The 47,223-nt window shown below is 61.5% G+C and carries 41 protein-coding genes and 1 pseudogene (1 of these 42 cut by a window edge); 12 read left to right on the top strand and 30 right to left on the bottom strand.

What is annotated here, in order from left to right:
• Nucleotides 1-561: 561 nt before the first annotated feature.
• From ACWKWE_RS11170 to ACWKWE_RS11140, 7 genes and pseudogenes are all read right to left on the bottom strand, one after another.
• On the bottom strand, nt 562-1,626 hold the full coding sequence (locus ACWKWE_RS11170) for an AI-2E family transporter (protein ID WP_483850546.1): 1,065 nt from the start codon (nt 1,624-1,626) through the stop codon (nt 562-564).
• A gap of 131 nt (nt 1,627-1,757) precedes the next feature.
• Nucleotides 1,758-2,513: a methyl-accepting chemotaxis protein gene (locus tag ACWKWE_RS11165; protein ID WP_371928521.1), complete on the bottom strand. Its 756-nt coding sequence runs from the start codon at nt 2,511-2,513 to the stop codon at nt 1,758-1,760.
• 102 nt (nt 2,514-2,615) lie between these two features.
• Nucleotides 2,616-3,347, bottom strand: a pseudogene (locus ACWKWE_RS11160) (cache domain-containing protein); the annotation flags it as partial.
• Between the two features lie 194 nt (nt 3,348-3,541).
• The gene (locus ACWKWE_RS11155) at nt 3,542-4,879 is read right to left on the bottom strand and encodes a sensor histidine kinase (RefSeq protein WP_483850545.1); all 1,338 of its coding nucleotides are present in this window, start codon (nt 4,877-4,879) and stop codon (nt 3,542-3,544) included.
• Complete coding sequence (locus tag ACWKWE_RS11150; protein WP_483850544.1) at nt 4,876-5,544, bottom strand: response regulator transcription factor; 669 nt, start codon at nt 5,542-5,544, stop codon at nt 4,876-4,878. The genes ACWKWE_RS11155 and ACWKWE_RS11150 overlap by 4 nt, the downstream gene beginning before the upstream one ends.
• A complete protein-coding gene (locus ACWKWE_RS11145; protein ID WP_166594794.1) occupies nt 5,544-5,873 on the bottom strand; it encodes a PepSY domain-containing protein in 330 nt (109 codons plus the stop codon). Before ACWKWE_RS11145 ends, ACWKWE_RS11150 begins: the two co-directional genes overlap by 1 nt.
• Entirely contained in the window at nt 5,873-6,181 is a 309-nt protein-coding gene (locus ACWKWE_RS11140; RefSeq protein ID WP_166594793.1) for a PepSY domain-containing protein, read from the bottom strand. The genes ACWKWE_RS11145 and ACWKWE_RS11140 overlap by 1 nt, the downstream gene beginning before the upstream one ends.
• A 165-nt stretch (nt 6,182-6,346) precedes the next feature.
• Here ACWKWE_RS11140 and ACWKWE_RS11135 point away from each other — a divergent pair, with 165 nt between their 5' ends.
• Both ACWKWE_RS11135 and queD read left to right on the top strand, forming a co-directional pair.
• Nucleotides 6,347-7,429, top strand: a complete 1,083-nt coding sequence (locus ACWKWE_RS11135; RefSeq protein WP_483850543.1) for a patatin-like phospholipase family protein — start codon at nt 6,347-6,349, stop codon at nt 7,427-7,429.
• Nucleotides 7,430-7,550: 121 nt separating this feature from the next.
• A complete protein-coding gene (gene queD, locus ACWKWE_RS11130; protein ID WP_074755358.1) occupies nt 7,551-7,907 on the top strand; it encodes a 6-carboxytetrahydropterin synthase QueD in 357 nt (118 codons plus the stop codon).
• A 137-nt stretch (nt 7,908-8,044) separates the two neighbouring features.
• Here the strand turns inward: queD and ACWKWE_RS11125 are convergent, their stop codons facing one another.
• The 7 genes from ACWKWE_RS11125 to ACWKWE_RS11095 form a co-directional block, all read right to left on the bottom strand.
• The gene (locus ACWKWE_RS11125; protein ID WP_483850542.1) at nt 8,045-8,998 is read right to left on the bottom strand and encodes an omptin family outer membrane protease; all 954 of its coding nucleotides are present in this window, start codon (nt 8,996-8,998) and stop codon (nt 8,045-8,047) included.
• Nucleotides 8,999-9,240: 242 nt separating this feature from the next.
• Complete coding sequence (pepN, locus tag ACWKWE_RS11120) at nt 9,241-11,904, bottom strand: aminopeptidase N (RefSeq protein WP_483850541.1); 2,664 nt, start codon at nt 11,902-11,904, stop codon at nt 9,241-9,243.
• A 36-nt stretch (nt 11,905-11,940) separates the two neighbouring features.
• On the bottom strand, nt 11,941-12,771 hold the full coding sequence (locus ACWKWE_RS11115) for a DUF2797 domain-containing protein (protein ID WP_483850540.1): 831 nt from the start codon (nt 12,769-12,771) through the stop codon (nt 11,941-11,943).
• On the bottom strand, nt 12,768-13,028 hold the full coding sequence (locus ACWKWE_RS11110; RefSeq protein WP_062380693.1) for a YeaC family protein: 261 nt from the start codon (nt 13,026-13,028) through the stop codon (nt 12,768-12,770). Before ACWKWE_RS11110 ends, ACWKWE_RS11115 begins: the two co-directional genes overlap by 4 nt.
• A gap of 29 nt (nt 13,029-13,057) precedes the next feature.
• Complete coding sequence (locus ACWKWE_RS11105) at nt 13,058-13,930, bottom strand: rhomboid family intramembrane serine protease (RefSeq protein WP_401144518.1); 873 nt, start codon at nt 13,928-13,930, stop codon at nt 13,058-13,060.
• 24 nt (nt 13,931-13,954) lie between these two features.
• Nucleotides 13,955-14,926, bottom strand: coding sequence for a metallophosphoesterase (locus ACWKWE_RS11100; RefSeq protein WP_483850539.1), 972 nt, complete (start codon nt 14,924-14,926; stop codon nt 13,955-13,957).
• Nucleotides 14,926-15,816 carry an NAD(+) kinase gene (locus ACWKWE_RS11095; protein WP_120127105.1) on the bottom strand — a complete coding sequence of 297 codons (891 nt, stop codon included), beginning with the start codon at nt 15,814-15,816 and terminating at the stop codon, nt 14,926-14,928. The genes ACWKWE_RS11100 and ACWKWE_RS11095 overlap by 1 nt, the downstream gene beginning before the upstream one ends.
• 467 nt (nt 15,817-16,283) lie before the next feature.
• On the opposite strand from ACWKWE_RS11095, the gene ACWKWE_RS11090 reads away from it, so the two are divergent.
• A complete protein-coding gene (locus ACWKWE_RS11090) occupies nt 16,284-17,267 on the top strand; it encodes a DUF1853 family protein (protein ID WP_483850538.1) in 984 nt (327 codons plus the stop codon).
• On the opposite strand, the gene ACWKWE_RS11085 is transcribed toward ACWKWE_RS11090, so the two are convergent.
• From ACWKWE_RS11085 to ACWKWE_RS11050, 8 genes are all read right to left on the bottom strand, one after another.
• On the bottom strand, nt 17,230-18,513 hold the full coding sequence (locus ACWKWE_RS11085) for an arsenic transporter (protein ID WP_166594785.1): 1,284 nt from the start codon (nt 18,511-18,513) through the stop codon (nt 17,230-17,232). The genes ACWKWE_RS11090 and ACWKWE_RS11085 overlap by 38 nt on opposite strands.
• Nucleotides 18,513-19,718, bottom strand: a complete 1,206-nt coding sequence (locus ACWKWE_RS11080; RefSeq protein ID WP_166594784.1) for an MFS transporter — start codon at nt 19,716-19,718, stop codon at nt 18,513-18,515. The genes ACWKWE_RS11085 and ACWKWE_RS11080 overlap by 1 nt, the downstream gene beginning before the upstream one ends.
• A 250-nt stretch (nt 19,719-19,968) precedes the next feature.
• Nucleotides 19,969-21,309, bottom strand: a complete 1,341-nt coding sequence (locus tag ACWKWE_RS11075) for an MFS transporter (protein WP_483850537.1) — start codon at nt 21,307-21,309, stop codon at nt 19,969-19,971.
• A 308-nt stretch (nt 21,310-21,617) separates the two neighbouring features.
• The gene (locus ACWKWE_RS11070) at nt 21,618-22,526 is read right to left on the bottom strand and encodes a 1-aminocyclopropane-1-carboxylate deaminase/D-cysteine desulfhydrase (RefSeq protein ID WP_483850536.1); all 909 of its coding nucleotides are present in this window, start codon (nt 22,524-22,526) and stop codon (nt 21,618-21,620) included.
• A 181-nt stretch (nt 22,527-22,707) separates the two neighbouring features.
• On the bottom strand, nt 22,708-24,747 hold the full coding sequence (locus ACWKWE_RS11065) for an oxidoreductase (RefSeq protein ID WP_483850535.1): 2,040 nt from the start codon (nt 24,745-24,747) through the stop codon (nt 22,708-22,710).
• Between the two features lie 205 nt (nt 24,748-24,952).
• The gene (locus ACWKWE_RS11060) at nt 24,953-26,275 is read right to left on the bottom strand and encodes an MFS transporter (protein WP_483850534.1); all 1,323 of its coding nucleotides are present in this window, start codon (nt 26,273-26,275) and stop codon (nt 24,953-24,955) included.
• A 65-nt stretch (nt 26,276-26,340) separates the two neighbouring features.
• Nucleotides 26,341-27,120: an enoyl-CoA hydratase/isomerase family protein gene (locus ACWKWE_RS11055; protein ID WP_483850533.1), complete on the bottom strand. Its 780-nt coding sequence runs from the start codon at nt 27,118-27,120 to the stop codon at nt 26,341-26,343.
• Between the two features lie 48 nt (nt 27,121-27,168).
• A complete protein-coding gene (locus ACWKWE_RS11050; RefSeq protein WP_483850532.1) occupies nt 27,169-28,689 on the bottom strand; it encodes an acyl CoA:acetate/3-ketoacid CoA transferase in 1,521 nt (506 codons plus the stop codon).
• A gap of 183 nt (nt 28,690-28,872) precedes the next feature.
• Here ACWKWE_RS11050 and ACWKWE_RS11045 point away from each other — a divergent pair, with 183 nt between their 5' ends.
• From ACWKWE_RS11045 to ACWKWE_RS11025, 5 genes are all read left to right on the top strand, one after another.
• Nucleotides 28,873-29,553, top strand: coding sequence for a TetR/AcrR family transcriptional regulator (locus ACWKWE_RS11045; protein ID WP_483850531.1), 681 nt, complete (start codon nt 28,873-28,875; stop codon nt 29,551-29,553).
• 185 nt (nt 29,554-29,738) lie between these two features.
• Nucleotides 29,739-30,512 (top strand): 3-ketoacyl-ACP reductase, encoded by a 774-nt coding sequence (locus tag ACWKWE_RS11040; protein ID WP_483850530.1) that lies wholly within the window; start codon nt 29,739-29,741, stop codon nt 30,510-30,512.
• 8 nt (nt 30,513-30,520) lie between these two features.
• A complete protein-coding gene (locus tag ACWKWE_RS11035) occupies nt 30,521-31,696 on the top strand; it encodes a dihydrodipicolinate synthase family protein (RefSeq protein WP_483850529.1) in 1,176 nt (391 codons plus the stop codon).
• The gene (locus tag ACWKWE_RS11030; protein WP_483850528.1) at nt 31,693-32,559 is read left to right on the top strand and encodes a sugar phosphate isomerase/epimerase family protein; all 867 of its coding nucleotides are present in this window, start codon (nt 31,693-31,695) and stop codon (nt 32,557-32,559) included. Before ACWKWE_RS11035 ends, ACWKWE_RS11030 begins: the two co-directional genes overlap by 4 nt.
• A gap of 137 nt (nt 32,560-32,696) precedes the next feature.
• Nucleotides 32,697-34,001, top strand: a complete 1,305-nt coding sequence (locus ACWKWE_RS11025) for an OprD family porin (RefSeq protein WP_483850527.1) — start codon at nt 32,697-32,699, stop codon at nt 33,999-34,001.
• 50 nt (nt 34,002-34,051) lie between these two features.
• Here ACWKWE_RS11025 and ACWKWE_RS11020 read toward each other — a convergent pair whose 3' ends face one another.
• From ACWKWE_RS11020 to ACWKWE_RS10985, 8 genes are all read right to left on the bottom strand, one after another.
• Nucleotides 34,052-34,483, bottom strand: coding sequence for a hypothetical protein (locus ACWKWE_RS11020; protein ID WP_166594780.1), 432 nt, complete (start codon nt 34,481-34,483; stop codon nt 34,052-34,054).
• Nucleotides 34,484-34,583: 100 nt separating this feature from the next.
• Nucleotides 34,584-35,531, bottom strand: coding sequence for a lipoyl synthase (gene lipA, locus ACWKWE_RS11015; protein WP_483850526.1), 948 nt, complete (start codon nt 35,529-35,531; stop codon nt 34,584-34,586).
• Nucleotides 35,532-35,620: 89 nt separating this feature from the next.
• On the bottom strand, nt 35,621-36,877 hold the full coding sequence (gene glyA, locus ACWKWE_RS11010; protein ID WP_483850525.1) for a serine hydroxymethyltransferase: 1,257 nt from the start codon (nt 36,875-36,877) through the stop codon (nt 35,621-35,623).
• A gap of 73 nt (nt 36,878-36,950) precedes the next feature.
• A complete protein-coding gene (gcvP, locus tag ACWKWE_RS11005; RefSeq protein ID WP_483850524.1) occupies nt 36,951-39,821 on the bottom strand; it encodes an aminomethyl-transferring glycine dehydrogenase in 2,871 nt (956 codons plus the stop codon).
• A 13-nt stretch (nt 39,822-39,834) separates the two neighbouring features.
• The gene (gene gcvH, locus ACWKWE_RS11000; protein ID WP_166598209.1) at nt 39,835-40,212 is read right to left on the bottom strand and encodes a glycine cleavage system protein GcvH; all 378 of its coding nucleotides are present in this window, start codon (nt 40,210-40,212) and stop codon (nt 39,835-39,837) included.
• A 271-nt stretch (nt 40,213-40,483) separates the two neighbouring features.
• Nucleotides 40,484-42,019 (bottom strand): sigma 54-interacting transcriptional regulator, encoded by a 1,536-nt coding sequence (locus tag ACWKWE_RS10995; RefSeq protein ID WP_483850523.1) that lies wholly within the window; start codon nt 42,017-42,019, stop codon nt 40,484-40,486.
• 30 nt (nt 42,020-42,049) lie between these two features.
• Nucleotides 42,050-42,751, bottom strand: a complete 702-nt coding sequence (locus ACWKWE_RS10990; protein WP_166598207.1) for a cysteine hydrolase family protein — start codon at nt 42,749-42,751, stop codon at nt 42,050-42,052.
• A gap of 79 nt (nt 42,752-42,830) precedes the next feature.
• Entirely contained in the window at nt 42,831-43,346 is a 516-nt protein-coding gene (locus ACWKWE_RS10985; RefSeq protein WP_166598206.1) for a DUF1097 domain-containing protein, read from the bottom strand.
• Between the two features lie 194 nt (nt 43,347-43,540).
• Between ACWKWE_RS10985 and ACWKWE_RS10980 the strand changes: the two genes are divergently transcribed.
• The 4 genes in view from ACWKWE_RS10980 to ACWKWE_RS10965 are tightly spaced (at most 59 nt apart) and all read left to right on the top strand, a layout consistent with a single transcriptional unit that may run on beyond the window.
• Nucleotides 43,541-44,992, top strand: a complete 1,452-nt coding sequence (locus ACWKWE_RS10980; RefSeq protein ID WP_166598205.1) for a glutamine synthetase family protein — start codon at nt 43,541-43,543, stop codon at nt 44,990-44,992.
• A 59-nt stretch (nt 44,993-45,051) separates the two neighbouring features.
• Nucleotides 45,052-46,014, top strand: a complete 963-nt coding sequence (locus ACWKWE_RS10975; protein WP_483850522.1) for a carbon-nitrogen hydrolase family protein — start codon at nt 45,052-45,054, stop codon at nt 46,012-46,014.
• Between the two features lie 30 nt (nt 46,015-46,044).
• Nucleotides 46,045-46,713 (top strand): glutamine amidotransferase-related protein, encoded by a 669-nt coding sequence (locus ACWKWE_RS10970; RefSeq protein WP_166598203.1) that lies wholly within the window; start codon nt 46,045-46,047, stop codon nt 46,711-46,713.
• Between the two features lie 18 nt (nt 46,714-46,731).
• A protein-coding gene (locus tag ACWKWE_RS10965) for a helix-turn-helix domain-containing protein (RefSeq protein WP_166598202.1) crosses the window boundary here: on the top strand, nt 46,732-47,223 show its 5' portion. Its footprint extends 120 nt past the window's final position; the window shows 492 of its 612 coding nt (coding positions 1-492); its start codon is at nt 46,732-46,734; the stop codon falls past the right edge of the window.

The following is a 47,223-nucleotide window of genomic DNA, read 5'->3' as shown; positions in this document are numbered from 1 at the left end:
CGATAGAGATGCACCGGATGTACCGGCATTGCGGTCGGGCGCCCACGGAATCTTAGTCATGCCCCAATCCCTGTGGGAATTCATTCGCGAAAAGTGGCTGACGATAGAGATGTACCGGATGTACCAGCATTCGCGAATGAATTCGCTCCCACAGTTGAGACCTGTGTCTGGATTAAACCTCTGCGCACGTCATTACATCGCGAAGAGCGTTAGCTCCAGCAAGACCGCTTTTGATCTTTTCCCACGCCAGTCCAGACACCGCTGAGCGCGACTTGGGTGCAGGCCGAACGCAGGCGGCGCGGAGTGGGCCTAGCGGCATGGATGCCGCGAGAGCCGCGCTGGGCCATGGATGGCCCTTCGCGGCGGGCCCACGGAGCGTCGCCGGAGCGAGGGAACCCTGACGCAATCAGGGCCAACCAGGAGCAGGCACCCTTGGTTACTTGGGGGTGGTGCGGCAATCCGACTTTTCCAAGTAACTCGCCGGAGGCGAAATCTTCTGCCCCCAGGCAGAACCTATATCAGCATCACCCGAGACAACGGATATACACACAAAACAAAAAACTACCCCGGCAACCTCACCGTCGTCTTCGCCCCGGTAAACAACCCCCACGTCGACATGAACAACGCCGCAATCATCGGCCCGATCACAAACCCGTTCAGCCCGAACACTGCCATCCCCCCCAGCGTCGAAATCAAAATCAGGTAATCCGGCATCCGCGTGTCCTTGCCCACCAGAATCGGTCGCAGCACGTTATCCACCAATCCGATCACGAACACCCCGAACAACCCCAGCACCACGCCCTGCCAAATCATCCCGCTCAGCAGGAAATACGCTGCCACTGGCGCCCAGACGATCCCCGCCCCTACCGCCGGCAACAGCGACAGAAAAGCCATCGCCACCGCCCACAACAACGCGCTGGGAATGTCCAGAATCCAGAAAATCAGACCGCCCAGCGCACCTTGGGTGATCGCCACCACCACATTGCCCTTCACCGTCGCGCGCACGACACGGGTGAACTTCAGTTGCAGTCGACGCTTCTGCACCTCCGCCAAGGGAACGGCGATGCGAATACGACGGGTCAGGTCCTGGCCGTCGCGCAGGAAGAAAAACAGCAGGTACAGCATGATGAAAAAACTCACCACGAAATCGAACGTGCCCTGTCCGAAGCTGAACGCCTGGGTCGCCAAGTATTGACTGCCCTGCATCGCCGTCTTTGAAATCTTGTCCTGCAGCCCGTTGAAATCTCCGATACCCAGACGGTTGAGCCAATGTTGCATCGAGGTCGGCAGCAACGCCTTGAATTCGGCGAGGTATTTAGGGATGTCAAGCTGGCCGCTTTCGACGCTTTTGTACAACGCAGCACCTTCCTGGACCATCAGCATGCTGATGATGATCACCGGCAAGATTGCGATTACCAGGCAGATCATCAATGTGCACAGCGAGGTGAGGTTGCGTTGCCAGCCGAAGCGCGCCACCAGTCGCCGTTGCAGGGGTGCGAAGATGATGCCCAGCACCACCGCCCAGAACACCGCACCGTAAAACGGCAGCAGGATCCAGATGAAGGCCAGCGTCACCAGGACCACCAGCAGCATCAGGGTTTTGTTTTGCAGCGAGGTCTCGTTCATGTTCCTTCCATGTCATTAAGCCCCGCTAAACGCAGGGCCTAATGATTAGTCCGTCAATCGCAACAGGAGTGCCGCCGGAGAGAGGCTGCAGGAAGGAAACGATGGGCCATTGCGGCCCACCGTGTGGCGCATCAGATGCGGAACTGGCCCACCAGTTGGCCAAGACGATGATTGAGGTCGGTCAGGCTGCGCGACGTGGTGGCACTGTGGCGGGTCTCGTCGGCAACGCTTTCGACCGCCACGGCGATCTGATGCACGCTGCGGTTGATTTCTTCGGCCACGGCCGTCTGTTCTTCGGCGGCGCTGGCGATCTGCGCGTTCATCGAATTGATCGTGCCGATCAGTTGGCCGATGGTGTCCAGCGACGCACCCGCTTCGTTGGCCCGGGCGGAGGTGCCATCGCCGGCCTCGCTGGAGCGGCGCATCGCGGCCACGGCGCCTTGGGTGCCCTGTTGCAGGCGGTCGATCATGCCCTGAATTTCTTGCGTGCTTTGTTGCGTGCGGCTGGCCAGGGCGCGGACTTCATCGGCCACCACCGCAAACCCGCGACCCGCTTCGCCCGCCCGTGCCGCTTCGATGGCCGCGTTCAGCGCCAGTAAGTTGGTCTGTTCGGCGATGGAACGGATCACCCCCAGCACGCCGACGATGGACGTCACGTCGTTCTGCAGGCTGTCGAGCGACGCGCCGCTATGACGAATGTCACTCACCAGCGCATGGATCTGCTGAATGCTGCCGTCGACGACGCGCTTGGCGGTCTGGCCTTCCTGATCGGTCTGCTGCGCCGCCACCGACGCGCCTTGCGCGCTCTTGGCGACTTCCTGCGCGGCGGCTGACATCTGGTTGATCGCCGTCGCCACTTGATCGGTTTCGTGACGTTGGCGCTCCATGGCCTGTTCGGAACGCTGCGCCTGACGGGTCACTTCACCCACGAGGCCGGTCAGTTGCGAGGTCATTTCCGCGATCTGCCGCACCAGCCCGTGAATCTTGTCGACGAAGCGATTGAACGAGCCCGCCAGATCACCCAGTTCGTCCTGCGAGGTCACGGCCAGGCGGCGGGTCAAGTCGCCCTCCCCGGCCGCGATGTCGTCCAGGTTGGCTTTCATCAACTGCAATGGCCGCAGGATGGTGCCGGACGTCCAGACGCCGATGACGGCAATGATCACCAGCACCACCAATGCGATGCCGAGGATGGTGATCAGCATCTGCTCGGTTCGCTGGGCGATGGCCTTGCGGACTTCAGCGACTTTGGCGTCGATATTATCCAGGTTCACCGAGGAGCCGATGGCCATATCCCATTTGGGCAGGAACTCGGTGTAGCCAACTTTGGGCAAGGACTCGTTGGAGCCCGGCAATGGCGAGGCGTACTCCAGGTAATGCGTCCCCGATTTACCGGCTTCCACCAAACCGACAACATAAGGAATGCCATTAGTGTCGCGGGTGTCTTTGAAGCTTTTGCCGATGCCGTCAGGACTGTCGCCTTTGAAGAGGCGAACGATTTGAGAGTCGTAGCCAAAGAAGTAACCGTCTTTGGCGTATTTAACTTGGGAGAGCATTTTGATGACTTGGGCGCGGGCCTCCATATCACCTGGAGCCGAGGCGTCATAGAGCGGCTTGATGGTTCCCATGGCCACCGCCACATAGCTTTGCAAGGTGGCTTTGGCTTCAGCGAGCAAACGCTGACGGGTCTCTTCGACTTCGCGGTTCGCTTGTTCACGGAGCATGAAAACCGTACTGACGCTGATGATCAGCGCAAACAGCAACACCGGAAGCACGGCGAGGGAGAGAACTTTGGCTTTCAGATTTAGCCGCATAGGTGTCGTGACCTTTTATTATTGTGGGCAACGGGCCATCCAGGCTCCTTAATAGGTAGCGGCGCAGTACAGCAAAAGTTGAGGCCGCGACGACAACCAATCGATCAATGGACGCCCGGTTGAGCCGGCTGACGCTCTGGAAGGTCGATGCGCACCTGCAACCCGCCCAGCGGACTGTCGAGCAGCTGAACGTGCCCACCCCACGCCTCAACGATGTCTTTGACGATCCCCAGCCCCAATCCGTGCCCGGTCACCTGTTCATCCAGCCGGTTGCCACGGCCCAGCATCTCGACCCGCTGCTCTGGCGGAATCCCCGGCCCGTCGTCGTCGATCAGCAGGCGGTATTGGCCCTGTTCGTGTGTGATGGTGAGGCAGACGGCGCTGTCGGCCCACTTGCAGGCGTTGTCCAGGAGATTTCCAAGCAGTTCCAGGATGTCTTCACGGTCCCACGGCAGGACCAGATCGGCGGCCACGTGGTTGTTCAGCTCCAAGTGCTCGCCATGGATCATTCGCAGGGTGGAAAACAGCCCCGGCAGCTCGGCAGAACAGTCGAATCGCACACTTGGCAGCGCATCGCCTGACAGACGTGCACGATTCAGCTCACGCTCCAGTCGTTGCTGAATCTGTTGCAGCTGATCGCGCAAGGTGGCGCGCACGTGGGGCAATTGTTCCAGCTTTTGCCCTTCCGTCAGGCTCATCAGCACCGCCAACGGTGTTTTCAAGGCATGACCGAGATTGCCCAAAGCGTTGCGAGATCGCTTGAGGCTGTCCTCAGTGTGCGTCAGCAAATGGTTGACCTGGGCGACCAGCGGCTCAAGCTCCAGCGGCACCTCCTGATCGAGCTGCGAGCGCTGGCCCTGTTGCAGTTGGAGTATCTGCGCCCTGGCCTTGTCCAGCGGACGCAAGGCACGGCGTACGGTCACCCGTTGCAGAATCAGGATCAGCATCAGCGCGGCCAGCCCCAACCCCAGGCCAATGCGCTGCACTTGCGCGAAGCTGGACTGCACCGGGGTGTAGTCCTGGGCGACCGTGATGGAAATCTTCTGGCCAAACTTCCGGTAATCCGATTGAAGCAACAACAGGGATTGCCTGCTTTTTTCCAGCTCGAAGTCGGCGTGCAACCCGGCTTGGTCAGGTTGTGGCAACTCCAGGTCCCACAACGATCGCGAGCGCCAGTGCCCACCGTCGAAGTCAATGCGGAAATAATGGCCGGAGTACGGCCGCTGATACCCCGGCGACAGCCGCTGTTCATCTAACTGCAGGCCATTGGGGCCACGCACGATAGCCACCAGCAGCAATTCGGCGTCATTGCGCAGTCCCGATTCCAGATAGCGTTGCATACCGACTTCGAACAGCCACAGGCTGACCTGCGCCAGCACCAGCCCAATGATCAGCAGCACGCTGATCAGGCCAAGGCTGAGGGTGCGTTGTATCGACCTCACCCGCCCGTTCCGCCAAATCGATAGCCTTGGCCGCGCCGGGTTTCGACCACCGCTCGGCCCAGCTTGCGGCGCAGGTGGTTGACGTGCACTTCGATGACGTTGGAATCACGCTCGTTTTCCCCATCGTACAGGTGCTCGGCCAGGTGGCTCTTGGACAGGATCTGTTCGGGGTGCAGCATGAAATAGCGCAACAGCCGGAACTCGGCGGCGGTGAGCTGGATGTCTTCGCCGTCGCGGCTCACGCTTTGGCGGCCCTCATCCAGATGCAGGCCCGCCGCTTCGAGTTTCGGCTGATTCGCCAGGCCTCGGGCACGGCGCAGCAGCGCCTGGATGCGCAGCTGCAATTCTTCGGGGTGAAAGGGTTTGGTGAGGTAATCATCGGCACCGGCTTTCAACCCTTCGATCCGCTCGGCCCAGGAGCCGCGAGCGGTGAGGATCAGCACGGGTGTCGCCAGGCCGTCCGCGCGCCATTTCTGCAAGACGTCCAGCCCCGACAGCCCCGGCAACCCGAGGTCCAATACGATCAGGTCGTAGGGCTCACTCATCCCTTGGTGAACGGCGTCGCGGCCATCGGCCAGCCAGTCCACCGCGTACCCCTGCCGAGTCAAACCGCTGACCAGCTCGTCCGCCAGAAGCACGTTGTCTTCAACCAGTAACAGGCGCATCAATCGTCTTCCTTGTCTTCCAGCAAACGGCTGTCGCGGGCATCGAATTTGAGTTCACGAACCACGTGATCGGACGTCAGCAACTCGATCTCGTAGACCAGAACGTCGTGTTTCTCTTCCAGCTCCGCTTCCAGGAGTTTAGAACCGGGATAGCGTCCCAGTGCCTGTTCGATGAACTGCTCAAGCGGCAGAATGACGCCCTTTTGCCGAAGGGCGAGGGCCTCATCCTGATCCAGATCCCGTGCAGCGCAGACCGTGCAGGCCGTGACTGCACAGGCGGCGATCAGGCCGTGGGCGAACAGGACGGAAGGACGCTTACCGGCGATCATCAGGTGTCCTGATGGTCTTTGAGGATTTGGCCGTTGGTGGCGTCGAGTTCGACATCCCACTCGACACCCTTACCGTCGCGCAGCTCGACCTGATAAACGTACTTGCCATATTCCTGTTCCAGCTCGGTCTCGGTAACGGTTGCGCCAGGGTGTTTGGCCAGCGCGGCCGCGTTAAGTTTTTCGAAAGATTGAATAGTACCTGCATCTCGCAGGCGCAGCGCTTCGTCCGGGCCCAGATCTTTGGCCTGTACGTAGCCAGCAGTGAGTGCGAGAGCAGAAGCGGCGAAAAAGGCAGTGAACAGTTTCATGGTGAATCTCCGTTGTGGTCGTCTTGTTGACGGAAACAACGATAACCAACCGAACTTAATTGAAGCTGAAACGTACGGCCACCTGCCATCACCTTTGGCACAGACCCCGCTTTTCGCGGGCGAGCCAGCCGATATACTTCGCCTCTGCTTATCTCCGGAGTGCCCATGAGCGCCATTCAGATCAAGACGCCCGCGCTGACCCTCAAGGCCGGGAAACGGGCGATGGCCCGGATTCATGACCACGGATTGGCCCCCGCCGATGTCGGCATCATTCCGGGTGCGGCGGGCGGGCCCAAGGCGCTGGGTATTCAAGGGCTGGATCTGGCGCTGTTCGGCGAATGGCTGCCACGTTTCAAGCGGGAACGCTCGCTGATCGGCGCGTCCATCGGTGCGTGGCGTTTTGCGAGCGCCTGTCTGCCTGACCCGGTGGAAGGCCTGACCCGGCTCGGTCAGCTCTACAACGAACAAAGCTTCGCCAAGGGCGTGACCATGGCCGAGGTCACGCGCAGTTGCGTGAAGATGCTCGACGACCTGTTGCAGGGGCGCGATGCCCGTGTGCTGAGCACCCCCCACCACCGACTCAACGTGATGATTGTGAAAAGTCACGGCCTGCTCGCGCTGGATCATCGCGGCGGTCTGGGCCTCGGGCTGGGCTCAGTGATCGCCAACAACCTCATCGGACGCGCGCGGTTGTCGCGGCATTTCGAACGGCTGATCCTGCACGACGCTCGCCTCGCCCCACCGCTCTCGCCCTTGACGGATTTTCCCTCCCGCTGCCTGCCCCTCGACGTGTCGAATCTGCGCCAGGCGCTGCTGGCCTCGGGTTCGATTCCGATGGTGATGCAAGGCGTGATGGACATTCCGGGTGTCGGGCCGGGTACGTTCCGCGACGGCGGCCTGCTGGATTACCACCTCGACCTGCCCTACAGCGGCAGCGACATCGTGCTGTATCCGCATTTCACCGATAAAATCATCCCCGGCTGGTTCGACAAAGCCCTGCCGTGGCGGCGCGGTGACCTGGGGCGGTTGCAAGACGTGGTGCTGCTGGCGCCGTCCCGCGATTATCTGGCGACGCTGCCGTTCGGCAAGCTCCCGGACCGCAGCGATTTCAAGCGTTTCGTCGGCAACGACCCGGAACGCCAGCGCTATTGGCGAACGGCCATGGAACAGAGCCGAAGGCTGGGCGACGAGTTCATCGACCTGGTGGACAGCGGGCGTCTGGCCGGTCGGCTGGAGACGCTGATCTGACCGGGTGATTTTCAACCGGGCGGTCAGGTTCTGACGGTGCCTCGGCAAACCATTGCTGGTAAACTCGCCCCCTGCATTTTTTCGCCCAGGCGATCGCCAACCTTTCAAGGCTCTCAATACCGTGGAAATCTTCAAGGAATTTACGTTCGAATCGGCTCACCGCCTTCCTCACGTCCCGGAGGGCCACAAGTGCGGCCGTCTGCACGGCCACTCGTTCCGGGTCGCGATTTACCTGCAAGGCGAACCTGATCCGCACACCGGCTGGATCCGTGACTTCTCCGAGATCAAGACGATCTTCAAACCGCTGTACGAGCGTCTGGATCACAACTACCTGAACGACATTCCCGGTCTGGAAAACCCGACCAGCGAAGTGTTGGTGAAGTGGATCTGGAATGAGCTGAAGCCGCTGCTGCCGGAGTTGTCGGCCATCCGTATTCATGAAACGTGCACCAGCGGTTGCGTGTATCGCGGGGATTGATCGATGCCAGCGGGGCAGTCGTTTTCGCCCCCCCCTTCGCTTCAAACGTGCTCACGAATACGGCCGGGCCAATCAGCTGAGCATTGGCTGACTGGCGCCTTTCGTGAGCAAGCTCACTCCCACAGGGGCGGGTTCATTCAGAAGCGGTAGTTCAGCGCCAGGCTGGACAGCACAGTCCGGTTGGCTTGGGAGCCGGCTTTGCCACCGTGATACTCGCGTTCCCCCGTCTTCAGATTCTTTTCAAGCATGCTGCCCTTGGCCTCGGCGTACGTTTGATAATCGACGTTCCCCTTGAGCGATAGCTGCGGCGTCAATTTATACGACACGCCCACTGCCAAGCTCTGCATTTTTCCACGATTGCCGTTGTTGCCGGTGAAGGTGACGTTGCGAAGATGATGCTGGTCGTAGTCCCGAGCTTTGACCCACTGGCTGTATTTGAAGCGCCCTTCCAGCGTCCAGTTGTCGTGGGTGTACAACCCGACCAGCCCCACAAACGGCGTAGCGAATGTTTGTTCATAGCTGATGCTTTTCAGTTTGGCGGGAATCTGGCCAGTGATATCTCGGAAACCGTCATCCGATGAATACGTAAAGCGTCCGCCCTTGGCTTCCCAGCCGAACTCGCTGTGCTGGTAGCCGAGCATCGCGCCTAACGCCAGATCCTCCCGCTTGAACGCCCATACCGTGGCTGCGAATTCGGCTTGCCAGGCTTTCTTCACCTTGGTGTCCGGGTGGTCCGAATAGTCGGTCCAAGGCTCGTCCTCACCGTTCATCCAGTCGTAATCCTTCATGTGGCTACGACCCTTGCCCATCTGCGTCCAGCCCTTGGCATCCAGCGACAGCCACTCGGCGGGGTTAAACGTCACCCCCAGGTGCAACGTTGGCACCTGTTTGATAGCCCAGTTGAGCTGGCTGAGTTTTTCGCCCTCGTCGTAGACTTTTTCCCTGGACTGACCATTGAGCAGTCCCAGCCCCACACTCAGTTCAACATCCCCCGCGCCAAACCGCTGTTCCTCGGTGACATGAGCATGGGCCAACGCCTCTTGCCCCAATGCGGCCAACCCCAGCAACGCCCACGTATTCCGTGACTTCATCAACTCGCCCATACCTTTTTATTGGAAGAAACGCTCGCTGCCCACGCAAGGCATCAACAAGCGGCGAAAGGATGAACGTGACGGCAGGACGTTTCTGCCAGCCGATTCGTATCAGGGTGTGTGAAAGCTGGACGCGAGGACAGGGAAGTTTCCTACAGGATTGGGCGATCAGTGTTGCGGATACGCATAAAAAAGGGCCGCCCGCGTTCACGGGCAGCCCTTGTCAGTAAAGCTAACGGCGATTACGCCAGGCTTTTACTCACCACTTCATACACGTCCGGCGACAGCTGACCGGAAGCGCGAATCCGCTCCAGTTCGCCCTTCATCAGCGCCTGACGCTTGTCGTCATACTTGCGCCAGCGGGTCAGCGGGGCCAGTTGGCGCGACGCGATCTGTGGGTTGAAGCCGTTCAGCTCGATCACCAGATCCGCCAGGAAGCGATAGCCCGAACCGTCTGCCGCGTGGAAGTTGATCAGGTTTTGCCCGGCAAACGCGCCGATCAACGCCCGCACCTTGTTCGGGTTCTTCATCGTGAAGGCGGGGTGCTGCATCAGGGCTTTCACACGTTCCAGACCGCCCGGCAAGGTGCAGCCAGCCTGAACGCTGAACCACTGATCCATGACCAACGCGTTGTCCTTGAAGTTCTCGGCGAACACCGCCAACGCCTTGGCCTTCTCGGCTTCGAACGGCGAGTTGACCAGCACGGCCAGCGCGGTCAGACGCTCGGTCATGTTGTCGGCGCTGTCGAACTGTTCGATGGCCGCCGTCAATACCTCTGGTTTGCCGGTCAGCATCAGGTACGACAGCGCGATGTTTTGCAGGGCGCGGCGGGCGAAGTGCTCGGACTCGGCCACATACGCCGTCCGCTTGGACACCTCGCGGTTAGCCTCGTAACGCTTCCACAGCGCCTCGCTCAGGCTGTTCGCCAGTTGCTGACGGGCGAACTCGCGGGCGGCGTGGATAGCATCGACGTCGGCCACTTCGCTGATTTCGGTGAGGTAGGCCTCCCCCGGCAACGACAGCATTTCCGCGACCATGGCCTGATCCAGCGATTCGTCGGCCAGCACCGTGCCCAGCGCGGTGATCAGACGCTGATCCAGCACCAGCGCCTCGCCTTTCTGATGCTGAGCGACCAGTTCCTGCAACACCTGCACCGACAGCTGCTGACCGGCATCCCAGCGGTTGAAGCCGTCGCTGTCGTGTTGCATCAGGAACATCAGCTGGTCGCGGTTGTACGGGAAGCTGAGTTTGACCGGCGCCGAGAAGCCGCGCAGCAGCGACGGCAGCGGCTGCTCGTTAATGTCGACGAAGGTGAAGGTCTGTTCGGCTTCGGTCACGGCGATCACGCGGGACGTGCCGGTGGCCGAGGACTCGCCCTGCAAGCGCAGCGGAATTTCCTGACCTTGCTTGTCGAGCAGGCCCAGGGAAACCGGGATCACGAACGGCTTTTTCTCTTCGCCTGGCTGACCGGGGGTGGTCGGCGCGCTTTGGCGGAAGGTCAAGCTGTAGGTTTTGGCTGCGGCGTCGTAGGACTCGGTCGCCGTCAGACGTGGGGTGCCCGCTTGCGAGTACCAGCGCTTGAACTGGGTCAGGTCGATGCCGTTGGCGTCTTCCATGGCCTTGACGAAGTCGTCGCAGGTCACGGCCTGGCCGTCATGGCGCTCGAAGTACAGGTCGCTGCCCTTGCGGAAGCCGTCAGCGCCCAGCAGGGTGTGGATCATGCCGACCACTTCCGAGCCCTTTTCGTACACGGTCAGGGTGTAGAAGTTGGAAATCTCGATGAAGCTGTCCGGGCGCACGGCGTGGGCCATGGGGCCGGCGTCTTCGGCGAACTGGTGGGTGCGCAGGTAGGCGACGTCCTGGATGCGCTTGACCGTGGCCGAGTTCATGTCGGCGGAGAAGCCGGAATCGCGGAACACGGTGAAGCCTTCCTTGAGCGACAACTGGAACCAGTCGCGGCAGGTCACGCGGTTGCCCGACCAGTTGTGGAAGTATTCGTGGGCGACGATGGCCTCGACGCGCTGGTGAGCGGCGTCGGTCGCGGTTTCGGCGCGGGCCAGCACGGCGCTGGAGTTGAAGATGTTCAGACCCTTGTTTTCCATGGCGCCCATGTTGAAGTCGTTGACCGCCACGATCATGAAGATGTCCAGATCGTATTCGCGGCCGTAGACCTCTTCGTCCCAGCGCATGGATTTCTTCAAGCTGTCCATGGCGTGCTGGCACTTGTCGATGTTTTCCTGCTCGACGTAAATGCGCAGCGTGACTTTGCGGTCGGTCATGGTGATGAAGGTGTCTTCGATGCACCACAGGTCACCGGCCACCAGCGCGAACAGGTAGGCCGGCTTCTTGAACGGGTCTTCCCAAGTGATCCAGTGACGGCCATCTTCGGAAGGACCGGCTTCGATCGGGTTGCCGTTGGACAGCAGGATCGGGAAGTCCTGTTTGTCGGCGATCACCGTCGTGGTGAAGCTGCTCATCACGTCCGGGCGGTCGAGGTAATAGGTGATCTTGCGGAACCCTTCGGCCTCGCACTGGGTGCAGAACATGCCGCTGGACTTGTACAGGCCTTCCAGTGCGGTGTTGGTTTCCGGGTGGATCTTCACGCTGGTGTCGAGGGTGAAGGTCGCGGATTTGGGGTGGACGGTCAGGTTGTCCGGGGTCAGTTCGTAGTCATCCGATGCCAGGTCCACGTCGGCCAGCTTGACCGACAGCAGTTCCAGCAACTGGCCGTCCAGAACCAACGGGGGCAAGCCTGCGCCCCTTTCCGGATTGCGGCGCATGACCAATTGCGCGTGCACCAGCGTGTGGTCGTCGAACAATTCGAAGGTCAGGTGGGTCTCGTCAATGAGGTACTCAGGCGCCTGATAATCCTTCAGGTAAATCATTTTCGGCTGTTCGGTGCGCATGATGCTGTCCTTGTTCTTTGAGCTGAAAATACGAGGCTAGTGGTGCACGGCGAGCTGATAGGCCGTGTACTTGCGGATGTTGATCACGCCGGTGTCGAAGATCAGGTATTGACCCTTGATGCCCAACAACGTGCCCTCGGCAATGGGGTCCTTGTCCAGGTTGAAGCTGACGATCTTGGTCGGGTAGGCCTCGACCGGGTAGCGGATCTCGATCGGCTCGACATCGTTCAGCAGCTGGATGGCTTGCAGGCCGAAACGCGCTTGCAACGCTGTCAGACCCTCAGTGCAGGACTCGAACAATTGCTGACGGATGGCCGCCAGGTCAACCGATGGCGCATCGCCTTTGAGTAATGCGCGCCAGTTCGTGCGGTCGGCCACCTGACTGCGGAACAGGTCTTCGACAAAGCCCGATTGCTGACGGGTCGCCACGCGCACGATCGGCAACGCCTGACTGGCACCCTGATCGAGCCAGCGGGTCGGCAGCTGCGTGGCGCGAGTAATGCCGACTTTCACGCCCGACGAATTGGCCAGGTAAACCACGTGATCGGTCATGCAAAATTGCTCGCCCCACGACGGATCGCGGCAGGTGCCGTGTTCGTGGTGGCACTTTTCCGGGCTCATGATGCACACATCGCACTGCGCCAGTTTCTGCATGCAGGGGTAGCAATAGCCCTGGCTGAAGCTGGTTTTGGTGCGACGGCCGCAATGGCTGCAATGGATGGCACCCAGGTATTCCAGGCGCACGGTCTTGCCGATCAGTGGATTGACCGGGATTTCCGAGTCACCCAGACGAAACGCGTATTCCACCTGCGTGGCGTCAAGCCGCGCAGACATTTTGTTGACGGAACCTCGACCCATTTCGATCAATGGATGGCATCCGATTTGAAGAGAATGTTCGGCACCGGCGCCGATTTTGACGCGCATTCCTGCGGACCCATGTAGCCGATGCGCTGTTCTTCGGGCACGTTGCGCACTTCCCAGGCGATCAGCGCCTGCAGCGACAGTTCACGTTGTTCCTGCGTCAGCTTGCGGCCATCGGACCACTTGCCGATCTCCACGGCCAGTTTCAGGCTCTCGTAGATGTCCGGGGTGATGTTTTCGATCATTTCGACAAAAGAGGACATTGGGTTCTCCCAGAATTAAGCGAGCAATTTTAAGGGGTACGGCGCGCCAATGCACCGCCCACAAGACCTGTTGCACAACCGATGATCAGTCCGCCGACGTGCGCCCCGTTGGCGATTTCGCCAAACCCCAGGAGGCTGATCAGCCCGGACATACAAAGCACCAGCCACGCCAGCATCATCACCAATACGCCGCGAGGCAGGCGATAAATGGGGTTGGGTGCGAGCAATTGAAAGATCCAGCAGTGACCGAGCAGCCCGTACAGCACCCCGGACAGCCCGCCGAACAGGCTCGGACCGCTCCAGAAATACTGGCCGTAGTTGGAAAACGCGCTGAACGCGAGGGTCAACCCCAGCAAATGCCAGCTGCCCTGACGCATCTCGATGCGTCGCCCCAGCTCCCAGAACCAGAGGGCGTTCATCACCAGGTGCAGGATGCCGAAGTGGATCAGCATCGGCGACACGACCCGCCACCACTGCCCCGCCGCCAGCGTGACGCTGACCGGGGTGAACATCACGTAATCGCCGCTGACGCGGAAATCGTTGAAGGTCAGCCAGCTCAGCGCTTCATAGTTGTCGCCCAGCAGCGTTACACCCGCGACGATCAGGCACAGCAGCAGAAAGACACTGGTCACCGGGCTGCTTCGCACCTGCACCAACGGGCTTGGCCGGGTCTGCGCGACGACTTCACGACCCGGCGGCAGTTGCGCCGTGGGGTCGCCTTCCGGGTATTGCTGATAGAGCTGGCGCACGTCGTCGGCCAGTTGCGGCGCGTCGGGCACCCACAGCACTTGCTGGCCCGCCTCTTCGCTGACCCGGTGCGGCACGTTGAGGCGCCGCAGCAGTTCGACGAAGCCGCTCAGATCGGTGTTCAACGGCAGACGCAAAACGGCGACCGGATTCATGGGGTACGGCTCATTGCGAAAGGCTCATTGGGAGATTTCTGGTCGCTTCACATCGACCCATACGAACTTGTGCGGGTCGATTCGGGTTTCCTGGTCCAGTCGATACGCCACCAGCTTGCCGTACAGCACCGCGCTGTAATCCAGGCACGCGAGGTTCGGGCGAATCGGCGCGGGCACGCCGCTGCGCCAGTAGTGACCGACGAACAGCAGTGGCTCATCGACGCCGTAGCGTAGCAAGGCGCTTTTCTCGGTGTCGGACAGCGGCCGCTTAGCCACGGGTTCTGGCAACGCATCCGGCTGGAACACCACGTCGCCGTAGGTCTGCGGGTTGTCTTCCCAGAACTTGGTGCGGAACGAGGCGCGGGTCAGGCCGTCGCCGCCGGTGAGCGTCATGCCGTGGGGCAAGCGCATGTCAGTGCCGCGCAGCAGGCGGTCGAACACCGCGCTGGCGAAGCTGCCGGGCACGGCAGACGCCTGAACGAACGCCTGATCGACGCGGCCATCGCCGTGGGCGCTGCGCAAGGGCTCGATCAGGTTGGCGTCCCAACAGGCGTGTACCAGACGGAAGCGTTCGGCGTCGATGAACAACGGCAGTTCGTAGAACCACTTCAGGAAGTCATTCCAGTCAGCGGGATGCCCTTCGAATTGCGCCAGGGTTTCGCCCAGCAAACGGGCATGGCGTGGCGTGTGTTCGCGCACGAACTGCTTGCCACTGTCCGGCGGCGCAGGCGTGGACCAGCCCAAAGCGTTGAATTCATGGTTGCCCATGATGCAGAACGCCTGGCCGGCCACGACCATGTCGTGAACGATGTGCAGCGCCTCGCGAATGCGCGGGCCGCGGTCGATGATGTCGCCGAGGAACAGGGCGATGCGTTCAGGGTGGCGCCATACGCCCGCCTGAAACCGGTAACCGAGGGTGTCGAGCAAGTGCTCAAGGGTCTGGGCACAACCATGCACGTCACCGATCAGATCGTAGCTACGCGCGGGATCGAGCATCAGTCGCCCCCGCCGCCAAGCCGACTGCCCCAACCGAGTTTGGTCCGGCAGACTTCGTAATAATTGTGGTCGAGCGGGTGAATCAGGCGCAGTTTCTGCGGTTTCTTTTTCACGGTCACGGTGTCACCCGGCGCGCAGGTGAAGTGGTTTTGTCCATCGCAGGAGACCTGTGGATAAATCGTCATGTCCTTTGAGACAACGATTTTCAGCTCACTGTTGCCGTCGACGACAATTGGCCGTCCGGACAGGGTGTGCGGGTACATCGGCACGATGACGATGGCGTCCAGCTTGGGGTGCATGATCGGGCCGCCCGCCGACAGCGCATAGGCCGTGGAACCGGTTGGCGTGGCGACAATCAGGCCGTCGGCTTTCTGGCTGCAGACGAATTGACCGTCGATGTAGATCTCGAATTCGATCATCCGCGTGGACTTGCCGGGGTGCAGCACCACGTCGTTGAGCGCGTCGCCTTGGCCGATGGCTTCGCCGTGGCGGCGGACTTCGGCTTGCAGCAGGAAGCGGTTTTCTACCAGATAGTGGCCGTCGAGCACCTCGGCGACCTTCACTTCCAGCTCGTCAGGGCGGATGTCGGTCAGAAAGCCCAGGCTGCCCCGGTTGATCCCTAGCACCGGGACGTTGTGCTTGGCCAGCGCCCGCGCCGCGCCCAACAGGCTGCCATCGCCACCGACGACGATGACCATGTCGCAGACCTCGCCCAGCATCTTGCGCGACGACGTTTGCATCCCGTGCCCCGGCAGGACCTCGGCGATGGCGTCTTCGAGAATCACATGCAGATGCCGCGACACCAGGAATTTCTTGAGCCGGCGAACGGTCTCCAGCACCTGGGAACTGCCCAGGCGACCGATGATGCCGATATTTCGAAATTGCTCCATGGGGCTCCCGCAGGGTTCAGGCACAGAAAGAACGCGATTATGGGCGAAGGGGTCGGGGGCGGCAAATGGGGCGCGTCCATAATGCCCTGACGACGAAGGACATGAGTCGCCTGCACCGACGTATCGCGAATGAATTCGCTCCTACAGGGGTTCAGTGGTGCCCCATATTCCGTGCTTGGCGCAGTCTCAACTGTGGGAGCGAATTCATTCGCGAAAAATGGGTCCGGCAACGGAGATGTGTCGGCTGTACCGACCTATCGCGAATAAATTCGCTTCCACAGGGGTTCAGTGGTGCCCCGTATTCCGAGCTTGTCGCAGCCTCAACTGTGGGAGCGAATTCATTCGCGAAAAATGGGTCCGGCAACGGAGATGTGTCGGCTGTACCGACCTATCGCGAATAAATTCGCTCCCACAGGGGTTCGGTAACGCCGCGCATTCAGAGGCGTCCGCCCTGCTATCCTGAGCCCATGACCCCCTTCCCGACCCTCACCGCCCTGCCCCGTCAACTGCGCACGCCTCAGGTGCGGGATCTGGCGTGGGCGATTCTGTCGCCGCCGATGCTGGCGGTCACCGAGTGGCCGCAGCGTCATCCCTTGAGCGGCAGTGACTGGGTGCAACATCCCCAGGCGCTGGAGGCCTTCTTACGGCAGCTCGATCAGGACAGCGGCGAACTCGTGGAATGGCTGTCGCGCAGTTCGATCCGCCGATTGGGTCTTTATTACGAACGTCTCTGGCATTTCGCGATTCATCACGCGCCAGGGGTGGAGATGCTGGCGGCCAACCTGCCGATTCGCATCGGGGGGCATACCTTGGGCGAGCTGGACATGGTCTTGAAGGACAGGGACGGCATTCATCACGTCGAACTGGCAATCAAGTTCTATCTGGGCGAACGGCACACCGACGGCCATGACCCGGCGAACTGGCTTGGGCCGGGTTCTCATGACCGACTGGGGCTGAAACTGGCGCACTTGCATCAGCATCAATTGCCGATGTCCGGGCGTGAGGAAAGCCGCCACGCACTCTCGGCACTCGGGATCGAATCCTTCAGCGCCGCGCTGTGGCTGGGGGGGTATCTGCTGTATCCATGGCCGGACAGCGGCGCATCCCCGCAAGGCGCGCACCCCGAGCATCTTCGCGGCACATGGGTGCATCGCAAGGACTGGGCCGCCTTCGCTCTGCGTCACGCCGAAGGTCGCTGGCAACCGCTGCCACGCCATGCGTGGTTGGGGCCTGCCCGGTATGACGAGGTGTGGAGCGCAGAAGCGTTCGAGGCCTGGCGCGACCAACTCGCGCCCACGGCTCAAGCGCAATTGCTGGTGCGCCTGACTGAACACCCGGACTACCATTGGCAAGAGGCCGAGCGGGTATTTCTGGTGTCAGACCGGTGGCCGCACGCCCCGGAAGACGACGAGGTCAGACACTCAATCGCAACACCAGCGCCGCCAGTGTGATCAGCAGCACCGGCAACGTCAGCACGATGCCGACGCGGAAGTAATAGCCCCAACCGATGCTGACGCCTTTCTGCGCCAGCACATGAAGCCACAGCAACGTCGCGAGGCTGCCGATGGGCGTGATCTTCGGCCCCAGATCGCTGCCGATGACGTTGGCGTAGATCATCGCTTCCTGCAACGGGCCATGGGCGTGGCTCGCGTCGATGGACAGCAGGCCGATCAGCACCGTGGGCAGGTTGTTCATCACCGAGGACAGCAGCGCCGTCAGTACACCGGTGCCCATTGCCGCGCCCCACAGGCCGTGTTCGGCGAAGCGGTCGAGCCAGCCCGCAAGGTAAGTCGTCATGCCTTCGTTGCGCAGGCCGTACACCACGAGGTACATGCCCAGCGAGAAAATCACGATCTGCCACGGCGCTTCTTTCAGCACCTTGCCGGTGGAAATCTGATGCCCCTTGGCCGCGATGCCCCACAGAATCGCGGCGCACACCGCCGAAATCGCACTGATGGGAATACCCAATGGCTCAAGCGCAAAGCACCCCACCAGCAGAATCCCCAATACCCACCAACCGGCGATGAACGTGGGTCGGTCGTGGATGGCCGACGAAGGCTCGGCAAGCTGCGAGGCGTCGAAGGTCTGCGGGATGTCCTTGCGGAAAAACAGCATCAGGATCGCCAGCGTGGCCGCGACGCTCACCAGGTTGACCGGGACCATCACCGAGGCGTAGCGATTGAAGCCGATGCCGAAATAGTCGGCGGACACGATGTTCACCAGGTTCGACACCACCAGCGGCAGGCTCGCGGTGTCGGCGATGAAGCCCGCCGCCATGACGAACGCCAGCGTGGTCGCCGGGGAAAACCGCAGCGCCAGCAGCATCGACATGACGATGGGCGTGAGAATCAGGGCCGCGCCGTCGTTGGCGAACAGCGCCGACACCAGCGCGCCGAGCAGCACGATGAACGCGAACAGACGACGCCCTCGCCCCTTGCCCCAACGCGCCACGTGCAACGCGGCCCAGTTGAAGAATCCGGCCTCATCGAGCAACAGGCTGATGATAATCAGCGCGATGAAGGTGCCGGTGGCGTTCCAGATGATGTGCCAGACCTGCGGAATGTCCGACAGGTGCACGACGCCGAAGAGCAACGCCAGCACGGCGCCGAACGTCGCACTCCAGCCGACGCCCAGCCCTTTGGGTTGCCAGATCACCAGGGTGATGGTGACCAGAAAGATCAGGACCGCTATCAGCATCAGCGTTTCGTTCTCGGAAGCAGGATCGCCAGGATGCCCAGAAGCGGGAGGAAGGAACACAGCGTGTAGACATACACGATGCCGTGAAGGTCCGCGAGGTGGCCTAATAATGCGGCGCCGATGCCGCCGAAGCCGAACATCAGGCCGAAGAAGATCCCGGCGATCATGCCGACGTTGCCTGGCACCAGCTCTTGTGCGTAAACGACGATGGCCGAGAACGCCGAGGCCAGGATGAAGCCGATGATCACGCTCAGCACGCTGGTCCAGAACAGGTCAGCGTACGGCAGCGCAATGGTGAACGGCGCCACGCCAAGGATCGAGAACCAGATCACCGCCTTGCGGCCGATCTTGTCGCCAATCGGTCCACCGAAGAAGGTGCCCGCCGCAACGGCTGCGAGGAACATGAAGAGGTGCAACTGCGAGCTGGCGACCGTCAGCTGGAATTTCTCGATCAGGAAGAAGGTGAAGTAGCTGGTGAAGCTGGCCATGTAGAAATACTTGGAGAACACCAGCATCGCCAGGACCACCAGCGCGCTGGTCACCCGGCCTTTGGACAGGCCGTGGGTCGCGGCGTGGCCGGCCTTGAGCTTGAACAGCGCCAGGTGCTGTTTATACCAGCGGCTGATGACGTACAGCAGGCCCACCGAGAACAGTGCGATCAGCGCGAAGTAGGCGATGTGGCCTTGGCCAAACGGGATGATGATCGCCGCCGCCAGCAAGGGTCCGATGGCCGAACCGCTGTTGCCGCCCACCTGAAATGTCGATTGCGCCAGGCCGAAACGCCCACCGGACGCGAGTCGGGCGATCCGCGAGGCTTCGGGGTGAAACGTCGAGGAACCGATGCCGATCAAGCCCGCCGCCAGCAGAATCAGCGGAAAGCTGCCCACCGTCGCGAGCATCAGCACCCCGGCCAGAATGCACAGCGACCCTACCGGCAAGACCAGCGGATTGGGGTGGCGGTCCGTGAAATAACCGACCCAGGGCTGCAGCAGCGAAGCGGTGACCTGGAATGTCAGGGTGATCAGGCCGACCTGGGTGAAGCTCAGGCCATACGAGGCTTTGAGCATCGGGTAGATCGACGGCAGGATCGACTGAATCAGGTCGTTGAGCAGGTGCGCCAGCGCCACTGCGCCAATGATGCGCAGGACCAGCGGGCTGGATTGGGGGATCGCGGAAGTCGCGGTCGAAGGGCTGGTGACGGCCATCGGGTTCATCCATCGAACGGGTGATGTGCCGCACGCAATTGATGACAAGAAATGTCAGCGGCACTGAGGGCCGTCAATGTGCCATTTTTTGGGGCGGTGTTGCCATGTTTTGTTGCGGGAATTGCGAGCTGCGGGGTGCCCGCACTCGCGCGACCTGTAGGAGTGAGCTTGCTCGCGATGGCGGTCTACTCATGATGAAAATATCGCTGAATGATCGCTATCGCGAGCAAGCTCGCTCTTACAGGGGCGGTCAGGCGATGGACTGGGCAGCGGCACGCCGCTCCAGCGCCCCGTCCACGTCATGCAGCGAGACCTTCGACGTCTCTGGCAACGCCAACCCGCCCACTAGCCCCAGTGCCGCGACCACGATCAGGTAAAACGCCGGTGACAGGTTGCTGCCCGTCAGGCCAATCAGCCAGGTCGCCATCAGCGGTGCGGTACCGCCGAAAATGGTGTAGGCAATGTTGTAGGTGATCGCCGAGGCCGTATAACGCGTGCGCGTGGGAAAGGTCTCGGACAGCAGCGCCGCCGTGACCACGTTGCACAGCACCGCGCCGGTCGCCAGCAGCATCACGCCGATGATGGAGCCTGCGAACGAACCGGAACTGGCCATCAGGAACGACGGATAGACCACCCCCGCCAGCAGGACACAGGCGGTAATCACCGTGGCTCGACGCCCGACCTTGTCAGAAAACGCCCCGGCCACCGGGCACAACAACGACGCAAACAACAATGCGATCAACGACACCAGCAATGCGGTGGCGCGGGTTAGACCTCCGGCCACTTGCAGGTAGGTCGCGAAGTACGTGGTGAACATATAGAAGGACAGCGCGGTCAGCGAGATGAATGCGCCCAGAGCGAGAATCGCGCCGCCGTGATTGCGCAGGGTTTCCTTGAGCGGCGAATGGGCCACGGCGTGCTCTTCGGTCACGGCCTGAAATGCCGGGGTTTCGTCGAGCTTCCAGCGCAGGTACAGGCCGACCAGCCCGAGGGGCGCGGCGACCAGGAACGGCAGGCGCCAACCCCAACTGCTCATGGCGTCCGCCGACAGCGAGGCTTCCAGTGCGTAGGCGAAAATTGCTGCTGATGCGAAGGCCGCGAAGGTCGAGACCGGCACGAAGCTGCCGTACCACGCCCGCTTGCCCCGGGGCGCGTGTTCCATCAGGTAGGCGCAGGCCCCCGCGTATTCACCCCCGGCGGAAAAGCCTTGGGCGCAGCGGATGATGGTCAGAAGGATTGGCGCGATCACGCCGATGGCGGCATAGGTGGGGAGCAGCCCAATGATCGTGGTCGCCCCGGCCATCAACAGAATGGTGAAGGCCAGCGTGCGTTTGCGGCCGATCTTGTCGCCGAGCATGCCGAAAAACACACCGCCCAAGGGACGGAAGGCGAAGGCCACGGCGAACACGGCGAAGGTCTTGAGCAGCGCCGCGCTGGCGTCGCCGCTGGGGAAAAATTGCTGAGCGATAGTCGTGGCCAAAAATCCGTAGACCGCAAAGTCGAACCATTCGACAAAATTGCCGATGCCGGCCGCCACGATGACTTTTCTCAGGGTGGCAGGGTCAACCTGCTCGATGGCTGGAGTGGTCATGAAAACCTCGGCGCGCGTAGGAAAGATCCGATTATCGGTACAGCGCCTGAGCCGCCTTACTCCAGAAGTGTCGTCGACGTACTCAGGACCGACCTGTCATGGGGTCTGATCCGCAGGATTCGTGCCAGAGGCGCTGGTTTAGGGCATTCACCTCAAATTGAACGGCTCGACGCGAACTCTCTGTAGGAGCGATTTGTTCTGGGCGGCTATCCGACGAAAAATGGACCAGGCAACGGAGAGACGTCGTCTGAACCCGCGCCTCGCGAATGAATTCGCTCCTACCGTGGAGGGATGTGTCGTTGCCGGGGTCAGTACGCGGCGCGGAGTGCGTCGGAAGCCCGCTTGCCTTGCAGACCGCCGGTATGCACAAAGATCAGCCGCGTGCCTTGCGCGAACCGCCCCGCTTCGACCGCCTGCTGCAACGCCAACACCGCCTTGCCAGTGTAGAGCGGTTCGAGGGGCACGCCGCTTTGCGATTCGCTGGTGGCAATGAAGTCCAGCAATGTTGCGTCAACCTTGGCAAAACCTCCGCGACTGGCGTCGAGCAATTCGTATCGCACATCTCGGTCACCGCCGAGGATGGCGGCCACGTTTTCAGCGACCCCATGCCCTTCCGGAACCGCCATCGCCCCGTACACGCTGCGATTTTCTGCTTCGGCCAGCACCAGTCCGGCCAGCGTGGTGCCCGTTCCACACGCCAGCCACCAGCCGTCATAGTCGTCCCAGCCGATGTCGGCGAGTTGATCACGGGCCTGTTGCACGATCTCGGCGCAACCCAACGCGCCCTCCCGCCCACCGCCACCTTCAGGAATCGGATACAGCTGTGGATAACGCTCACGCCACGGCGTCCAGAAATCCGCTTCGTGTCGGGCACGATAGCCTGCATAGCCAAGCCAGTGGAGTTCCATCCCGAACGCTTGAAGGTCCAGCACGGTGGGCGTTTCCACGGCATGCCCCCGCAACAGCCCGACCGTGGAAAAGCCGAAACGCTTGCCCGCCGCTGCCAGTGCGTGCAGGTGATTGGAATGCGCGCCGCCCAGACTGATCACCCCTTCGGCCCCTGTCTCTTTTGCAGCGGCGAGGTGGTGAGAGAGCTTGAACCATTTGTTGCCGCTGATCAGTGGGTCGATCAGGTCGAGACGCAGGATCGCGACGCTGACGCCGGACGCGGCGAGCCAGGGCAGGTTGAGAGGTTGGAGTGGGGCTTGGGGGGGCATGGCGTTCAGCGCGTGACGAAAGGTTCGAAGTCTACCGTGTAGCCCTGTCTGACGCTGAACCCTGTGGGAGCGAATTTATTCGCGAAGCGGCGGCACCCACCAAGCATGTGTGTCGCTCACACCCTTTTCGCGAATGAATTCGCTCCCACAGGAGCGTGCACTGCACACCCAGTGCGTAGGCTTACAACTCCGCCGCCAACCGCGAACCCTGGTTGATCGCGCGCTTGGCGTCCAGCTCGGCCGCAACGTCCGCGCCGCCGATCAAATGCACGTTCTGCCCCGCCGCTTGCAAGCCGTCGAAGAGTTCACGCAGCGGATCTTGCCCCGCGCAGATCACCACGTTGTCCACCGGCAGCACTTTTTCTTCACCCTCGGCGCCGATGCGGATGTGCAGCCCGGCGTCGTCGATCTTCAGGTATTCGACGCTGTTGAGCATCTGCACGTGCTTGTTCTTCAACCCGGCGCGATGAATCCAGCCGGTGGTTTTGCCGAGGCCGTCGCCGACCTTGGAGGTCTTGCGCTGCAACAGGTACACCTGACGCGCCGGGGCGTGGGCGTGTGGCTTGATCCCAGCGATGCCGCCCCGTGCTTCCAGCGCGCCATCGATGCCCCACTCTTCCCAGAACGCATCGCGGTCCAGACTGGTGGCGACACCCTGGTGCACCAGAAACTCCGACACGTCGAAGCCGATCCCGCCCGCGCCAATCACCGCCACCGATTGACCGACGGGTTTGCGTTCCAGAATCACATCGAGGTAGCTCAGCACCTTGGGGTTATCCACGCCTGGAATCGCCGGAATCCGTGGCGCGATGCCGGTGGCCAGGATCACTTCGTCATAGCCCTTGCCCACCAGATCCTCGACCGCGACGCGGGTGTTCAGACGCACATCAACGCCCGTGGTCTGCAATTTGCGGCCGAAATAGCGCAGCGTTTCAAAGAACTCTTCTTTGCCCGGAACGCGCTTGGCGATGTTGAACTGGCCGCCGATTTCACTGGCGGAATCGAACAGCGTCACTTCATGCCCGCGCTCGGCAGCGACGGTCGCAGCCGCCAGCCCGGCAGGCCCGGCACCGATCACGGCGATTTTCTTGATCTGTTTGACCGGCAAATAATTCAGCTCGGTTTCGTGACAGGCGCGAGGGTTGACCAGACAGCTGGTGAGCTTGCCGTCGAAGATGTGGTCGAGGCAGGCCTGGTTGCAACCGATGCAGGTGTTGATCTCGTCGCTACGACCGGCAGCCGCCTTGTTGACGAACTCCGGGTCCGCGAGGAACGGACGCGCCATGGACACCATGTCGGCATCGCCTTCGGCCAACACCGCTTCGGCGACTTCCGGGGTGTTGATGCGGTTGGTGGTGATCAGCGGGATCGACACCTCGCCACGCATTTTCGCCGTGACCTTGGCGAACGCGGCACGGGGCACCTTGGTGGCGATGGTGGGAATCCGCGCTTCGTGCCAGCCGATGCCGGTGTTGATGATCGTCGCACCGGCCTGCTCGATGGCCTTGGCCAGCTGCACCACTTCTTCCCAGGTGCTGCCGCCTTCGACCAGGTCGAGCATCGACAGGCGATAAATGATGATGAAGTTGCGGCCCACGGCCTCACGCACCCGGCGCACGATCTCCACGGCCAGACGCATTCGGTTTTCGTAGCTGCCGCCCCAACGGTCGGTGCGGTGGTTGGTGTGCGCCGCGAGGAATTGGTTAATCAGGTAGCCTTCCGACCCCATGATTTCCACGCCGTCGTACTCTGCGATCTGTGCCAGCGTTGCGCAGGTCACGAAATCCTGGATCTGCTTCTCGATGCCTTCCTCGTCCAGCGCCTTGGGCTTGAACGGGTTGATCGGCGCCTGAATCGCGCTCGGAGCCACTTGCTTCGGGCTGTAGGCATAACGGCCGGTGTGCAGGATCTGCATGCAAATCTTGCCGCCCGCCTCATGCACGGCGCGGGTGACGATGCGATGGTGCTCTGCCTCTTCCGGCGTGGTCAGCTTGGCCGACCCGGCATAAACGCCGCCTTCAACGTTCGGCGCCACCCCGCCGGTCACCATCAGGCCTACGCCACCCCGGGCACGCTCGGCGAAATAAGCCGCCATGCGCTCGAAGCCACCGGGCTTTTCTTCCAGTCCCGTGTGCATCGAACCCATGAGCGTGCGGTTGCGCAGCGTGGTGAATCCCAAGTCCAGGGGGGCCAGCAAATGCGGGTAGTGGGCGGCGGCCATATGAAACTCCATCAAGCATCATCACGTAGACGCGAACGCTCTTCGGGCGCTCGTCGTGTATTCAGGGACTACAGCGTAGTTCCCGTTCATGACGCCGACAGTAAACAGCATCGCAGTCGTGCTCAATGACCGAATGTGACAATTTATTGATCGAAGTGTGCAGGGAGGCTTTCCATGGAATGCACCGCGCCGCCCTGCACCGTGTTCAGGCCTGAGCGCTGTGGGGCGCCTGCTGTTTCGAAACATCGTCGATATTGGCGACTGAGCGGGAGCCACGAATCAGGGCCATGGCACACCAGGCGACGATATACGCCGCGCCGCACATCACAAACAGAATGTTGTAACCCGCGTTGATATTCCCGAGCAGTTTGAAGTGATCGAGAATCACGCCCACCAGCAACGGAAACAGCGTCGCCCCCAGTGCCCCGGCAAGACCGCCGATGCCCACCACCGACCCGACCAATTGTTTGGGGAACATGTCCGAAGGCGTGGTGAACAGGTTCGCTGACCACCCCTGGTGCGCGGCCGCCGCCAAGCTCAGCAAGCCCACCATGATCCACATGTCATCGATCCACGGCGCGAACGCGATGGGCACGACCAGAAACGCCAGACCGAGCATCGTCGTCTGACGCGCCTTGGACACCGCCCAGCCACGGGCAATCAGCTTCGACGAAACCCAGCCGCCGCCGATGCTGCCAATCGAGGTCGAGGTGTAGACGATCACCAGCGGCAGGCCCAGGCTTTTCAGGTCCAGCCCGAAACGCGAGTTGAAATAGGACGGCAGCCAAAACAGCATGAACCACCAAATGGGGTCGGTCAGCAGCTTGCCGGTGAAGAACGTCCAGGTCGCACGCAATTTGAGCAGCGAGAGCCAACTCACCGACACCGTGTCCGAGGCCCCGTCGGCCTGTCCTTCGTTGATGTAATTGCGCTCCTCCTGAGACAGCTTCGCGTGTTTGGCTGGCACCTGATACATCAGGTACCAGAAGATCAGCCACACGAAACCGGTCAGGCCCGTGACGAAAAAAGCGGACTTCCAGCCATAGGTTGCGGCAAGCCAGGGCACCACGGCGGGCGCCGCCACCGCACCGATGCTGGTGCCCGCGGTCAGGATGCCCACCGCCAGCGCCTGCTCTTTGCGCGGGAACCACTCCGAGACGCTTTTGACCGCGCAGGGAAAACTGCCGGATTCCGAGATGCCCAGCAGCGCCCGCATCAACGCGAATCCCATGGCGCCCTTGACCAACGCGTGCCCGCAAGCGGCGATGCTCCAGACCAGGACGCACAGGCCGTAGCCGATTTTCACCCCCACTTTGTCGACCAGACGGCCAGACAGCAGCATGCCGATGGCATAGCACGAGGTGAACACCACCACGATGTAGCTGTAGTCGGTTTCGGACCAGCCAAACTCGGTACTGAGCAGCGGCTTGAGAATGCCCAACACTTGGCGGTCGAGGTAGTTGATGGTGGTTGCGAAGAACAGAAGCGCACAGATACGCCACCGATAGTGGGTGCGAATGCTATTCATGACTTGACCCTCTTTTATTGTTTTTAACGGTATTTAAAAGTCATTCACCGATCAGTGAACACTGATCAGCGCCGATCATTGAACTGGGCGGGCCGTTTCTCGCGAAAGGCGCGCACACCTTCAACCGCGTCGGCGGTCGCTTTGCACACAGACGCCGCAAACTCATGACTGAGCGACGCGTCGTCCCCCTCGGCGATGCGCAGCAGTCGCTTGCCGATGGAGTGGGACATGGGAGAACGGGTTTTCAGGGTGTCGCAGACCTGGCGAACGAGGTCATCGAGCGCCTCGGGTGTCACAGCGGCGTTCACCAGTCCCCACTGCGCAGCACGCTCGGCATCAATCGCTCGGCCCAACAGCACCAGCTCGCGCGAACGAGTCGGCCCGACCAGATCATTCAGGCGTTTGCAGCCCATCCAGCCGGGAATCGCCCCCACGGCCGCCTCGGGAAACCCCAGCGTGGCGGTCGTTGCGGCATAGCGAAGATCGCACGCCAGCGCCAGCTCCAGGCCGCCGCCCAGGGCCGATGCGGACAAGACGGCCACGGTCGGAATATCCAGCTCGGCCAGCCGTCTGAACACACGGTTGCCGGTGCGAATCCAGCGGCTGCCCATGTGCTCGGGATCGAGATCACCCCACTCGTTGATGTCCGCCCCGCTGCAGAAAAAACGGGGACTGGTCGAACGCACGAGCAACACCCTGACGGATGGACTGTGTTCAATTTCATCGAGCGCCCGATCAATCGCCCGCAGCATGTCTGTAGTGAGCGCGTTGTGGCGTGAGACACGGTTTAAAGACAAGGTGGCGACCTCGTCTTCGACGCGCAAGGTAACGTCATCGCGATACATGATGCGATCCTTATTGTTGTTAAGTGAAACAGCGTGTGAGGGGTTGATTCAGGAGGCGACCCGCGCCGGTTTATGGGTAACAGGCAACGTGGAAAGGACGGGAGCGAATCCCATCCGCGACAAAACATCCCGTTGAAGTTCGACGCCTTGGCTCACCTCAATCAAGGCGACGCCTTGGGGCGTGAGTTTGAAAACAGCCCGCTCGGTGACGTAGAAGACTTCCTTTCCATCCGCCAGCGCCTGTTGACCGCTGAAGGTGATGTGGCGGACTTTTTTCACCAGCTTCGGAATCGAGCCGGGCGACACAATGTCAATGCCCTCGCCCTTTTGCGCCACTTCCAAGCCCTTTGCCTCGAACGCACCGCAGAACACGATCTTCTTCGCCCCTTGAGTGATGTCCATGAAACCGCCGGGGCCGACCACACGGCTGCCGAGTTGGGAGACGTTGACGTTGCCGTCTTGATCGAGCTCCCCCATGCCCAGAAAGGTCACGTCGATCCCGCCGCCGCTGTAGAAATCGAACTGGTCGACGCTGGAGAGAATCGCGCTGGCATTGCGCGCGGTGCCAAACATCGCGCCGTCCAGCATGTCGCCGTTGTGGATACCTTGCTCGACAGAGCCCCAATATTCGTGCCCCCGCCCTTGAGCCGCCAACAGCGCCGGGATCGCACCGGGAAAGCCGAAACCGAAGTTCACCGATTGATGCAGGCCCAGCTCTTTCGCCGCGCGTTTTGCGACGATCAATCGCATCGGGTCGATGGGCGCGTCTTCCGGTTTGACGTCGGTGCGCGCCTCACCACTGAGGGTCGGGTCGTAGGCACTGATTGCGCATTGGCGTTGCTGAGGCACTTCCACGGTGGCATTGACCATGACGCCCGGCACACGGACCTGACGGGGCGCAAACGGCTCGCTCGCCTTGCGCTTCACCTGCGCAATGACACGACCACCGCTGTTGTGGGCGGCCAGGCAGACGGCATAGAGATCAAGATCGGCGGGTTCATGCCGAACCGTCAGGTTTCCCTGCGCATCCGCCTCTGACGCCAGCACGAAGGCGTAATCGATCTTGATCGGTTTGAAGCGCAGGTACTCCTGCCCATCGATGACCATGACTTCGACCAACTCCTCGGTGGACACGCTGTTCAGCTTGCCCCCGCTGATACGCGGATCGACGAAGGTGCCCAGCCCGACCCGCGTGATGACACCCGGACGGCCTGCGCCAATCTCACGCAACAGCGTGGCGATCACACCACCGGGAAAGCTGTACGCCTCGATTTCTCCGGTTTCCGCCAGCCGCTGCATTGCCGACGACCAGACCCAGTGGCCGCCGATGACGCGTTTGACCAGGCCCGCATGCGCCAGTCGGCCCAAGCCACTGCCGTTGCCATCGCCAATCCCAAGCGCGTGGACGACCGTGAGATTGCGAGGGTGGCCGGTGTTGAGAAACCGCCGTTCGAGGGCTTGCAGCAACTCATCCGGCTCCAGCAACCCACCGCCCGAGCCTGTCAGGGTGAGGGTTGAGCCGTCTTCAATGGCAGCGACCGCCAGGTCGACATTGATCCACTTGTTCACAAGACCTCCGATTACACTCATTATTTTTGTAAAACCGAACCGGTTCGTTACTTGGCGGCGATGCTTTCACATGTCGTGGCCCTTTGCAAGAGGGCGCAACTGGCGATGACAGGCGGCCCAATCAGGGACCAGTGGTGTAGAGTGGGCGCTCGAACGAGATGAAAGATCGCTGAGGAACGTGCGATGTCTGATGTTGCAACACCCAAGAATCCCCTCCCCGACGATGGACTGATCCCTGCGCAGAAACGTCAGCGCAATCCTGAGAAAACCCAGGCGACGATTCTGGCGGCCGCGAAACAAGTGTTCGCCCGGCTGGGGCTGGGCGGCTCGCGAATCGAGACGATTGCTGAAGAAGCGGGCGTCAACAAACGCATGATCTATCAGTATTTCGAGAGCAAGGATCAGCTGTTTCTCCGGGTGCTCGAAGGCGCGTGGACAGACATTCGCACCGCCGAATCCAAACTCAATCTCGATGCGTTGCCACCGGTTGAAGCGATCCGGACCCTGCTGACGTTTACGTGGGATTACTACCTGAAGAACCCTGAGTTCATTGCTCTTGTGAACAGCGAAAACCTGCACCAGGCGCGCCACATCAAAGAGTCCGATCTGTTCAAGGAACTGCACGTCGGCTTCATCGACATGCTGCAAAAAATCCTCGACCGAGGTGTGGCGTCCGGTGACTTCCGCCCCGGCGTCGACCCTCGTCAACTGCACCTGACGCTCGCGGCCATCGGGTTTTATTACCTCAACAACCGCTACACCGGCGAAGTGATTTTCGGCTTCGACTTCACCAGTAAAAAAGCGCTGAAAGCCCGTCTCGAATTCAACATCGAGACCATCATGGGCATCCTCCGCCCGGTCTGACCCCTCGCCTATCTCTCTCACGCGCAACCGTTCGGGTTGCGCGTCGCGTTCTGCCGTCCAGCTTTTGGCCATTGACAACACTCGAATCGTCTCTTTAAATACCGAACCATATCGTTACTTAACAACAATAATCGGCACTGCCCTGTCGTTCAAAAGGCAAACGCGCAGCGCCAAAGGAGGATCAGATGGGCCGTCCCGTAGCACTCGTGACCGGCGCTCGAAGGGGCATTGGCAAAGCCATCGCGCTGGCATTGGCCGAAGCCGGATTTGACGTCGCGGTGAATGATGTCCAGGCCTCTCCGGAGCTCGACGGTGTGGTGGCGATGCTGCAAGACCTCGGGGCACAGGCGATGTCTTCGATCGCCGACCTGAGCGACATCACCCGCCATGAACAGTGGCTCGCGGCGGTCGAAGAAACCCTGGGTCCGGTGGATTGCCTCGTCAACAATGCCGGGGTCTCGGTCATGTCACGGGGCGACCTGCTGGACGTCACCCCGGAGAGCTACGACCGCTGCCTGCAGGTCAACACCCGTGGCACGTTCTTTCTGATGCAGGCCTTCGCGAAATCCGCGTTGATGCCCGGGGCCTCAGCCAGTCCTCACCCGCGTTCGATCATCACCATCACCTCGTCGAACGCGGTGGCGGCCTCCCCCCAACGCGGCGAGTACTGCGTGTCCAAAGCCGGTCTGTCGATGGCCACCACGTTGTTCTCGCTGCGTTTGGCCGAGGAAGGCGTCAGCGTGTACGAGGTTCAACCCGGCCTCATCGAGACCGAGATGACGGCGCCTTCGAAAGCTCGCTACGACGCCTTGATGGCGGGAGGTCTCACGGCGATGCAGCGCTGGGGCCGCCCCGAGGATGTGGCGATTGCCGTCCGCAGCCTCGCCACCGGTTCCTTTCCCTACAGCGTGGGCCAGGCCATCCGGGTGGATGGCGGCCTGCTCGTCAACAAATACTGAGAACGATCATGCCCGCTATCTTGCTTCCGACATCCAATGGCGCCCTTGAACAGTACACGCTGCGAGGCACGCCGCTCGCGGTGGTCAAACCCACCCGGCCGTTCTCTCGCATCGTCTATTCGGCGGCTCACGTGGTCGCCAATCCTCTCACGGCAGGCGAGCTGAACCAGCCCGCTGCCATCGACTGGCAGCGCACCCTGGACTATCGCCGGTATCTGCTGGAACAAGGATTGGGCATCGCCGAGGCCATGGACACCGCCCAGCGCGGCATGGGGTTGTCCTGGCCGAACGCGCTGGAGTTGGTCTCTCGCACAATGACGGAGACCTCCGATATTCCCGGTGCATTGATCGCTTCCGGCTGCGGCACCGACCACTTGGCGCCGAATGAGGCACGAACCTGCGACGATGTGATTCGGGCGTACGCCCTGCAGATCGAAGCGATCCAGAAAACCGGCAGCCGCATCATCCTCATGGCCAGCCGTGCGCTGGTCAACGTCGCCACCTCCTCAAGCGACTATGAGCGTGTCTACCGCGAAGTGCTTTCGTTGTGCGATCAACCGGTGATCCTGCATTGGCTGGGCGAGGCCTTCGACCCGGAACTCGCCGGGTACTGGGGCGCTTCGCACTACCCTGCGGCGTCAGCGGTGTGTCTGGACATCATTGGCGCCAACGCCGCCAAAGTGGACGGGATCAAGATCTCGCTGCTGGACGCGCAGAAGGAAATCGAGTTCCGCCGCAGGCTTCCGGCGTCGGTGAAGATGTACACCGGTGACGACTTCAACTACCCCGCGCTTATCGAAGGCAACGAAGCGGGTTTCTCTCACGCGCTGCTGGGCATTTTCGATGCCATCGCCCCTGCCGCTTCCCAAGCGTTGGCGGCGCTGACCCAGGGCGATACCGAGCGCTATCACGCACTGCTCGACCCGACCGTCGCGCTGTCCCGACACATTTTCAGGACGCCGACCCAGTACTACAAAACCGGGGTCGTATTTCTGGCCTACCTCAACGGCTTTCAGGATCACTTCTTCATGCTCGGCGGCCATCATGGCCTGCGGCCACCCGCCTACCTCGCGGACGTCTTGCGGCTCGCTGATCAGAGCGGGCTCCTGCGAGAGCCGGATGACGCCGTCAGCCGCGCCCAGCGCGTGATGGCCGGGTACGGCATCGGCGAGTCACGGTCATGAGCATCGCAAGCGTGAGAAATCTGGATGGGCAGCTGGAACGCTGCTCAATCAACACCGCGACCCTCGGTCACCGCGAACCGCTACGCATTACGGTGGATCGGATCGCGCGAGCCGGGTTCGGCGCCATCGCGCCGTGGCGAAGCGAGGTTGAAGCCGGTGACGTACACGCACTCAGCCGCCAGATCAGGGACGCGGGCCTCAGTGTGAGCGGGTATTGCCGGTCCACGTACCTGCCGGCGCTGGACCCGGACGAGCGCCGGGCGAACATCGAGACGAACAAACGGGCGTTGCAGGACGCGGCCGTGCTGGGTGCACGTTGCTTCGTCATGGTGGTCGGCGGGATTCCCGTCGGTAGCCGCAACCTCGAAGGCGCCCGGGCACAGGTACGTGACGGGATCGTCGACTTGCTCGCTGTCGCTCAGGACGTCGGTGTGCCCCTCGCGCTGGAACCGCTGCATCCGGTGTATGCCGCCAACCGTTCGGTGTTGAACAGCCTGGGGCAAGCGCTGCAATGGTGTGAAGCACTCGATCCCCATGGAACGGGCTTTCTGGGCTTGGCCATCGATGCCTATCACTGCTGGTGGGACCCGGACCTCGGGCAGCAGATTGCAGCGGCGGGCCAGGCCCGACGCATCCTGGCGTACCACGTCTGCGACTGGCTTTACGACACCCGGGACGTGCTGCTTGATCGCGGCATGATGGGCGATGGGGTGATCGACCTTCCGCGCCTGCGCGGGCAGGTCGAAGCCGCGGGCTATGTCGGCCCGGTGGAAGTGGAAATTTTTTCGAAGGACAACTGGTGGAAAAAAGACGTCGATGACGTGCTGTCGGCGTGTGCGCACCGACTCCAAACCGTTTGCTGAACCTCAGTCATTAACCACTCGACAAGGAGCCGATCCTCCCTTCATCGGAGCACCTTTCTGCGCCCACTAGAACAATAAAAACACCCCCGCGACTGCGGCAAACGCTGATCGCTTACCTCACCTTGGGAACAATAAAAATGAAACTCAAGTCCTCTCGTTACACCCTCCGGCTATTGACCCTCACGATCAGCGCAACAGCGTCCAGCGGCCCGGTGCTCGCCGAAGGCTTTTTTGACGACACGCAGGCCAACCTGAAAATGCGTAACTTCTACATGAACCGCAACTTCGTCGATAACGGTCCCGCCAAGGCGGTGCCCGGTCTGACCAAACACGGCGAAGCTGACGAATGGACACAAAGCTTCATCCTCGATGTGCGGTCGGGCTTTACACCCGGACCGATCGGTTTCGGCGTGGACGCACTCGGCCTCTATTCGATCAAGCTGGATGGCGGGCGCGGCACCTACGGCACCCAACTGCTGCCGACCCACGACGGCAACAAACCCGCAGACGACTTCGGAAGACTGGCGGTCGCCGGCAAGCTGAAAATCTCCCAGACCGAATTGAAAGTCGGCGAATGGATGCCCGTCCTGCCCATCGTTCGCGCTGACGATGGACGCTCTTTGCCGCAAACGTTGGAGGGCGCGCAAATCACCTCCAAAGACATTACGGATGTCACGTTGTATGCCGGCCAGTTCACGGGGAACAGTCAGCGCAACGACGCCAGCATGGAAAGGCTCTCGCTGAACACCGCAGGCACGGTCGTGCATGGGAAAAACACCATTACTGCCGATCACTTCAACTTTGCCGGGGCCGAATACACGTTCAATGACAAACGCACGATGGTCGGTGCCTGGTACGGCCAGCTGGAAGATATCTATCAGCAGCGTTACGTCCAGCTCGTTCATTCCCAGCCAATCGGAAATGTGACAGTGGGGGCCAACCTCGGGTATTTCATCGGCGATGAAGACGGAGCGGCACTCGCAGGCGGGCAAAACAACCGGACTTTTTCAGGTCTGTTCTCCGTCAAGACCGGCGCGAGCGTTTTCTACCTGGGTCTGCAGCGCGTTTCAGGCGAAGCGGCGTGGCAGCGCATCGCCGGAACCAGCGGCGCCACCCTCGCTAACGATAGCTACAACTGGAGCTACGAAGGTGAAAAGGAACGCTCCTGGCAGCTCCGCCACGACTACGACTTCGCGGGCTGGGGCGTGCCGGGGCTGACGATGATGAACCGCTTTATAAAAGGCACCAACGTTCATACCGCAACCGTCGACGATGGCGAAGACCGGGGTCGCGAGTCGGAACTGGCGTACGTGATTCAAAGCGGGACGTTCAAATCCCTCGCCGTCCGCTGGCGCAACTCCACGCTGCGCAGAAATTACGGGACGAACAGCAGCTTCGACGAGAACCGCTTGATCATTCAGTACCCGCTCTCGATTCTCTGACCCGAGCGCAGCTCGAAATACCCCCAGGCAACGGTCCCATGACCGTCCCGTTATCGGCGACCGCTGTACAGCCGGTTACACGCGAGGCGGTCGCTTTTCCAGGTGTTGAAATCGGTCACGATGTTCTGATTGTTGAACGTCAGTTCAAGGATGCATTCGTGATTGGACGTCGAGGTCGAAGTGGTCGGCGTCACCATGGTGCTGCCGCCCGGCCCGGCGCTGAGTTCGTTGATGCCGGTCGTCGTGGTGTTCGAGTAGGCATCGTCCCATTTGGCCAGCGATAATCCGCTGGGCAGCTTCGACACGGAGGTTGGCCTGCCGAGCTTGGTGTAGGCCTCGTTGATGTTCGCCCCGACCAGTTGATTCTTGGCGATCAGGTCAGGCCCGGTAGGAATGCCGTTGGCCATGAGTTCACAGCCAGACAGCATCAGCACCGCGCCCCACACCACACAATTCCCTACTGCCTTCCCGATACGCGGCATCTTGTCGTCCCTTTTCCGGTAAAGGCCGTATTTTTTACACTTCATCCTGAAAGCGCAATCCATCGCAGGGGCGACGGGATGAATTCAGACAAACGACAGGCTAGCCGATCCAGGTCGTCTGCTGATCCGCGTGATACGAAGACCGCACCAGCGGCCCGGACGCGACATTCTTGAAGCCCAAGCGCAGCCCTTCTTCAGCGAACCAGGCAAAGGTGTCAGGGTGCACGAATCGTTGAACCGGCAAGTGGCTGCGTGACGGTTGCAGGTATTGCCCCAGGGTCAGCATGTCGGTGCCGTGCTCACGCAGGCGTTGCATGACCTCGATGACTTCGTCGTCCGTTTCCCCCAACCCGAGCATCAAGCCGGATTTGGTGGGCACGTGGGGCACACGCTTTTTGAAGTTTTCCAGCAGGTCCAGCGACCACTCGAAATCCGAACCGGGTCGGGCGGCGCGATAGAGGCGCGGCACGGTTTCCAGGTTGTGGTTGAAGACATCGGGCGGCTCCTGCTCGGTGATCGCCAGCGCGACCTCCATGCGTCCACGGTAATCCGGGACCAGGGTTTCGAGCTGAACACCGGGCGACAGCTTTCGAATCGCGCGCAGGCAGTCGACGAAATGCCCCGCCCCACCGTCCCTCAGATCGTCGCGGTCCACCGACGTGATCACCACGTACTTGAGGCGCAAGTCGGCGATGGCCGTCGCCAGGTTGAGGGGTTCGTCGGCATCCAGCGGTTTCGGCCGCCCATGCCCGACGTCGCAGAACGGGCAACGCCGGGTGCAGATGTCGCCCATGATCATGAACGTCGCCGTGCCGCCGCTGAAGCATTCGCCCAGGTTCGGGCACGAGGCTTCTTCGCAGACGCTGTGCAGTTTGTGTTTGCGCAGCAGGGCCTTGATTCGGCCGACTTCCGGCGAGGTCGAAATGGGCACGCGAATCCAGTCCGGCTTGCGCGGAATGTCTTCGGTGGGAAGAATTTTCACCGGGATGCGCGCCACCTTCTCCGCGCCCCGTAATTTGACTCCGGCTTTCAACGGCTCCGGCAGCATGAATGACTCCTTGAATGAATGAGGCGGCTGTCGGGATTCGACGCGCGCAACGGCCGGCCGCAATGGCCAGCCGTTGACCGGGCGCTGAGTCAGGCCGAATACACCGGAAACAACGCGCACAGGCCTTTGACCTGACGGGCGACGTGGGCCTCCATCTCGGCATCGCCCAGGTTGTTGAGGATGTCGCAGATCCAGTTGGCCAATGCCGTGCACTGCGCGACCTCAAAACCTCGCGTGGTGACCGCTGGCGTGCCGATGCGCAAACCGGAGGTCACGAACGGCGACTGAGGATCGTTGGGCACGGCGTTTTTGTTGACCGTGATGTGAGCGCGGCCCAGTGCAGCGTCGGCGTCTTTGCCGGTGATGCCCTGACGAATGAGGCTGACGAGGAACAGGTGGTTGTCGGTGCCGTCCGACACCACGTCGTAACCCCGCTGTTTGAACACCTCAGCCATGGCCTGGGCGTTCTTGATGACTTGCACCTGATAGTCACGGAAGGCGGGCTCCAGCGCTTCCTTGAAGCACACGGCCTTGGCCGCGATCACGTGCATCAACGGCCCGCCCTGCCCGCCCGGAAACACTGCAGCGTTGAGCTTCTTCTCAAGGTCAGGGTTGGCCTTGGCCAGGATCAGCCCGCCACGGGGCCCGCGCAGGGTTTTGTGCGTGGTGGTGGTCACGACGTCCGCGTAAGGCAGCGGGTTGGGATAGAGGCCTGCGGCGACCAGACCGGCGACATGGGCCATGTCGACGAACAGGTACGCGCCGACCCTGTCGGCAATGGCGCGGAAACGCGGGAAGTCGAGGGTTTTCGAATACGCGGAAAAACCGGCGACGATCATTTTCGGTTTGTGCTCAACCGCCAGACGCTCGACTTCGTCGTAATCGATCAAGCCAGTTCGGGTGTCGATGCCGTACTGAACGGCGTTGTAAAGCTTGCCGGAGGATGACACTTTTGCGCCGTGGGTCAGGTGGCCACCGTGGGCCAGGCTCATGCCCAGAAGGGTGTCGCCGGCTTGCAACAGGGCGAGGTAAACGGCGCTGTTGGCGGACGAGCCGGAGTGCGGCTGAACGTTGGCATAACCGGCGCCGAACAGTTGCTTGGCGCGGTCAATCGCCAGCTGTTCCACCACATCGACGTGCTCACAGCCACCGTAGTAGCGCTTGCCGGGGTAACCCTCGGCGTACTTGTTGGTCAGCTCGGTGCCCTGGGCCTGCATCACTTGCGGGCTGGTGTAGTTCTCCGAGGCGATCAGTTCGATGTGGTCTTCCTGGCGCTTGATTTCGCGATCGATGGCATCGCTGAGCGCAGGGTCGAAATCGGACAGGGTCAGGCTTCTGTGGAACATGGTGCGTTTCCTTTTTTGTTTGAGTGGACTCAGCGCAATTCATGAGTGCCCGGAACGGGTCCGGGCACCGTTTTCAAGCATCCTGGTAGGAAGACAGCGGCGGACAGGCACAGGCCAGGTTTCGGTCGCCGTACACGTTGTCGACCCGACCCACCGGCGGCCAGTATTTGCTGTCGCGCAAGGATTGGAGCGGGTACACCGCCAGTTCCCGGCTGTAGCAATGGGGCCATTCGCGGATCAGTTCAGCAGCCGTGTGCGGCGCGTTTCTCAGCGGGTTGTCGTGGGGATCGAGCCCGCCGTTTTCCACGGCGCGGATTTCCTCACGAATGCAGATCATCGCTTCGCAGAACCGGTCCAGCTCTTCCAGCGATTCGCTTTCCGTGGGTTCGACCATCAAGGTCCCCGCCACCGGAAACGACATGGTCGGCGCGTGGAAACCGAAGTCGATCAGGCGCTTGGCAACGTCCTCGACCGTGATGCCGCTGGACTCCTTGAGCGGGCGCAGGTCGAGGATGCATTCGTGGGCCACCAGACCGTTTTCGCCGCTGTACAACACCGGGTAGTGCGCCTCCAGTCGACGGGCGATGTAGTTGGCGCTGAGAATCGCCAGTTGCGAGGCACGCTTGAGCCCTTCGCCGCCCATCATGCGCAGGTACATCCAGGTGATCGGCAGGATGCTCGCGCTGCCGAACGGGGCCGCGCTGACCGCGCCCTGTTTGCGCCCGAGGGTTTCATGCCCTGGCAGGAACGGCGCCAAGTGCGCCTTCACCCCAATCGGACCGACGCCCGGCCCGCCGCCGCCATGAGGGATGCAGAAGGTTTTGTGCAGGTTCAGGTGGGACACGTCGCCGCCAAATTTGCCCGGTGCGCAAAGGCCGACCATCGCGTTCATGTTGGCGCCGTCGATGTACACCTGGCCGCCGTTGTCATGAATGATGCCGCAGATCTCGCGGATGCCTTCCTCGAACACGCCGTGGGTCGAGGGGTACGTCACCATCAGCGCAGCGAGGCGCTCGCGGTGCTCGATGGCCTTGGCACGCAGGTCTTCGATATCGACGTTGCCCCGTGCGTCGCAGGCCGTGACGATCACGCGCATGCCGACCATGTTGGCGGTCGCCGGATTGGTGCCGTGGGCCGATGACGGGATCAGGCAGATGTCGCGGTTCGACTCACCACGGCTGGCGTGATACGCACGAATCGCGAGCAGCCCGGCGTATTCGCCCTGTGAACCGGCGTTGGGCTGCAACGACATGGCGTCGTACCCCGTGGCGGCGCACAGCAGGGCCTCCAGCTCCTTGATCAGCTGTTGATAACCCTGCGTCTGGTCGGCGGGCGCAAACGGGTGCACGGCACCGAATTCCGGCCAAGTGATCGGGATCATCTCGCTGGCGGCGTTGAGCTTCATGGTGCACGACCCCAGCGGGATCATCGTGCGGTCGAGCGCCAGGTCCTTGTCGGCCAGGCGTCGCAGGTAGCGCATCAGCTCGGTTTCAGAGTGATAGCGGTTGAACACCTCGTGCTTGAGGATCGGCGACTCCCGCAGCAACGACAACGGCAGGCCATCACCAGCGGTCGCTGCCAGGGCGGCGAAATCCGGCAGCGATTGGCCTTGAGTCGCGAACACGCCCCACAGCGCTTCCACACTGGCCTGTTCACAGGTTTCGTCCAGCGAAATGCCGACCCGTATGGCGTCGATTATTCGCAGGTTGATACCGGTGGCTGTCGCCATTTTGTGCACCGTGTCCACCGGCAGGGTCGGCACCACGCTGAGGGTGTCGAAGAAGTGCGCCTGCTCGACCCGATGCCCCAACCGCGTCAGGCCCTGGGCCAGAATCGACGTCAGCCGATGGACCCGTCGGGCAATGGCGGTCAGACCTTTCGGCCCGTGGTAGACGGCGTACATGCTCGCGATATTGGCCAGCAGCACTTGGGCGGTGCAGATGTTGCTCGTGGCTTTCTCGCGACGAATGTGTTGCTCGCGGGTTTGCATCGCCAGACGCAGCGCCGGTTTGCCGTGCCGGTCGACGGAGATGCCCACCAGCCGCCCCGGCATGTCGCGCTTGAAGGCATCCCGGGTGGCGAAGTACGCCGCATGGGGCCCACCGAACCCTAACGGCACGCCAAACCGTTGGGCGCTGCCCAGCGCCACGTCGGCATCGAATTCGCCCGGCGGGGTCAGTAAAGTCAGTGCCAGCAGGTCGGCGGCGACAGCCACCAATGCCCCGGCCTGATGGGCGCGTTGCACCAACGAATGATGATCGACGATGGCGCCGGTGCTGGCCGGGTATTGCAGCAGCAGGCCGAAATAGCCGTCGAGCCCCTGCTGCTCCAGTTCGGTTTCATCACCGATGACCACTTCAATGTTCAACGGCTCGGCACGGGTGCGCAGCACGTCGAGGGTCTGTGGGTGGCAGTGGTGCGACACGAAAAACGCCGGGGCTTTGTTTTTGGCCAGGCGCTTGCAAAACGTCATGGCTTCGGCGGCGGCGGTCGCTTCATCGAGCAGCGACGCGTTGGCGATGTCCATGCCGGTCAGGTCACTGATCAGCGTCTGAAAATTCAGCAGCGCTTCCAGCCGACCCTGAGAAATCTCCGGCTGATACGGGGTGTACGCGGTGTACCAGGCCGGGTTTTCCAGCAGGTTGCGCAGGATGGGTGCCGGGGTCAGACACGGGTAGTAGCCTTGGCCGATGTGGTTGCGCAGCAGCCTGTTTTTGCCCGCGATGGCTTTGATCGCCGCCAACGCCTCGGCTTCGCCCTGCCCCGCTGACAGCTCAAGCACGCTGGTGCCCTTGATGCTCGGCGGAATGACGCTGTCGATCAGTGCGTCGAGGGCGTCGTGACCGGTCAGCGCCAGCATCGTCGCAACGTCCTGATCGCGCGGCCCGATGTGGCGGACAATGAATTCGTTGTCGGTATTCAGCGGTGTCTTTGGCGTGCTCATGTCGATCCCCGCTTCAGGCGTTTTCGGCCAGGAAATGCGCGTAGGCGTCCTGGTCCATCAAGTCCTCGAAGGCGCCGAGGTTGTCGATGCGAATGCGGAAGAACCAGCCCTCGTCCATTGGCGATGCGTTGACGATCTCCGGTTCGTCGGAGAGCGCCTCGTTGACCGCCACCACCTCGCCGGTCAGCGGCATGCTGATATTGCTCGCGGCTTTCACTGACTCCAGCACGGCGACCTCATCCCCTTCCGCGAATCGACCCAGCTCCGGCAATTGCACGAACACCACGTCACCCAGTGCTTCCTGGGCAAAGGCGGTGATGCCCACCGTGAGTTCGCCGGAAGTTTCCAGACGCAACCATTCATGCTCGGCAGTAAAACGCAGCGTGCTCATCGGTATTCCTCTTGTTATGGGGCGCCCCGGTGGTGGGGCTGGCACAAAGGACTAGAGCAAGGGCAATGCCAATCGATTATTTGCCATTAATTTCAATGAGTTGCGATATTTAGCGAAGATCCTTTTCGACGCCCTGGATCGATACCGTTCCAGCTCGGCGAGCAAACGTGCACGTTGACCCGCCAGCACCACGGCACACACGACGAGCAGGCGCATGGAGCGAAATCGGTCCAGTGGAACGCTATCGAACCGCCACGCTGAAAGGCGAAGGCTAGCGACCGCCGATCCCGTATTTGCGCAGCCGTTGGCCAATGGCGGTGTGGGACGTTTGCAGCCGCACGGCCAGTTGGCGAGTCGACGGGTAGGCCAGGTAGAGGGTTTCCAGCAGCGACTTTTCGAAATCCTGGACGGCGGCTTCCAGGCTGACCACGCCGCCCGCATCGGCTTTCTGGCTCACCAGTTCGGTGCCTGCCAGTTCGAGCCCGTCGCAGTCGATCACGTCGTCTTCACAGATCGCCGCCGCGCGAAAGATGACGTTCTGCAACTGCCGCACGTTGCCGGCCCATCGATTGCCCATCAGCACCGAATGGGTCGAGGACGCCAGTCGGCAAGGTGAACGCTGAATCTGCTCGCAAGCCTGACGCAGGAAATGCTCGGCCAGCAGCAGGATGTCCAGGCCGCGTTCGCGCAGCGCCGGAACGAGGAGGTTGAGCACATTGAGTCGGTAGTAAAGGTCCTCGCGAAAAGTGCCCTCCGCCACCATCCGCTCCAGATTGCGGTGAGTGGCGCACACCACGCGCACGCTGACGTGCACTTCACGGTCGCCCCCCACCCGCCGAAAGCAGCCGTCGTTGAGGAAGCGCAACAGCTTGGCCTGCAAATAAGGCGACATTTCCCCCACTTCATCAAGGAACACCGTGCCGCGATCCGACAACTCCAGCAGCCCCGGCTTGCCGCCCCGCTGCGCGCCGGTGAAGGCCCCGGCGGCGTAACCGAACAATTCGCTCTCGGCCAGGCTCTCCGGCAGCGCGGCGCAGTTCAGCGCCAGAAACGGCGCGTCCCGACGCGTGCTCAAGGCATGGCAGGCACGCGCGACCAGCTCTTTACCGGTGCCGGTTTCACCTTGAATCAGCAACGCGGCATCGAGGCCCGCGACTTTCTGCAAGCGGGTCTTGAGCTGCCCGAGGGCCGGAGAATTCCCCAGCAGCGCGTCGAGCCCTTCTGCGTGATCGTGATGCAGGGAGGCCAAGCGTTCGCCGATGCGACTGGGGGGATAGAGGGTCAACAGGCCGCCCGCGAGAAAGCGCGCGCGTTGCGCAGCGCCGGTGATGGGCGTGGCATCGAGCAGCAAATCCTGCCCGTTGAAACAGACCTCGCACATGGGCAGGCGAAAGCCCTTGTCGACCAGCGACTTCGCCAGGTCCGGCGCGGGAAACAGGTTCGACAGCGGCTCCCCCGTCGGGTCCCGGCCATACAAACTGACCAGCTTGGGGTTGGCCAGCAGCACATAGCCGCCGGGATCGACCGCCAGCACCGGATCACTCATCGCCGCCAGCAACGCGTCGAGCTGCAAGCGCCGACGCTGCCCCGGCAGCAGGTCCACCAACTCCACGGCCTTGACGCCCTCGATGCGCAACAGCGCGAAGTTGAGTTCGTCGAGCACGGTCTGGCACAGGTCGGGGGCATCGATATAAACGTTGGGTGGAATCATCTCCACCGCGTCCAGATTGAGGTGACGCGCGCCGAGCAGGGCCAGGACTTCCTGGGTGATGCCGACGCGGTCGTTGAACGTGACGTGGATTCGCATGCTGCGCCTCGCTCAAAGGGTCACTACCGCTCAAGACCGAGGAAGGTAGCCCAACAGCTCATCGGTGTTCATCACGTTGCAGTAGATCATGTTCATGATCGCCAGCTCCTGGTTGTGCAACTCAAGGCTGCCTGCCGCACTGGCGTCGTCGATCACGATCACGTCGAAGCTTTCGTCGGCAAGACTGCGCACAGTGGACGCCACGCACTGGTCGGTGAACAGGCCCGCGCACACGACGTGGGTGATGCCGAGGTTGTTCAGGATCAGCCGCAAGTTGGTGCCGGTCAGGGCGCTGTCGGTGGTCTTCAGCACCACGATTTCGTCCGAGGCCGGTGCAAGGCGGTCGATGACTTGGGAGGCATGCTCGTTCGCGGGCAACAGCAGGTTGTTCCAGCCCGGTTTCTTCTGGCTTAGCGAGCGGTCGCGGCCCTCGGGGGTCAGGCAGGCAATGCGGGCGAACAGGACATCGAGGTCCGCACCGCGAAACGCGCCGATCAGTTTTTCCAGATTCGGAATGACGGTTGCATGCATCCGCTCATGAAACGGCGTCCAGGCATCGAAACGGGCGCGCTCGGCGTCGTCGAGGGTCGCAGGATCAGGACGCTCCAGGTAGGTGTTCTGCACATCGATGATCAGCAGCGCGACTTTGCCTTTTTCGAGCACGGGATCTTCCGGCTCAGGGGCGCCCGCGTAATACAGGGATCGGCGTGCGGTTTTCCAGGTGTTCGTCATGACAGTCTCCAGCAGGTGAAGAGGTTTTTTATGAGGTGCCGTGGCGCGTCCGGGAACCCGCCACGGCGTTTTCCTGCGGTTATGCCGAACGGGTCAAAGCGGCCGACAGCCTGGCAGACCCAAACGCGAACGCGGTGCCGATGGACATCGAGACGATGACCAGCAACAGCACGTTCTGAAAGCCAGCCGACAACAATGCCGGGTACGCGAACGCACCGGGCGTCTGGCTGATATAGGCGAAGGTCGTGGCGTAACCGAGCGTGGCCGCCGGGACCGACGAGAATGCCGAAAAACGCGACGCCATGATGTAGAGGAAGACGCTGCCGGCGACGAGCAAACCGACCCACAGGGGTGCGCCGAGCGTGGCGGCAGGACTGGTCAATGCCAGCAGCGCGACGATCCACGCGACCAGCACGCCAAATGCGTTCGACGTCAGGTTGAGCCAGATGGCGCGAGTGTCACCGCCAACGGCGAAGTACGACGCCCATGCGACAAACGCGGCCCATAAGAGAATCGTGCCGACACTGAGAAAAAACCAGGACGCCACCCCTCCCAGGATGCCCACGCCAATTGCGGTTGCGAGTATTGGAGACATACGTTTTACCCTCTTTTCTTTTTTTCGTTTAGGAGAAAAACAGACGCCAAAGAAACATAACAGCAATAAATTTCTCGCGCAAAAGAAAAAACAGGTGTACTTTGAAATTGCCCCCTGCGATTCAGGGGACAGCTACCGTTACAAGCGCATATGTCCTAGCCAGCAAAATCATCAGAAAAAGAATGAGGCCAGATATGTCTACTGAAAGAGCTCACTTCATCAAACGTCACAACCTTTGGACCGAAGAGATGACCCGCGCTGCGGACGACGTCATCCAACGTATCGATAAGGAAGGACTCCGTTTTATTCGGCTGGGATGGGGTGATCAGCACGGTATCGTTCGCGGGAAAACGATCACCGTAGAAGAATTCAAAACCGCTCTTCACAGCGGCAAGGACTTCCAGCTGGTAACGACGATCTTCGACCCCACCAACCACCCGATCGTCCCGCCATTCGGCGCCGAGAACGCCTTGGGTGTGCCAGAAATGATCGGCTTGCCGGACGGCATCCTGGTCCCGGACCCGACCACGTTCCGCGTGCTTCCATGGGTCAAGGACACCGGTTGGTGCCTGAGCGACGCGTACCTCTCCAACGGCAAGCCTTGCCCGTTCTCGACGCGCCAGATCCTTCGCGACCAGATCGCCAAACTCAAAGGCGACGGCCTGAACATGGTCGTGGGCCTGGAGTTCGAGTTCTACGTCTTCAAGCTGCTGGACCCGAAACTGGCCCCGGAAAACTGCGGCAACCCGGCCACGCCGCCTGAAGTCTCGATGATTCAGCACGGCTACCAGTACCTCACCGAAACCCGCGGCGACGAAGTCGAAGGCCTGCTCTCGTTCATTCACGAGAACGTGCAGAAGCTCGGCCTGCCACTGGCGACCCTCGAAGACGAATGGGGCCCTGGCCAGTGCGAAGTGACCTTCAACCCGCTGCCTGCAATGGAAGCAGCCGACGCGGCGCTGCTGTTCCGCTCGGCGGTCAAGCAGCTGTGCCGTCGCAACGGTCTGCACGCCAGCTTCATGGCCATCCCGAAAGTGGCCAACGTGTTCCCTAGCGGCTGGCACATGCACCAGTCTGTCGTGGACAACAACGGTCGCAACGTCTTCATGGCTGAGGAAGGCGAAGCCGGTCCGTTGTCGCCACTGGGCATGAACTACATGGGCGGTCTGCTGGCCAACGCGGCAGGCACTGCCCTGCTGACCACGCCAACCGTCAACGGCTACAAGCGTCACCGTCCGGATGGCTTCGCGCCGAACAAAGCCTCCTGGGCACACGAAAACCGCGGTTCCATGCTGCGCTCGATCGGCGGCCATCACGACAAGGCATCCCGTATCGAAAACCGTGTGGGTGAGCCGACCGCCAACCCGTACCTTTACATCGCGTCGCAGATCATCGCAGGCCGCAACGGCATCGCGAACAAGATCAACCCGGGTGAAGCAGTGAAAGCAGCCTACCTGGCCGACCGTCCGCAACTGCCGATGAGCCTGATGGAAGCCATCGTTTCGTTCAAACAGAGCGACGTGCTCAAGCAGGAACTGGGGCCGGTGTTCCACAACTACCTGACGCTGCTGAAAGAATTCGAAGCCAACCGCTTCCTGTCCGCGGTCACCGATTGGGAACAGAACGAATACTTCGAAATGTACTGATTGAGCGATAGCCGCTCGGAAACCTACTCAAAAAACTCCAGCACACCAGGAGGTCACACATGAAAATCGGCGCAGCGCAGTTGCGGCCAGCCTGGCTCGACCGAGCCAGGACCGCCCAGATCGTGATTCAGGCGATCAAGGAAGCGAGCGAACAGGGTATTGAACTCCTGGTGTTCTCAGAGTCGTTTCTGAGCGGCTACCCGTTCTGGTTATGCCGCACCAATGGATCGGCCTTCGACGACCCGCTGCAGAAACGCGCGTACTCGCAGTTTCTGGAAGCGGCCGTCGAAGTCCCCGGCCATGAAATGAATTTGATTGCCGAGGCCAGTCGTGATTATGGCGTCGGCGTTTACCTGGGCATCAACGAGCGCGGCATCCGTGAAGGCCGTGGCTCGATCTACTGCTCACTGGTGGCAATTCACCCCGAGCGGGGCATCGTCAGCGTCCATCGAAAGCTGGTTCCGACCTACGACGAGCGCCTGTGCTGGGCGCCGGGGGACGGCAACGGCTTGCAGGCCCACGATTTCGGCGAGTTCAAGGTCGGCGGCCTGAACTGCTGGGAGAACTGGATGCCCCTGGCGCGCTTCGCCCTCTATGCACAAGGCGAAGACGTTCACGTCAGCGTGTGGCCGGGCAATGCGTCCGCGATCAAGAACGCGGGCCAGATGATCGCCACCGAGGGCCGGGTCTGGGTCATCAGTTCCAGCGGCATCCTGTCGCTGTCGGACGTGCCCAAGGATTTCGCCTTCTATGACCAGCTCAAGGATGACGGCGTGGACGTCATCTTCACCGGCGGTTCCTGCATCGTCGACCCTTCTGGCCGCGTGGTTGCGCAGGCCGAAGACGGTCGCGAACAGATCATCTCGTTCGACGCCGACGTGGGCCGTGTCCGGGAAGAACGCCAGAACTTCGACCCGACCGGTCATTACCACCGCCAGGACGTCTTTCGCGTCTCGGTCGACACCTCGCGCCGGCAAACGCTGCACCAGCACGACGCGTTCGAACAGCATAAAAAAATATAAATCTTCAACACCTTTTTGGACTGCCACCACATGAAAGCCATTGTCATTCAGCACTCTCCAGACACGGGGATTGGCCTGGTCGGCCCTATCCTGCGTGATCTACACGGGTTCGAGCTGCACACGATCGATGCCCGAACGGCGTCTTTCGACGACATCGATCCCGATTCAGGTGATATTTTCGTGCTGCTCGGCTCGCCCACCGGCGTGTATGAAACGCACATTCCCTGGACCGCAGAAGAGCTTGAATTCACTAAAAAACTGATCGCCCTCGAAAAACCCATCATGGGCATCTGTTTCGGCGCGCAGATGCTTGCCGCCGCCCATGGCTCCGAAGTCAAGCCAATGGGTTATCGCGACACCGGCTGGTTGATCAACGACGACGCCATCGATGAGCTGTGGGCAGGCCCGTGGTTCCGCTGGCACGGCGACAACTTCAACCTGCCGAAAGGCGCACAGAAGCTGGCGAGCGCAGGCACGTCGATCCAGGGTTTCCAGAAAGGCAACACCGTGGGCATGCAGTTTCACCCCGAGGTCGACGTGGGCATCATCAACGGCTGGGTCGAGATCAATCGCGAGTCGCTGATCAACCGCAAGGTCGACATCGAGGAACTCCTTTATACTGCCGCCGCGAGGGTCGAAGAGGCCCAGCCCAGAGTTGAAGCATTGATTGCGGACGTTCTGGACCGTTGCCTTGGCTGAACCCCCGGAGACCACAGTTTGAGCAAGATCCCTGTCAAACCCAAGGCTGACCCCCTGCTAGGCGTTGAGATCAAGGCTCAGCGCAATGCGCGCGGCTGGACGCTGGAGGAGCTCAGCCAGCGCAGCGGGGTGTCGATCGCGGCAATCTCGAAAATCGAAAAAGGTCAGTCACGCCCCAGTTTCGACACGCTGCTGAGCATTGCCCGCTGCCTGCAAATGAACTTCGTCGACATCATGGACGGGGCGTCGGGGCTCCAGCCCCAGGCCGTCATGGCCCGCCTCATCTCGACCAAGGCAGAGGATGCCGAGCTGTTCAGCACGCCCTTCTACGATTACCGCGTGCACTCGTCGGCATTGAAATCCAAGGTCATGGTGCCGCTGCGCATGACCATCCGGAATCACGACGTGCCGCCGATCGAAGACTGGAGCCTGCACGACGGCGAAGAATTCATCTTCGTGCTCAAGGGCGTGCTGATTTTCCACACCGAACACTACGCGCCGCTGACGCTG

Source organism: Pseudomonas salicis, from assembly GCF_057128705.1.
The sequence above is the reverse complement of the archived record's forward strand: the minus strand, read 5'-3'. Positions and strand labels throughout refer to the sequence as shown.

What these genes read in the sequence shown, in the direction of transcription:
- ACWKWE_RS11170 (WP_483850546.1), bottom strand. Translation starts at nt 1,626, where the DNA reads ATGAACGAGACCTCGCTGCAAAACAAAACCCTGATGCTGCTGGTGGTC.
- ACWKWE_RS11165 (WP_371928521.1), bottom strand. Translation starts at nt 2,513, where the DNA reads ATGGAGCGCCAACGTCACGAAACCGATCAAGTGGCGACGGCGATCAAC.
- ACWKWE_RS11150 (WP_483850544.1), bottom strand. Translation starts at nt 5,544, where the DNA reads ATGCGCCTGTTACTGGTTGAAGACAACGTGCTTCTGGCGGACGAGCTG.
- ACWKWE_RS11145 (WP_166594794.1), bottom strand. Translation starts at nt 5,873, where the DNA reads ATGATCGCCGGTAAGCGTCCTTCCGTCCTGTTCGCCCACGGCCTGATC.
- ACWKWE_RS11140 (WP_166594793.1), bottom strand. Translation starts at nt 6,181, where the DNA reads ATGAAACTGTTCACTGCCTTTTTCGCCGCTTCTGCTCTCGCACTCACT.
- ACWKWE_RS11135 (WP_483850543.1), top strand. Translation starts at nt 6,347, where the DNA reads ATGAGCGCCATTCAGATCAAGACGCCCGCGCTGACCCTCAAGGCCGGG.
- ACWKWE_RS11125 (WP_483850542.1), bottom strand. Translation starts at nt 8,998, where the DNA reads ATGAAGTCACGGAATACGTGGGCGTTGCTGGGGTTGGCCGCATTGGGG.
- pepN (WP_483850541.1), bottom strand. Translation starts at nt 11,904, where the DNA reads ATGCGCACCGAACAGCCGAAAATGATTTACCTGAAGGATTATCAGGCG.
- ACWKWE_RS11110 (WP_062380693.1), bottom strand. Translation starts at nt 13,028, where the DNA reads ATGTCCTCTTTTGTCGAAATGATCGAAAACATCACCCCGGACATCTAC.
- ACWKWE_RS11105 (WP_401144518.1), bottom strand. Translation starts at nt 13,930, where the DNA reads ATGAATCCGGTCGCCGTTTTGCGTCTGCCGTTGAACACCGATCTGAGC.
- ACWKWE_RS11100 (WP_483850539.1), bottom strand. Translation starts at nt 14,926, where the DNA reads ATGCTCGATCCCGCGCGTAGCTACGATCTGATCGGTGACGTGCATGGT.
- ACWKWE_RS11095 (WP_120127105.1), bottom strand. Translation starts at nt 15,816, where the DNA reads ATGGAGCAATTTCGAAATATCGGCATCATCGGTCGCCTGGGCAGTTCC.
- ACWKWE_RS11090 (WP_483850538.1), top strand. Translation starts at nt 16,284, where the DNA reads ATGACCCCCTTCCCGACCCTCACCGCCCTGCCCCGTCAACTGCGCACG.
- ACWKWE_RS11085 (WP_166594785.1), bottom strand. Translation starts at nt 18,513, where the DNA reads ATGCTGATAGCGGTCCTGATCTTTCTGGTCACCATCACCCTGGTGATC.
- ACWKWE_RS11080 (WP_166594784.1), bottom strand. Translation starts at nt 19,718, where the DNA reads ATGGCCGTCACCAGCCCTTCGACCGCGACTTCCGCGATCCCCCAATCC.
- ACWKWE_RS11075 (WP_483850537.1), bottom strand. Translation starts at nt 21,309, where the DNA reads ATGACCACTCCAGCCATCGAGCAGGTTGACCCTGCCACCCTGAGAAAA.
- ACWKWE_RS11070 (WP_483850536.1), bottom strand. Translation starts at nt 22,526, where the DNA reads ATGCCCCCCCAAGCCCCACTCCAACCTCTCAACCTGCCCTGGCTCGCC.
- ACWKWE_RS11065 (WP_483850535.1), bottom strand. Translation starts at nt 24,747, where the DNA reads ATGGCCGCCGCCCACTACCCGCATTTGCTGGCCCCCCTGGACTTGGGA.
- ACWKWE_RS11060 (WP_483850534.1), bottom strand. Translation starts at nt 26,275, where the DNA reads ATGAATAGCATTCGCACCCACTATCGGTGGCGTATCTGTGCGCTTCTG.
- ACWKWE_RS11055 (WP_483850533.1), bottom strand. Translation starts at nt 27,120, where the DNA reads ATGTATCGCGATGACGTTACCTTGCGCGTCGAAGACGAGGTCGCCACC.
- ACWKWE_RS11045 (WP_483850531.1), top strand. Translation starts at nt 28,873, where the DNA reads ATGTCTGATGTTGCAACACCCAAGAATCCCCTCCCCGACGATGGACTG.
- ACWKWE_RS11040 (WP_483850530.1), top strand. Translation starts at nt 29,739, where the DNA reads ATGGGCCGTCCCGTAGCACTCGTGACCGGCGCTCGAAGGGGCATTGGC.
- ACWKWE_RS11035 (WP_483850529.1), top strand. Translation starts at nt 30,521, where the DNA reads ATGCCCGCTATCTTGCTTCCGACATCCAATGGCGCCCTTGAACAGTAC.
- ACWKWE_RS11030 (WP_483850528.1), top strand. Translation starts at nt 31,693, where the DNA reads ATGAGCATCGCAAGCGTGAGAAATCTGGATGGGCAGCTGGAACGCTGC.
- ACWKWE_RS11025 (WP_483850527.1), top strand. Translation starts at nt 32,697, where the DNA reads ATGAAACTCAAGTCCTCTCGTTACACCCTCCGGCTATTGACCCTCACG.
- ACWKWE_RS11020 (WP_166594780.1), bottom strand. Translation starts at nt 34,483, where the DNA reads ATGCCGCGTATCGGGAAGGCAGTAGGGAATTGTGTGGTGTGGGGCGCG.
- lipA (WP_483850526.1), bottom strand. Translation starts at nt 35,531, where the DNA reads ATGCTGCCGGAGCCGTTGAAAGCCGGAGTCAAATTACGGGGCGCGGAG.
- glyA (WP_483850525.1), bottom strand. Translation starts at nt 36,877, where the DNA reads ATGTTCCACAGAAGCCTGACCCTGTCCGATTTCGACCCTGCGCTCAGC.
- gcvP (WP_483850524.1), bottom strand. Translation starts at nt 39,821, where the DNA reads ATGAGCACGCCAAAGACACCGCTGAATACCGACAACGAATTCATTGTC.
- gcvH (WP_166598209.1), bottom strand. Translation starts at nt 40,212, where the DNA reads ATGAGCACGCTGCGTTTTACTGCCGAGCATGAATGGTTGCGTCTGGAA.
- ACWKWE_RS10995 (WP_483850523.1), bottom strand. Translation starts at nt 42,019, where the DNA reads ATGCGAATCCACGTCACGTTCAACGACCGCGTCGGCATCACCCAGGAA.
- ACWKWE_RS10990 (WP_166598207.1), bottom strand. Translation starts at nt 42,751, where the DNA reads ATGACGAACACCTGGAAAACCGCACGCCGATCCCTGTATTACGCGGGC.
- ACWKWE_RS10985 (WP_166598206.1), bottom strand. Translation starts at nt 43,346, where the DNA reads ATGTCTCCAATACTCGCAACCGCAATTGGCGTGGGCATCCTGGGAGGG.
- ACWKWE_RS10980 (WP_166598205.1), top strand. Translation starts at nt 43,541, where the DNA reads ATGTCTACTGAAAGAGCTCACTTCATCAAACGTCACAACCTTTGGACC.
- ACWKWE_RS10975 (WP_483850522.1), top strand. Translation starts at nt 45,052, where the DNA reads ATGAAAATCGGCGCAGCGCAGTTGCGGCCAGCCTGGCTCGACCGAGCC.
- ACWKWE_RS10970 (WP_166598203.1), top strand. Translation starts at nt 46,045, where the DNA reads ATGAAAGCCATTGTCATTCAGCACTCTCCAGACACGGGGATTGGCCTG.